Here is a 56,206-nt window from a genome sequence, read left to right on the forward strand (position 1 = left end):
GTCCGCGCGGCGACCCAACAGGTCGGCCGGGATCGTCGACTGCAGCGCCATCGCCTTGAGGCCGTCGAGCGCCGGCGGAACGAGTGCCTGCGTTGCGCCCGGCCGCGCCACCAGCGCGTCCAGCGCATGCTGCGCGATCTCGATCTGCTCGCGCAGCGACTCGATCTGCTGACGCGCCTGGGGAATGGCGCCTTCGCTCTGCTTGGACTGCAGGCGCGTATCGAGGCCGGCGGCGACGCGGTCGCGCACCAGCTTGAAGACTTCTTCTCGCTGCGCAAGCGTGCGCTCGGCGACAGCGAGCTGATCGTGCAGGCGAGCCCATTGCACGTAGCTCCGTGCGACGTTGCTGGCCAACAGGATGCGAGCAGCATCGGCTTCGGCGGCAGCAGCGTTCGCGGAGCCGATGGCGGCTTCGATCGCGGTGCGGTTCTTGCCGAAGAAGTCGATTTCCCAGCTGCCGTTCAGTTGAAGGGCACCCGTCTCCTGGACCGACCCGCCCAGCGGCGCCGGATAGATGTAGTTGCCGCTGAACTTCTGGCGCGTCAGGTCGAGCGAGCCGTTGATCTGAGGCTTGTCTGCAGCTTCGGTTGCCGAAACGGCGGCCTGCGCGCGTGCGAGACGGGCGCGTGCGACTTGCAGATTGGGATTGCCTTCGATCGCCTGGGCAACGAGCGAATCGAGTTGCGCATTGCCGAAAGCGAGCCACCACTGGCTATCGATCGTCAGGGCAGCAGCGCTGGCGCCGGGCGCAGTCGAGGGGGCCGGCGCAGCCGTGAGGCCGAGCGACTCCGCATCGCGAAGCTTCGCGTGCGAGGCGACGTTGCCCATGTCGGCACAGCCGGCGAGGACCAGCGCGAGCGCCGCGGCTGCCACTGCAGTCGTACGGCGCATGGCGCCATCAGGAAGAAGTTGAGTCATCTTTTTCTCCACGGGCCGACAGGGCCTGTGCGTTATCAAGGATTCGGCGCAAATAGCTCTTGAGCTGTTGCCACTCTTCGTTCGTGAACCCGGCGAGATGCTCGTTCTGCACGCGGCTGAGCACATGTGGCACTTCTTCGGCGGCCGCGCGCCCTTCGTCGGTGAGCTCGATGTTGACCACGCGCCGATCGGACACGGAGCGCACCCGGCGGCACAGGCCCTTGGCTTCCAGGCGATCGAGAAGGCGGGTCATGGCGCCGGTATCGAGTTGGCATTCGCGGGCCAGTTCGGCAACCGTCGTAGCCTGCCCGATGTGCAGCTTGTGAAGCGGAACCCATTGCGGATAGGTCGGACTACCCGGCTCGCACATCTGGATCTCGACCGATTGGCCGACCGCCGTCAGGATGCGGCGCATCATGTAACCGATGCTTTCCTCCGCGCGATAGTTCTCGGCCTTGTAGAAGGCCTTGACCTCGGGCAACTTGCCTGGCGAAGGAGCCGGAGGCCCCCCGGAGTTCTTTGGATCGGACATGACGCAATAATAGTTGCCTCGACAATTACTGTCAAGGCGACCTTTGAGTGGGCAACCGTTAGCTAGAATCGGGCCATGGCTTCCCCTGCTTCCTCATCCCCGGGCAAAGGCTCTCCCAAGTCGCTGTCCGGACTGGCCCCTTTTCTGCGGCCGTACCGCGTTCAGATTGGTCTCGCGGCCGTTTTCCTCGTGCTGGCCGCGGCGACCACGCTGGTATTCCCGGTGGCGCTGCGCAGCCTGATCGACGGCGGGCTGGTGCCCGGCGACAAGGGCGAACAGACCATGGCGCTGCGCGACCACTTTGTCGCTCTCTTCGCGGTGGCCGTTGCGCTGGGGGTTTTTTCCGCGGCGCGCTTCTATACGGTCAGTTGGCTGGGCGAGCGGGTCACAGCCGACCTCCGCAACGCCGTGTACGCACATGTCCTGCGCCAAAGCCCTGTCTTCTTCGAGACCACGCAAACTGGCGAGGTGCTGTCGCGCCTGACGGCCGACACGACGCTGGTCCAGACCGTCGTCGGCTCCTCGCTCAGCATGGGATTGCGCAATGCCGTGATGGGCGTCGGCGCCCTGGCCATGCTGATCTGGACCAATCCCTACGTGATGGTGCAAGTGCTCGGCATCCTGGTGCTCGTGGTCTTGCCCAGCATGTGGTTTGGCCGGCGCGTGCGCAAACTGTCGCGCGCCAGCCAGGACCGCGTGGCCGATTCGAGCGCCATCGCGGCCGAGGTGCTGAATGCCATTCCGGTGGTGCAAAGCTATACCGCTGAAAGCCGCGAGGCCGCGCGTTTCGACGCGTCGACCGACAGCGCATTCCGCACCGCAGTCCGTCGCACGAAGGCGCGCTCGGTGCTGGTGGCCTTCATCATCATCGCGACGTCCGCGGCGCTGCTCTGGGGTCTCTATCAGGGAACGCAGGCAGTCCTGCACGGCGACATCACCGCCGGGCACCTCGGCCAGACGGTCGTCTACGTCATCATCCTGGCAAGCGCGGCCGCTGTCCTCGGCGAGGTCTACGGCGACCTGCTGCGCGCCGCGGGCGCCACCGAAAGGCTGATGGAATTGCTGCACGCCAAGCCGGTCATCCTGTCGCCCGATCAGCCGGCCCAGGCGCCCATTCCCGAGGCCGGGAGCGCCGTCAGCTTCGAATCGGTGGGCTTCCACTATCCCTCGCGAGCCGGCACGCCTGCCCTGCGCGACTTCCATCTGTCCGTCGCGCCTGGCGAAACTGTGGCGCTCGTCGGGTCGAGCGGCGCCGGAAAGAGCACGGTCTTCCAGTTGTTGCTGCGCTATTACGATCCTCAATCAGGAAACATCAGGCTCGACGGCACACCGCTCGCGTCGTTGTCGCTCGACGAACTGCGCACGCGCATTGGCCTGGTGCCACAGGATGCCGTCATCTTCTCGGCCAGCGCCTTCGAGAACATCCGCTACGGCCGCCCCGATGCCAGCGCGGAGGAAGTCCACGCCGCGGCCAGGGCCGCGTTCGCGGACGGTTTCCTCAGGGCACTGCCCGAGGGCTACGACACCTTCCTGGGTGAGCGCGGCGTGCGCCTCTCGGGCGGACAACGCCAGCGCATCGCGATCGCGCGTGCCATGCTCAAGAATCCGCCCTTGTTGCTGCTCGACGAAGCGACGAGCGCCCTCGATGCCGAAAGCGAGCGCATGGTGCAGGCTGCGCTCGAATCCGCGATGTCCGGTCGCACGACGATCGTCATCGCCCATCGGCTGGCCACGGTCCAGAAGGCGGACCGCATCGTGGTGCTGGATCATGGCGGCATCGTCGAGCAGGGAACGCATGCGGCGCTGGTCGCCCAGAACGGCGTCTACGCGCGATTGGCAGCCCTGCAATTCGCGGCTTGAGGAAGCGTCAGCTTGCGTTCTTGGCGCAAGCCGCGATCACTGCAGCGTTTCCTTGAGTGCCGCCGGCAACGGCAGCGAAAACACCGAGATCCCTTCGTCGATCAAGGTCTGGGCTTGTTCTCGCGTGGCCTGGCCACGGATGCCGCGCTCTTCGGCCTCGCCGTAATGCATCTTGCGGGCTTCGTCGGCGAAGCGATCGCCGACGTCTTCGGTCTGTGCGATCACCTCGCGCACGGCGCGCAACCAGCGCGCCTCGGGCGAATTGCTCTCCGGCGTGGTCGCGGGGACATCTGGGGACGGCTTCGGTCCGCCCAGGTTCAGCCGCGGCGCCGCCAGCATCTTGGTGATCGCGGTGTCGCCGCAAATGGGGCATTCCACCAGCCCGGCCGCCAGCTGGGTGTCGAAAGCGTCATGCGATGCGAACCACCCTTCGAAGCCGTGGCCATGCGCGCACTGGAGGTTGAGGACCTTCATGCGCAGATTATCCGGCGCGATCAGAAAGCTCGCTGCTTTTCCAGTCGAGCGTCCATGCGCCCGACAGGACGTTTTGCAGCCAAAGCGTGCAAGTGAGCGTCTTGGCGTCCGACACGGTTCCGTCCCGGCACCAGTCCATCAGTTCTTCCGGCGTCGCGGAGATCACATCGAGAAACTCGCCATGATCCAGCTGCCGGGCGCCGAGCGACAGGCCGCGCGCGAAGTAGATATGGATGATTTCCGTGGAGTACGCGACCGCCAGATGCATTGCCCCCGCGTGCGCCCACTCGCTGGCGGTGTAGCCGGTTTCCTCGAGGAGCTCGCGCTGGCCGCACAGGAAGGGATCTTCGCCGGCATCCAGCTTGCCGGCCGGAAACTCGGTCATCACGTGGCCGACGGGGTAGCGGAACTGGCGCTCGAGCACCACGCGGCCATCATCGAGCAGAGGCACGACGACCACGGCTCCCGGATGAATGATGTATTCACGGGTTGCAGTGTGGCCATCGGGCAGCCGGACGGTGTCGCGCTTCGCCTGCAGGAAGCTGCCCTTGAAGAGCAGCTCGCTCGCGGTGACTTCTTCCTTCAGATGCAGATCATCCATTTCAGCCTAGCTCCGATGCTTGAGCAGATAGCGCCAGGTGAATCCCGGAAACGCGAGCACGATGAACAACGCACCGGTGACCGCGTAGAACTCCCACCCTTGAGAGGAAATCTGGCCGACACGGCTTTCGAACAGGAGCCCGATACCGCCCGCGATGAAATAGAGAAACACCAGCTCACCCAGTCGGACGGCCAGCGTCTTGGTGCGGGTCGAGAGTGGCACCAGCCCCAGCAGGCGATCGGTGACGAATGGCAGGTTGGCAGCCACCAGGGCGACCAACAGGACCATCCAGACCGACGCGCTTTGCGACACGGCGAGATCAGGTGGCCAGTGTGGCCACGATCGCCTCCGCGCAGAGCGTCATGAGCCCGCCGGGCAGGATGCCGAGGATCAGGATCAGGGCGCCGTTGAGCGTCAGCACAGTGCGCACGTCGCGCGGTGCGGACACCGTGCTCGCGGTCACCGGCGCATCGAAGTACATGACCTTGACGACGCGCAGGTAGTAGAACGCGCCGATCAGCGACATCACGACGGCGAAAACAGCCAATGCAATGTACATCGCCTGACCCGAGGCGATCAGCGCCTGCAGCACGGCCAGCTTCGCATAGAAGCCAACCAGGGGCGGCACGCCAGCCAGCGAGAACATCGCGACCGCCATCACGCCGGCATAGAGCGGGCTGCGCTGGTTGAGGCCTGCGAGGTCAGTGATCTCTTCGCTTTCGAAACCCTCGCGCGCCAGGAGCAGGATGATGCCGAAGCTCGCCAGCGTGGTCAGCACGTAGGTCACGATGTAGAACATCGAGGCGCTGTACGCGAACTGCGCGTTGTAGGTGTTGTCGTTGGACACGCCCGCCACGAGACCGAGCAGCATGAAGCCCATCTGCGCGATCGTCGAATAGGCCAGCATGCGCTTGAGGTTGGTCTGCGCAATGGCCGCAAGATTGCCCACCAGAAGCGACGCTATCGCCAACAAGGCAAGCATCTGCTGCCAGTCGATCGCGAGCGGAAGCAGTCCCTCCACCAGCAGGCGGATGATGATCGCGAAGGCTGCGAGTTCCGGCGCCGCGCCGATCATCAGCGTGACGGCGGTCGGGGCACCCTGATAGACGTCAGGCACCCACATGTGGAACGGTGCAGCGCCAACCTTGAACGCCAGACCGGCCACGATGAAGACCAGGCCGAATACGAGCACCTGATGATTCACCTTGCGGCTCGCGATCGCCTTGAACACCTCGTTGATGTCGAGCGAACCAGTCGCGCCGTACATCATCGAAAGCCCGTACAGCAGGAAACCGCTCGCCATCGCGCCCAGGACGAAGTACTTCATCGCCGCTTCGCTCGCCACCGCGTTGTCGCGGCGAAGCGCCACCAGCGCGTAGCTCGAGAGCGTCAGCAATTCAAGGCCCAGATAGATCACCAGGAAATTGCTGCCGGAAATCATCACGAACATGCCGAGCAAGGAGAGCATGCTGATCGTGAACATCTCTCCGCCGCGGAGCATCCCGCGGTCTGCCGCGTACGGGCGGCCATAGACCAGCGTGACCATCAGCGCGACGGTGGCGAAGCACTTGAGCCAATTGCCCATCGGGTCGCTCACCACCATGCCGCCGAAGCCGTAGATGGTCTTGCCCGTGGAGGCATTGAAGCCGCAGAGCACCGCCACGATGGCAAGCGTCATCAAGGTCAGGATGTAGGTGGCCGTGCGGCGCGGGCTGGTGGTGGAAAGATCCAGCAGCGCAATGATGCAGGTCGCGACGAGCAGCACCACCTCGGGGTAGATCGTCATCCAGCTGAGTTTGTCAATCATCTCGTTCTCTTGTTCAGCCTGGACTCAAGGCAGCTTGGAAATCGCCATGTGGTTCAGCAGTTCGGCCACGGACGCGTTCATCACGTCGGTGAACGGCTTGGGATAGAGGCCCATCCACAGCACCGCGATCGCCAGCAGGGCCAGCATGAGGAATTCGCGCGCGTCGATGTCGCTCAGTTCCTTGACGTGGTCGTTGCCCACGGGACCGAGATAGACGCGCTTGTACATCCACAGGGTGTAGGCCGCGCCGAAGATCAGCGCCGTGGCGGCACCCAGGCCGAGCCAGAAGTTGGCCTTGACCGCACCCAGGATCACCATCCATTCGCCGACGAAGCCGGCCGTGGCAGGAAGACCGCAGTTGGCCATCGCGAACAGCAGCGCGAAGGCCGCGAACTTGGGCATGGTGTTGACCACGCCGCCGTAGTCCGCGATCTGGCGCGAATGCACGCGGTCATACAGCACACCGATGCAAAGGAACATGGCGCCCGAGACGAAGCCGTGCGCAATCATCTGCACGATGCCACCAGCGATGCCGAGGTCGTTGAAGATGAAGAAGCCGAGCGTCACGAAGCCCATGTGAGCCACCGACGAGTAGGCGACGAGCTTCTTCATGTCCTGCTGCACCAGTGCAACCAGACCCACGTAGATCACAGCAATCAGCGACAGCGCGATCATGAGCCAGGCCCATTCGTGCGACGCGTCAGGCGCGATGGGCATCGAGAACCGCAGGAAACCGTACGCCCCGAGCTTCAGCATGATCGCGGCCAGCACAGCGGATCCGCCCGTGGGAGCTTCGACGTGCACATCCGGCAACCACGTGTGGACTGGCCACATCGGAACCTTGACCGCGAAGGCGGCAAAGAATGCAAAGAACAGGAAGGTCTGCTCGCTCGCGGTCAACCGCAGCTTGTGCCAGGTCAGGATGTCGAAGCTGCCGCCGGACCTGTTGTACAGGTAGATCAGCGCGACCAGCATCAACAGCGAGCCGAGAAGCGTGTAGATGAAGAACTTGAAGGCTGCGTAGATCTTGTTGGGACCGCCCCAGATACCGATGATCAGGTACATCGGGATCAGCGTGGCCTCGAAGAAGACGTAGAACAAGACGCCATCGAGCGCGGAGAACGACCCGATCATGAGGCCCGACAGGATCAGGAATGCGCCCATGTACTGGTTCACGCGTTCGGTGATCACCTGCCACGCCGAAATCACCACGATCAGCGTGATGAACGCCGTCAACAGCACCAGCCAGAACGAGATGCCGTCCAGACCGATGTGATAGCTGATATTGAAGCGCTCGATCCAGCTCTCTTTCTCGACGAACTGCATCGCCGCGGTTCCGGTCTGGAAGCGCGAATAGAGCGGCAAGGTGACCAGGAAGCTCGCGATCGAGCCGACGAGCGCCACCCAGCGCACGCCCCTTGCGTGATCGTCACGACCAAACGCCAGCAACACGACGCCGAAGGCAATCGGCATCCAGATGGCAAGGCTCAACAAACCCATTTTTGTTTTTCTCCAGCGAGAGCCGCTTACCGTTTAAACCAGACGAAGTACGTCATCAGGATGAAGATGCCCAACAGCATCGCGAAAGCGTAGTGATAGATATAGCCGGACTGCACCCAGCGCACCACGCCGGAGATACGGCCGACCAGTTTCCAGGAACCGTTGACGATCGCGCCGTCGATGATCCCCTGGTCGCCACCTTTCCACAGGCCCGTGCCCAGTGCACGGGTGGCGCGCGCAATCACGTTCTCGTTGAACCAGTCCATGTAGTACTTGTTCTCGAGCAGGCGGTAGATCGGGCCGAAGGCACGCTTGATCGCGGCGGGCAGCGCCGGATTGATCAGGTACATGTACCAGGCCATGACCACGCCCGCGAGTGCGAGCCAGAAAGGCGCCGCAGTGAGGCCGTGCAATGCCATGGCCATCGGGCTGTGGAATGCCTCGGTCAGTTCCTTCATCGCCTCGTGTTTGCTCGAGTCGATGAAGATCGCGTCCTTGAAGAAGTCGCCGAACAGCATGGGCTGGATGGTCATGAAGCCGATCACCACCGACGGGATGGCCAGCAGCACCAGGGGCAGCCACACCACCCAGGGCGACTCGTGCGGCTCGTGGTGGTCGTCGTGATGGCCGTGGCCATCGTCGTGGTGATGCGCGTCGGGATTCTGGTCGAAGCGTTCCTTGCCATGGAAGACGAGGAAGTACATCCGGAACGAATAGAAGGCCGTGACAAACACGCCGGCCAGCACAGCAAAGTACGCGAAGCCCGAGCCCCAAAGGTGGGTCTCATGCACGGCCTCGATGATGGTGTCCTTGGAATAGAAACCGGCGAACAGCGGCGTACCGATCAGGGCCAATGAGCCGATCAGCGAGGTGATCCAGGTGATCGGCATGTACTTGCGCACGCCGCCCATCCAGCGGATGTCCTGGTTGTGATGCATGCCGATGATCACCGAACCGGCGCCGAGGAACAGCAACGCCTTGAAGAACGCGTGCGTCATCAGGTGGAACACGGCAGCCGAGTACGCCGATGCGCCGAGCGCGACGGTCATGTAGCCAAGCTGCGAAAGCGTCGAATAGGCGACGACACGCTTGATGTCGTTCTGGATGATCCCCAGGAAGCCCATGAAGAGCGCAGTGATCGCGCCGATCACCAGGACGAAGCTCAGGGCCGTGTCACTCAACTCGAACAGCGGCGACATACGCGCCACCATGAAGATGCCGGCCGTGACCATGGTCGCGGCGTGGATCAGCGCGGAGATGGGGGTCGGACCTTCCATCGAATCCGGCAGCCAGACGTGCAGCGGGAACTGCGCGCTCTTGCCCATCGCACCGATGAACAGGCAGATGCAGATGACGGTGATCAGCATCCATTCGGTGCCGGGGAAACCCAGCTTTGCCAACTCGTTGGCCTTGGCAAAGGTTTCGCCGTAGTTCAGCGTGCCAGCGTAGGCAGCAACCAGGCCGATGCCCAGGATGAAACCGAAGTCGCCCACGCGGTTGACCAGGAAGGCCTTCAGGTTGGCGAAGATCGCGGTCGGACGGTTGTACCAGAAGCCGATCAGCAGATAGGACACCACACCCACCGCCTCCCAGCCGAAGAACAGCTGCAGCATGTTGTTGCTCATGACAAGCATCAACATCGAGAAGGTGAACAGCGAGATGTACGCGAAGAAGCGGTTGTAGCCCTCGTCCTCTTCCATGTAGCCGATCGTGTAGATGTGCACCATCAGCGACACGAAGGTCACGACGCACATCATCATGGCCGTGAGACCGTCGACCAGGAAGCCGATTTCCATCTTCAGGCCGCCGACAGTCATCCACTCGTAGATCGTGGCGTTGAAGCGGGCGCCGTCGGACACCACGCTGTTGAGCGTCATGGCCGAGAGGATGAAGGCGATCAGCACGCCGAGGATCGTCAACGAATGCGTGGCGCGGCGGCCGATGAGGTTGCCGCCCAGCTTCGTGCCGAACAGGCCGGCCACGACGGCGCCGGCCAAAGGAGCCAGCGGAACGGCCAGCAGTGTGGATGCGGAAAGTGTTGCGCTCATGAGAAAACCTTCAGCCCTTGAGCGCGTTGAGTTCGTCGACGTTGATGTTCGACTTGTTGCGGAACAAGAGGACCAGCAGCGCCAGCCCGATCGCCGACTCGGCCGCGGCGACCGTCAGGATGAAGAACACGAAGATCTGTCCGTGCATGTCGCCCAGGAAGTACGAGAAGGCGACGAAGTTCATGTTGACGGCCAGCAGCATCAGCTCGATGCACATCAACAGCACGATCAGGTTCTTGCGGTTCAGGAAGATGCCGATGACGGAAAGCGCGAAGAGCATCGCGCCCAACGAAAGAAAGTGTCCAAGCGTGAGCGTCATGCCTTGGTCTCCGCTGCTGCCGAGGGTTGTTCAGCGGCAGGTTCAGCCGCACGCGTCACGGGCATCTGCACGATGCGCACGCGGTCCCGCGCCTTCACGCGAACCTGGTCGGCCGGATTCACGTACTTGCTGTCCTTGCGGGCGCGCAGCGTGAGGGCGATGGCCGCGAACATCGCGACCAGCAGGATCACGGCCGCAATCTCGAGCGGATAGAGATAGTCGGTGTAGAGAAGCTTGCCAAGTTCGAGCGTGTTGGACGTGTCGGGACCGGTTGCGAGCGGGCTCTTGGGCGCGCTCAGGCGGAAACCGCCCATGAGCACGGCGGCCATCTCGAGCGCGATCAGGGCGCCGACGCCCGCAGCCAGCGGAAAGTGCTTCCAGAAGCCTTCGCGAAGCCCTTCGACGTCGATGTCCAGCATCATCACGACGAAAAGGAACAGCACCATCACCGCGCCAACGTAGACGAGGACCAGCGCGATCGCGAGAAACTCGGCGCGCAGAAGCAGCCAGATGGCCGATGCCTGGAAGAAGGCCAGCACCAGGTAGAGCGCGGCATACACGGGGTTGCGCGCGGTGATGACGCGGAAGGCTGCAAACAGCAGCACCGCGGCAAACAGATAGAACAGACCGGTCTTGACGTCCATGGATCGAATTTGTTTTCTTCCCGCTCAGCGGTACTTGGCGTCAGCCGCCTTGTTGGCGGCAATTTCTTTTTCGTAGCGGTCGCCCACGGCGAGCAGCATGTCCTTGGTGAAGTACAGGTCGCCGCGCTTTTCACCGTGGTACTCGAAGATGTGCGTCTCGACGATCGAATCGACCGGGCAGCTCTCCTCGCAGAATCCGCAGAAGATGCACTTGGTCAGGTCGATGTCGTAGCGCGTGGTGCGACGGGAACCGTCGTCACGCACGTCGGATTCGATGGTGATGGCGAGCGCCGGGCAGACGGCTTCGCAGAGCTTGCAGGCAATGCAACGCTCTTCGCCGTTGTCATAGCGGCGCAGTGCATGCAGTCCACGGAAGCGAGGCGACAGCGGCGTCTTTTCTTCGGGGAACTGAATGGTGATTTTCCGGCTGAACGCGTATTTGCCGGTGATGGCCAGACCCTTGAACAACTCGAACAGCATGAAGCTGCGCAAGAAGTCCTTGAGCGAGAAAGGCGCGGACGCTGTTGCGGAGTGCGCAGACATGGCGATTCCAGTTATTTCCAGATGTTGAACGGGGTCTGCATCCAGGCGCCGACCACAACCAGCCACACCAGCGTGACCGGAATGAAGATCTTCCAGCCGAGCCGCATGATCTGGTCATAGCGGAAGCGCGGGAAGGTCGAACGAACCCACAGGAACATCGTGACGACCACGAAGGTCTTGATGCCCAGCCAGATCCAGCCCGGGATGAATGCGAGGAAGTCGAACGGGGGCAACCAGCCGCCGAGGAACAGGACCGCGCACAGGATCGAGACGAGCCACATGTTGGCGTACTCGGCCAGGAAGAACATCGCGAAGCTCATGCCCGAGTACTCGATCATGTGGCCGGCAACGATTTCCGATTCGCCTTCGACGACGTCGAACGGATGGCGGTTGGTCTCGGCCAGACCCGAGATGAAGTAGACGACGAAGATCGGCAGCAGCGACAGCCAGTTCCACGAGAGGAAGCCGATGCCCATCGACGCGAAGTGGCCCTTGCCCTGCCCCATCACGATGTCGGTCATGTTCAGGCTGGCGGACACCATCAGCACCACGACGAAGCAGAAGCCCATCGCGATTTCGTAGCTGACCATCTGGGCCGAAGCGCGCAGTGCACCGAGGAAGGCGTACTTGGAGTTCGACGCCCAGCCCGCAATGATCACGCCGTACACCTCGAGCGAGGTGATGGCCATCACGAACAGCAGGCCGGCATTGATGTTGGCCAGCGCGACCTCGGGTCCGAAGGGAATGACCGCCCAGGCGGCCAGCGCCGGCATGATGGTCATGATCGGCCCCAGCAGGAACAAGCCCTTGTTGGCGACCGTCGGAAGGATGATTTCCTTGGTCAGCAGCTTGAGGGCGTCGGCGATCGGTTGCAGCAAGCCCAGCGGCCCGATGCGGTTGGGGCCAATGCGAATCTGCGTGAAGCCGATGGCCTTGCGCTCCCATAGCGTGAGGTAGGCAACGGCCCCCATCAGAGGCAGCACCACCACGACGATCTTGATCAGCGTCCAGATCACCGGCCAAGCCAGGCCGGTCCACCAACCCGCGGAGATCAGGCCCAGGCCGAAGCCATGCAGCGCGTCGATCATGCGAACACCTCCTGTCCCGCAGAGGCTTGCGCCAGTCGCGCATCGGCCGTGAGTTGCAGGGAAGGCGCGCGACGAACGATCGAGTCGAGCTGGTAGATGCTCGCGACAACCGGCGATGCCTGCGAGCCGTTGCCAGCCTGAATCGGGGCCGAAGTGGCGTTGCTCAGGCGGTCGGCCAGCACCTCTCCAGGCGAGCCGATGTCGGCCAGCACGTCAGCCGTCGATTCGAACGCGAAGCCCGAGAGGCCAAGCAGATTGGCCAGCACACGCAGGACCTTCCAGGCCGGACGCGTTTCGCCCAGGGGCTTCACGACAGCGTGGAAACTTTGCGCGCGGCCTTCGGCGTTGATGAAGGTACCAGGCGTTTCAGTGAACGGCGCGACAGGCAACAGCACATCGCTGAATTCCAGATTGGCCTTGAAGGGGCTCAGCGTCACGACCATTTGCGCGTGCGCCAGTCCCTCGACGGCTGCCGCGCCGGCTGCCGAATCGAATACGGGCTCGGTGTTGAGCAGCAATGCGGCCTTGAGCCCACCGCCGAGCATCTGGCCTGCGTTCAGGCCGCCGGCCTTCGGCAGTGCGCCGACGACTTGCGCACCGACGGTGTTGGCCGCTTCAGTCAGGTAGCCCACGCTCGCACCGGTTTGCGCACCGATCCAGTTGGCCAGGGCCAGCAAGGTGCTGGCCTCGGAATGATGCGCCGCCGCGTTGCCGAGCAGGATGGCCTTGCGTTCGCCGCCAAGCAGCGATGCAGCCATTGCCTTCGCGGCGTCGCTTGCAGCGACATTCCTCGCCATCGGGGCCGAGCCGCCGGTACTTTCAGCGATCGCAGCAGCGATGTCGGCCAGGGAGTCGACCCACTGTTGAGCCGGAACGCGAACGACGTTCGCCACAGGCATCGCCCAGGCGTCGGCATCGGCCAGCAGTTCCGGGGAAGTCAGCGCGTTGAGCACGCCACCCTTGCGGATCGATTGGCGAATGCGCTGCGCGAACAGCGGATGGTCCTTGCGCAGGTTCGAGCCGATCACGAACGTGCGCTGCAATTGCGACAGCGACGCGATCGACGTTCCGAGCCAACGGACACCCTCGAATGCGGTGAACTCGGCGTTGCGCAGGCGATAGTCGATGTTGTTGCTGCCCAAGCCATGCGTCAGCAAGTTGGCAAGGTGAAGCTCTTCGAGCGTGCTGTGCGGGCTGACGAGCGTGCCGATGCTCTGCGCACCATGGTCGGCCTTGATCTGCTTCAGACCATTGGCGACGTATTCCAGCGCAGTTTGCCAATCGACCTGCTGCCACTGACCGCCCTGCTTCAGCATCGGCTGGGTCAGGCGTTCGGGCCCGTTCAAGGCTTCGTAAGAGAACCGATCGCGGTCGGCGATCCAGCACTCGTTAACGTCTTCGTTCTCGAGCGGCACCACGCGCATCACGCGATTGTTCTTGACCTGGACGATCAGGTTGGCGCCGGTCGAGTCGTGAGGGGCCACCGACTTGCGGCGCGACAGCTCCCAGGTGCGGGCGCTGTAGCGGAACGGCTTGCTCGTGAGTGCGCCGACGGGGCAGATGTCGATCATGTTGCCCGACAACTCGGAGTCGACGGAATCGCCGAGGAAGGTCTCGATCTCGGAGTGCTCGCCGCGATGCGACATGCCGAGTTCCATCACACCGGCCACTTCCTGGCCGAAACGGACGCAGCGCGTGCAATGGATGCAGCGGCTCATCTCTTCCATGCTGATGAGCGGCCCGACGTCCTTGTGGAACACGACGCGCTTCTCTTCTTCATAGCGCGAAGACGAACCGCCGTAGCCCACGGCCAGATCCTGCAATTGGCACTCGCCGCCCTGGTCACAGATCGGGCAGTCGAGCGGATGGTTGATCAGCAGGAACTCCATCACCGACTGCTGCGCCTTGATGGCCTTCTCGCTCTTGGTGCGGACGATCATGCCTTGCGTCACGGGCGTGGCGCAGGCCGGCATCGGCTTCGGCGCCTTTTCCACGTCGACGAGGCACATGCGGCAATTGGCCGCAATGCTGAGTTTCTTGTGATAGCAGAAGTGCGGGATGTAGGTGCCCGCCTTGTCGGCCGCATGCATGATCATGCTGCCTTCGACGATGTCGACCTTCTTGCCGTCGAGTTCGATTTCAACCATATGTGTTCTTCTTGCGCTCAGGCCTTGGCGGGCGTCTTCGGGACGTAGCCCGGAATCAGTGCCTCGAACTCGTGGCGGAAGTGCTTGATCATGGCCCGCACCGGCATCGCGGCGGCATCACCCAGCGCGCAGATGGTGCGGCCCTGGATGTTGTCGGCGACGGAGTTGAGCAGGTCCATGTCGGTAGCCTTGCCTTGGCCGTTGTGGATGCGATCCACCACGCGCCACAGCCAGCCCGTGCCTTCGCGGCACGGCGTGCACTGGCCGCACGACTCGTGCATGTAGAAGTACGAGAGTCGCTTGAGCGATTCGACCATCGAGCGGCTGTCGTCCATGACGATCACGGCGCCGGAGCCCAGCATCGATCCCGCCTTGGCGATGGAGTCATAGTCCATCGTGCATTCCATCATGATGGATGCCGGCAGCACCGGGGCCGACGAACCGCCGGGAATCACCGCCTTCAACTGGCGGCCCTTGCGCACGCCGCCGGCCAGTTCGAGCAGCTTCGAGAACGGCGTGCCCATCGGCACTTCGTAATTGCCGGGCAATTCGACGTCGCCACTGACCGAGTAGATCTTGGTGCCGCCGTTGTTCGGCTTGCCGCACTCGAGGTAGGCCACGCCGCCGTTGTTGATGATCCAGGGCACCGCGGCAAAGGTCTCGGTGTTGTTGATCGTCGTCGGCTTGCCGTAGAGGCCGAAGCTCGCCGGGAACGGCGGCTTGAAGCGCGGCTGGCCCTTCTTGCCTTCGAGTGATTCGAGCAGCGCGGTTTCCTCGCCGCAGATGTAGGCGCCGAAACCATGCGCTGCGTGCAGCTGGAAGTTGTAGCTGCTGCCCATGATCGCGTCGCCGAGGTAGCCGGCGGCGCGCGCCTCTTCCAGCGCTTCCTCGAAACGATCGTAGGTCTGGAAGATTTCGCCGTGGATGTAGTTGTACCCCACGCTGATGCCCATCGCATAGGCCGCGATGGCCATGCCTTCGATCACGATGTGCGGGTTGTAGTGCAGGATGTCTCGGTCCTTGCACGTGCCCGGTTCGCCTTCGTCGGAATTACAGACGAGGTACTTCTGGCCCGGAAACTGGCGGGGCATAAAGCTCCACTTGAGACCCGTCGGAAAGCCCGCGCCGCCACGGCCGCGCAGGCCCGACGACTTGACTTCGGCGATCACCTGGTCGGGCGTCAGCCCTTCGCTCAGGATCTTGCGCAGCGCCTTGTAGCCACCACGCGCCTCGTAATCTGCCAGCCGCCAGTTGGTGCCGTTCAGGCCGGCGTAGATCTGCGGCTCGATGTGTCGATCGTGGAAGCAGGTCTGGACACCGGTGGCCTGGAACTGCGAAAGCACTTGTTCGGGCGACATCATTGCGCTCCCTTCAAGCCGTCGATCAACTGGTCGAGCTTTTCGTTGCTCATGAAGCTGCACATCGTGCGATCGTTGACCAGCATCACCGGCGAATCGGCGCATGCGCCCAGGCATTCGCTCTGTTGCAGGGTGAACATGCCGTCCGCCGTGGTCTCGCCCATCGTGATGCCGAGCTTCTTCTCCAGATGCTTCAGCGCCACGGCGCCGTCGCGCAACTGGCACGGCAGGTTGGTACAGACGTTGAGCTTGAACTTGCCCACCGGCCGCTGGTTGTACATGTTGTAGAAGGTCGTGACCTCATGCACCGCGATCGGCGCCATGCCCAGATAGGCGGCAATCTCGCGCTCGCGCTGCTCGCTGACAAATCCTTCGTCCTGCTGCACGATCGCGAGGCAGGCCATCACGGCGGACTGCTTTCCTGCCGCCGGGTACTTGGCAACCTCTCGCGCGAAGCGCTCCAGCGTCGCAGCCGACAGCGACGCCTGAGGGCTGTGGGTGGTGTCGGAATTCATGGGCTCTCTTACCTGTCAATCTCGCCGAACACGATGTCCATCGTGCCGATCACGGCCACCGCGTCGGCAATCATGTGCCCGCGCGCCATTTCATCGAGCGCCGCCAGATGCGGGAAGCCGGGTGCGCGGATCTTCAGACGGTAGGGCTTGTTGGCACCGTCGCTCACCAGATAGATGCCGAACTCGCCCTTCGGGTGCTCGACGGCGGCATACGCCTCGCCTTCGGGCACATGGAAACCTTCGGTGAAAAGCTTGAAATGGTGGATCAGCTCCTCCATGTTCGCCTTCATCGATTCGCGCGCAGGCGCAGCCACCTTGTGGTTGTCCGTGATGACCGGACCCGGATTGGCACGCAGCCATGCGGAGCACTGCTGGATGATGCGATTCGCCTGACGCATCTCTTCCACGCGGACGAGATAGCGGTCGTAGCAGTCGCCGGTCTTGCCGACGGGCACGTCGAAGTCCATGCGGTCGTAGACGTCGTAGGGCTGCTTCTTGCGCAGATCCCATTCGACGCCGGACCCGCGCAGCATCGGGCCGGTAAAGCCGAGGTTCAGAGCGCGCTCCGGAGAGACCACGCCGATGCCGACCGTGCGCTGCTTCCAGATCCGGTTGTCGGTGAGCAACGTCTCGTACTCGTCGACCATCTTGGGGAAGCGCTTGCAGAAATCGTCGACGAAGTCGAGCAGCGAACCCTGGCGGTTCTCGTTGAGCCGCTCGATTGCCTTCGCGTTCTTGATCTTGCTGGCCTTGTACTGAGGCATCGCGTCGGGCAGGTCGCGGTAGACACCACCCGGACGGAAATAGGCGGCATGCATGCGCGCACCCGATACCGCTTCGTACATGTCGAAAAGGTCTTCACGCTCGCGGAAGCAGTAGATGAGCATGTTCATCGCACCGCAGTCCAGGCCGTGCGCACCGAGCCACAGCAGGTGGTTCAGCAGGCGCGTGATCTCGGCGAACATCACCCGGATGTATTGCGCGCGAATCGGCACGTCGAGACCCATGAGCCGCTCGATCGCGAGGCAGTACGCGTGCTCGTTGCTCATCATCGACACGTAGTCGAGACGGTCCATGTACGGCAGCGACTGGATGTAGGTGCGCGACTCGGCGAGCTTTTCGGTTGCGCGGTGCAGCAGGCCGATGTGCGGGTCGGCGCGCTGGATGACTTCGCCGTCCAGTTCGAGCACGAGCCGCAGCACGCCGTGCGCTGCCGGGTGCTGAGGCCCGAAATTCAGCGTGTAGTTCTTGATTTCGGCCATCAGTGGAGTCCGCCGTAGTTGTCTTCGCGGATCACGCGCGGCGTGATCTCCCGCGGCTCGATCGAGACGGGCTGATAGATCACGCGCTTCTGGTCCGGGTCATAGCGCATCTCGACGTGACCGGACACAGGGAAGTCCTTGCGGAAAGGATGCCCGATGAAGCCGTAGTCGGTCAGGATGCGGCGCAGGTCGTCGTGGCCTTCGAACACGATGCCGTACAGGTCGAAGGCTTCGCGCTCGAACCATCCCGCGGCGTTCCAGACACTGGTCAGCGAATCGACGACGGGGAGGTCTTCATTCGGCACGAAGACCTTGAGGCGGACACGCTGATTGAGGCTCACGGAAAGCAGATGGGACACGACGCAGAAACGCTCGCCCTCCCATTCGCCTTCGCGGTAGCCGGAATAGTCCATGCCGCAGAGGTCGATGAGCTGCTCAAAACGGCAACCTGGCGCATCACGCAACAGGGTTGCAGCCGCCAGGTAGTCGGCCGCACGCACCACCACCGTCACCTCGCCCAACGCGAGCGTGACGCTCTTCGCCTTGGTGCCAAGCGTTTCGGTGATCTGGGTCTGCAGCGCCTCGGGAGAAATGGCAAAGTCGGTCATCGTCTCTCGCTCTTCAGGCGCGCGCGATCGTGTTGGTACGGCGAATCTTCTGCTGGAGCTGGATCACCCCGTACAAAAGCGCCTCGGCGGTCGGCGGGCAACCCGGCACGTAGACGTCGACAGGCACGATGCGATCGCATCCACGCACGACCGAATAGCTGTAGTGGTAATAGCCACCACCATTGGCGCACGAACCCATCGAGAGTACCCAGCGAGGCTCAGGCATCTGGTCGTAGACCTTGCGCAGCGCCGGCGCCATCTTGTTGCACAGCGTGCCGGCGACGATCATCAGATCGGACTGGCGCGGACTGGGCCGGAACAGCATGCCGAAACGATCGATGTCGTAGCGCGCAGCACCCGCATGCATCATCTCCACGGCACAGCAGGCCAGACCAAAGGTCATGGGCCACAGTGATCCGGTTTTGGCCCAGTTCACCACCGAATCGTAGGTCGTGGTGACGAAGCCTTCCTTCATGACGCCTTCAATGGCCATTTTTCGGATTCCTTGTCATTCCCAGTCGAGGGCGCCTTTTTTCCACTCGTAGACGAAGCCCACGACGAGGATGGCGAGAAAAATCATCATTGCCCAGAAGCCGACGGGGCCGATTTCCTTGAGCGCGATAGCCCAGGGAAAGAGAAAAGCGATTTCGAGGTCGAACAGGATGAAGAGAATCGCGACCAGGTAGTACCGGACGTCGAACTTCATGCGCGCGTCTTCGAAGGCCTCGAAGCCGCATTCGTAAGGGGAATTCTTTTGAGCGTCGGGCCGGTTAGGACCGAGGATGTAACCCAGAACCTGGGGTGCGACGCCGACCCCGACACCGACCAGGATGAACAACAGGACGGGGAGGTAGGAATCGAGGTTCATCAGGGGGTTCTATCACCGCTTGCCACCGGCAGGAAGCATGGCTTCCTGCCGGTGAGATTTGGTGCGGTCGGCGAGACTCGAACTCGCACAGCTTTCGCCACTACCCCCTCAAGATAGCGTGTCTACCAATTTCACCACGACCGCGGTTTTTGCTGTCCGGATGGCATGAGGAACCTCGAGAGGTTTTGGCTTTCCGGAACAGCTTTAGAGTTTACCCTGAAAAACAGCCGTTTTCACTCGACGACTGCAGAGAAGATGACAGGATTACTTTGCCGGGATCTGCGCGGCGCCCGAAGCGGGTGCGGCCGGAGCCGAAGCCGGTGCATTCGGCGCAGGGGCAGCCGGCGCAGGACCCGACGGAATCTCCGCAGCGGAACCCGAAGTAGCCGGCGCCGGTGTCGGCGCAGGCGTGCCGACCGCGGCACGTTCGAGCAGGCTGCCGCCGCCTGCGGGCCGCGAGTGGCCGAAGTAGGCCAGCAGCAGCGTGCAGGCGAAGAAAACGGCAGCAAGAACCGCCGTCGTGCGCGAAAGAAAATTCGCACTGCCACTGGCGCCGAACAGGCTGCCCGCGCTGCCACTGCCGAAAGCCGCGCCCATGTCGGCGCCCTTGCCGTGCTGGATCAGGATGAGGCCGATCATCGCGAGTGCGGTGAGCATCTGCACGCCCACGAGAATATTGAGGACCACGTTCATTCGTTCTAACTCCTAAATTGTTGGCCGCCGCGCTGTATCAGCGCGCCGCAGCAATGATCTGCAGAAAGTCGGGGGCTTTGAGGGACGCGCCACCGATCAACCCGCCGTCGATATCGGCTTGCGCAAGCAGTTCTGCCGCGTTTGCAGCGTTCATGCTGCCGCCGTAAAGAATCCGGATGCCGGCCGCATGCTCGCTCGCCGCGTGGTGCAGTTGCGCGCGCAGCACTGCGTGCACAGCCTGCGCCTGCTCGGGCGTTGCCGTCTTGCCGGTGCCGATGGCCCAGACGGGCTCGTAGGCCACGACGATTTCGCTGATGCAGTGGCCATTGACGTGGATCACCGCCGCGAGTTGTCGCTTGACGACTGCTTCGGTCTCCCCTGCTTCGCGCTGCGCCAGCGTTTCGCCGACGCAGACGATCGGCGTGATGCCATTGGCCAGCGCAGCCGCCGTCTTCGCCGACACGATCTCGTCGGTTTCGCCGTGGTACTGACGCCGCTCGGAGTGCCCAACGATCGCGTACCGCACGTCGAATTCCTTCAACATCGTCGCCGATTGTTCGCCCGTGAAAGCGCCCTGCGCCTGAGCCGAAACATCCTGCGCACCCACGGCGATCGGCGAGCCGGTCACCAGCGATTGCACCTGCGCCAGATAAGGCGCCGGCACGCACACGGCGATGTCGCAAGCCGGCGTGGCAACGCCCGCCACCAGGGCCTTCACCAGCGCCTCGTTGGCAGCAAGGCTGCCGTTCATCTTCCAGTTGCCCGCGATCAGCTTCTTTTTTGTCATGTCTGTCTTGTTCACCAGGTCAGCACGATCTTGCCGATGTGCTGATTCGATTCCATCAGGACGTGCGCCTGCGCGGCGCCGCTGGGATCACCCTCTGCAGCGAAGCGGCTGTGAATCACCGGCTTGACGGCGCCACTCTCGAGCAGCGGCCACACTTTTTCGCGCAATGCCTTGGCGATTGCACCCTTGAAGGCGACCGGCCGCGGACGCAACGTCGAGCCGGTGATGGTGAGCCGCCTGCGCAGCACCAGTCCTGCATTGATTTCACTCTTGACCCCGCCCTGCACCGCGATGATCACGAGCCGGCCGTCCTCGGCCAGGCATTCGATCTCGCGCGCCACATAGCCGCCGGCCACCATGTCGAGCACCACGTCGACGCCTTTTCCGGCAGTGAGGCGTTTGGCCTCCTCGACGAAATCGGCAGTCTTGTAGTTGATCGCATGGTCGGCACCGAGCTTCAGGCAGGCTTCGCATTTTTCGTCGCTGCCCGCGGTCACGATCACGGTGGCGCCGAGCGCCTTGCCAAGCTGGATGGCCGTGACGCCGATACCGCTCGAACCGCCCTGGATCAGCAGGGTTTCACCCTTCTGCAGGCGGCCGCGCTCGAACACATTGCTCCAGACGGTGAAGAAAGTCTCGGGCAGCGTGGCCGCCTCTACGTCGCTCCACGTCTTGGGAACCGGCAGGCATTGCGCGACGGGCGCGACGCACAACTCGGCATAGCCGCCTCCCGCAACCAGCGCGCAGACGTGGTCGCCGATCTTGAAACCGGCCTCAGCCAGCGCCTTCGTGTCGCCCGACACGATCTCACCCGCCACTTCGAGGCCGGGCAAGTCCGACGCACCCGGCGGCACAGGGTAGTGGCCCATCCGCTGAAGCACGTCGGGGCGATTCACGCCGCTTGCGGCCACGCGAATCAGCAGCTCGCCCTCGCCAGCGACGGGCGCGGGACGCTCCACCATGCGCAGCACCTCGGGGGCGCCGAACGATGTGATCTCAATGGCTTTCATGGTCTTCTCTAGGCTGCAATGCCCGCGGTCAGGCGGGCATTGCTCGGTCTACAAGTGCGGCGGCGTCTCCGCCACCGCTCCTCTTCAGGCCTGATGGTCGCCGCGGTTGTTCGCCTCTTGCAGCGGCAATTGCTCGACCAGTTGCTCGGCCTGCTCGCCGCCACGCTCGTTGTTCTCGAAGCGCGGAGCACGTTCGGTGCGCGGCGGACGATCGCCACGGTCGCCACGGTCGCCACGGTCCGAGCGCTCACGGCGGTCGCCGCGATCGCCACGGTCTTCACGCGGAGGACGCTCGCTGAACTCCATGCCGGCCGGACGCTCGGCCAGGGCCTTCATCGACAGCTTGACGCGACCCTTTTCGTCGGTCTCGAGCACCTTGACCTTCACGATCTGGCCTTCGCTCAGGTAGTCGGTGACCTTCTCGACGCGCTCGTGCGCGATCTGGCTGATGTGCAGCAGGCCGTCCTTGCCGGGCAGCAGGTTGATGAGTGCACCGAAATCGAGGATCTTGGTGACCGGGCCTTCATAGACCTTGCCGATCTCCACTTCCGCGGTGATCTGCTCGATGCGCTTCTTGGCCTCTTCGGCCTTGGCCGGATCGGTCGAGGCAATGGTGATGGTGCCGTCTTCGTCGATGTTGATCTGCGTACCGGTTTCCTCGGTCAGCGCGCGGATCACGGAGCCGCCCTTGCCGATCACGTCGCGGATCTTCTCGGGGTTGATCTTCATCGTGAACAGGCGCGGGGCGAAGCTCGAGACTTCGGCCTTGGCCTCGCCCATGGCTTCCTGCATCTTGCCGAGGATGTGCATGCGGGCTTCCTTGGCTTGCGCCAGCGCGACCTGCATGATTTCCTTCGTGATGCCCTGGATCTTGATGTCCATCTGCAGCGCGGTGATGCCGTTGGTCGTGCCGGCGACCTTGAAGTCCATGTCACCGAGGTGATCTTCGTCGCCCAGGATGTCGGTCAGCACCGCAAAGCGGTTGTCTTCCTTGATCAGGCCCATGGCGATGCCGGCCACGTGGGCCTTCATCGGGACACCGGCGTCCATCATCGAGAGGCAGCCGCCGCAGACCGAAGCCATCGACGAGGAGCCGTTCGATTCGGTGATTTCCGACACGACGCGGATCGTGTACGGGAATTCTTCCTTGCTCGGCAGGCAAGCGACCAGCGCGCGCTTGGCAAGGCGGCCGTGGCCGACTTCACGACGCTTGGTGGAACCCATGCGGCCGACTTCGCCGGTGGCGAAGGGAGGCATGTTGTAGTGGAACAGGAAGCGGTCTTCGTACTCGCCGGCCAGCGCGTCGATGCGCTGCGCGTCGCGTTCGGTACCCAGCGTGGTCACGACCAGCGCCTGGGTTTCACCGCGCGTGAACAGGGCCGAGCCGTGAGTGCGCGGCAGCACGCTGTTGCGGATTTCGATGGGGCGCACGGTGCGCGTGTCGCGGCCGTCGATGCGGGGCTCGCCCGACAGGATCTGACCGCGAACGATCTTCGATTCGATCGAGAACAGCAGGTCGTTGACCTTGCCCGCGTCGAAGGGCTCGCCACCCTCCTTCAGTGCTTCCATGACGCTGGCATTGGCTTCGCGCAGGGCTTGCGTGCGTGCCTGCTTGCTGCGGATCTGGTAGACGGCGCGGAGCTTTTCCTCGGCCAGGCCCTTGACCTTGGCGACGAAGGCTTCGTCTTCGGCCGGCGGCTGCCAGTCCCACACCGGCTTGCCGGCGTCGCGCACGAGTTCATGGATCGCGTTGATCGCGATGTTGGCTTGCTCATGGCCGAACACCACGCCGCCGAGCATGATTTCTTCGCTCAGTTGCAGGGCTTCGGATTCGACCATCAGCACGGCGGCTTCAGTGCCGGCCACGACCAGGTCCATCTGCGAATCCTTACGTGCCGTCTGGCCCGGATTCAGCACGTACTGGCCGTTGATGTAGCCCACGCGGGCAGCGCCGATCGGGCCGCTGAAGGGAATGCCGGAGATCGACAGGGCGGCGCTCGTGCCGATCATGGCGGCGATGTCGGCGTCGACTTCGGGGTTGAGCGACAGCGTGTGGATGACCACGTGCACTTCGTTCAGGAAGCCTTCGGGGAACAGCGGGCGGATCGGACGATCGATCAGGCGGCTGGTCAGCGTTTCGTGTTCGCTGGGCTTGGCTTCGCGCTTGAAGAAGCTGCCCGGAATCTTGCCCGCGGCGTAGGTCTTCTCGATGTAGTCGACGGTCAGGGGGAAAAAGTCCTGACCGGGCTTGGCGGATTTGGAAGCGACCACGGTCGCCAGGACCACGGTGCCCTCGATGTCCACCTTGACGGCGCCAGTCGCCTGGCGCGCGATTTCGCCGGTTTCCAGGACGACGGTCTTGTCGCCCCACTGGAAGGACTTGGTGACTTTGTTGAAGAGGCTCATGTTCAGCTCCTGTTTTTTGATAGCGGCTCGACCTGTGGTGTCACAGGCCCCGCGGGGCCGGAGCGCTTCTCAGAACACGATGCCATTCCAGAGAAGCTCGAAGGGAACCTCGTTGGAATGACACAGCTTCGCTCTGTTTGGCGGCTCCGAAGTAAAAAACGCCTGAGCTAGCGGACTAACCCAGGCGTTCTTGCATGCGATTCGGCTTACTTGCGCAGACCCAGCTTGGCGATCAGCGCGGTGTAGCGGTCGGCGTCCTTGGACTTGAGGTAGTCCAGCAGCTTGCGACGGCGGCTCACCATGCGCAGCAGGCCGCGACGACCGTGGTGGTCCTTGGCGTGCGTCTTGAAGTGCGGGGTGAGTTCGTTGATGCGGGCGGTCAGCAGTGCAACTTGCACTTCGGGACTGCCGGTATCGTTGGCGGCGCGGGCGTTGTCCTTGACAACTTCGGCCTTGATGGAGGCTGCGATCATTTGATTTTCCTTGTTCCGGGATGTTTGACTTGCGGTGTGTGCTGGAACTGCGCGCACCGTGCGCCTTGCGGCATGCAAAGCTTTGGGATTATAGCTCGCCCCCAGGCTGCGCGCACTTCGTGTCGCTTCGCCTACCCCCTGCCGGGGGCAACACCCTGCGGACCGGCGGAGCCGGATCCGCGGTGTTTCACGACTTCTGCTGCGCGGCCAGCCAGCGCTTCAGGCGGTTGACGCCCTCGACCAGGCGCTGCTTGTCCTTGGATGCGAAGCACCAGCGGAGCCAGCCTTGCGCCTCGGGCGCGAAGGCGTTGCCGGGGGCTAATCCCAGGCCGGCTTCGGCCACCAGGCGCTTGGCCACTTCCAGGGAATCTTCGAAGCCGTGGAGCTTGAAGAAGGCGTACATGCCGCCGCGGGCCGGGGCCACCTCCACTCCGGGGATGTCGGCCAGCAAGGGGACCAGGGTGTCGCGGCAGGATTTCAGGTGCGCGACGATGTTGGGGGTGATTTCCTCGGTGTGCGCCAATGCGGCGACGCCGGCGCGCTGGGTGAAGACGCTGGCACAGGAGGTGTTGAATTCGATCAGCTTGCCCATGCCGTCCATCAGCGCGGGGGGTAGCACGAGCCATCCGAGGCGCCAGCCCGTCATCAGGAAGCTCTTGGAGAAGCTATGGGCCACCACCAGGCGGTCGTCGGGTGCGGCGACATCGAGAAAGCTGGGTGCACAGCGATTGGGCGTGGGTTCGAAGTACAGGCGTTCATAGACCTCGTCGGCGAGGATCCAGGTGCCGGTCGCGCGGCAATGCTCGAGGATCGCCTGCTGCTCCGCCCGAGTCAGCGTCCAGCCTGTCGGGTTGTTCGGTGCGTTGACGATGAGCAGCTTGGTCGCGGGCGTCACTGCGGCGCGCAGCGCTGCGAGGTCGAGAGTCCACTGTCCTCCCGTAGGCACCAGGGGTACGCAGCGGACTTTCGCGCCGAGGATCGCCGGTTGCGCCGTGAGGTTCGGCCACACCGGGGTGATGGCGACGACCTCGTCACCCGCATCGACGAGCGCCTGCACGGCCAGCATCAGCGCGCTGACGCCGCCGGAGGTGATCGCGATACGCGACGACTCGATCTTCGGGTGCAGGCCACTCATGTACTTGGCGACGGCCTCACGCAGTTCGGGCAAGCCCAGGTTGTGCGCATAGAAAGTTTCGCCGCGCTGCAGCGAATCGATGGCCGCCTGGCGGATGACCTCGGGCGTGACTTCGTCGCTCTCGCCGAACCAGAACGCGAGTACGTCGCTGCGCCCGAGGCCGGCGTTGGCGACTTCGCGGATCTTGGAGGCTTCGAGGTTGTGGATGGCTTCGCGCATCGATGTTTTTCCTTGGATTTCAGGGGCGCTGCATCTGGCAGCTGGTGGGCATTTCGGCGCGGCTGGCCGGGATCGTCTTCACGACGCGGAAGCCGTAGCCGGAACCTTCGACGTCGAATTTCACGCCAGGCGTACCCTGCCGGTCCATGACGCCGACGACAAGGCTCTGCTGGAACTGATGGTCGGCAGCGCGCATGTGGCCGCTCTGGCCCGCGAGCGTCACGTTGGCCTTTTCGAGCGCGCGTGCCACTGCCACGGTGTCGACACTGCCCGCACCTTCAATCGCCTGCGCCAGCGCCTCGATCATGAGTTGCATGCGCATGTGGACGTAATCGTCGGCAGCCTTGGGGAAACGCTCGCGGAAGGACCGGTAGAAGGCCTCGGACTGCGGCGTCTGCACGTTTGGCAGCCAGTCGGCCACCGCGACCACGCGACCGATGCCGGCATCGCCGATGGCGGCCGGCGCACCGAGGGCGTTGCCGTAGAAGGTATAGAAGGTGCCGTTGAAGCCAGCTTCGCGCGCCGCCTTCACGAGCAGCGTCAGGTCGTTGCCCCAATTGCCGGTGATGACCGCCTGCGCGCCGCTCGCCAGGATCTTGCTCGCGTAGGGGGCGAAATCCTTGACGCGGCCGATCGCATGCAACTCGTCGCCGACGATCTTCACGTCCGGACGCAGCACCCCCAGTTGCCGCCTGGATTCGCGCAGCACCGCCTGGCCGAAGCTGTAGTCCTGGCCGATCAGGTAGACACGCTGGAGCGCCTTGTTGTCCTTCAGGACGTCCATCAGGGCGGTGACGCGCATGTCGGCATGCGCATCGAAGCGGAAATGCCAGAAGCTGCAGCGCTCGTTGGTCAGCACCGGATCGACAGCCGCGTAGTTGAGGAACAGCACGCGACGCGATGCATCCCGCTCGTTGTTCTTGTCGATCGCGTCGATCAGCGCTCCGGCAGTGGCCGACGAGTTGCCCTGCAGCACGATGCGCGCATCGTTGTCCATCGCGGCGCGCAGTGCCGACAAAGCCTCTTCGTTCTGGCTCTTGCTGTCGTAGCGGTCCAGTTGCAGTTGTCGGGCGCCGCCTGGCAGCTTGACGCCTCCTCGTGCGTTCACGCGCTCGACTGCCCACAGCAGATTGCGGAACACGGCCTCGCCGGTGTTGGCGAAGGGGCCGCTCAGGCCCTCGACGAGCGCGATACGGATGGGGGCTGCGGGCTGCGCCCGGGCCAGACCCAACGCCGATGCGCATAGTGCCGAGGCGCCGAATTTCAAGGCGGCGCGACGGCAAATAAAGCTTGGATTCATTGCTTGAAAGTCCCTGGGGCCGCTCCTAGTTGAGGTGGCATGCGGCACTGGTCTTGTTGAAACGCCGCGCAGTGTACGGGACACACATTCTTGTCCTCATCCTCAACGCCCAGGAGTTCTCATCATGTTTTTCGCACCTGCCATTCGCACCGCCCGCTTCGTCCCGCGTTCGTACGACCGCAGCCTGGAACGCTTCGTCAACGAGGCATTTTCCGGCGCTCAGCGCTCGCTCAATGTCGAGCAGGACGACAAGACCTGGACCTTGACGCTCGACGTCCCCGGCCTGTCGCGTGAAGACCTCACGATCGGCATCGAAGGCGCCGTGGTTCGCATCGAGAGCAAGGCCGAAGCCAAGCGCCAGTTGAAGGCCGCCTACGAGCTGCCGCAAGACATCGACGTCGCCGCAAGCGAAGCAAAGCTCGAAAACGGCGTGCTGACGCTCAAGCTCGGCAAGCTGGTTCCGGTCAGCAACGTCGCCCAGCTCGCCATCAACTGAAGCCGACGCCTCCAATTCAAAAAAGGCAATACACGGGCCGGTAACTTTCAGTTGCCGGCCCGACGCGTTTTTGACTCACAATCGGTGCGTATTTCGTCACGTTCTGTGACGATTTTTTCAATGCTTTCCTCTTAACCTGCGCCGGAAGCGTGCGGACTGCGATGGCAGCCGACGCGAGGCGCCCGACGAAGCAACATGAAAACGCACTTGAAGTTTGCAGTCGACGATGCCCGTTCGGACACCCTGCTGGTGTTCCTCCCGGGGGCGTTTCTCAAGCCTGAAGAATTCGAGCGCGAAGGTTTCATCCATGCCGTCCGGGAACGCGAGTTGGCCGCAGATGCCCTCCTCGTCGATGCCGACGTGTCGTACTACTACGACCAGACTTTCATCGAACGCCTGCACCACGACGTCATTCAGCCGCAGCGCTCGTTGGGCTACAAGGCGATCTGGCTCGTGGGCATTTCGATCGGCGGCTTCGGCGCGCTGATCCACGAATTGGCAAAGCCGGGTGCCGTCGATGGCATCGTGGCGCTGGCGCCCTATCTCGGACGCCGCCCGATCGGGGCGGAAATCCACAAGGCCGGCGGCCTGCGCGCCTGGAAGGCACCCGACGGTCCGCCGCCCGACGAGGAAGTCGATCGCAAGCTCTGGCCCTGGCTCCAGCAATATGCATCGCCGAAGCGCGCCGCAAACCTGCCGCCGCTGTATCTGGGATTCGGGCTCAGCGATCGCTTCGCATCGAACCACCAACTGCTGGCGGATGCGCTGCCGGCCGGCCGCGTGTTCACCACCGAAGGCGGACACGACTGGCCCCAATGGTCGAAGCTCTGGCGCAAGGTGCTCGACGTACTCCCTCTCCCGTCGCACGCCGGAAACGGCTCTACGCGAGCGGTGACGCCTCTGTCAGCGACGCCAGCGGCCATCGCGGCTTGACGTCGAAGGCGTAGCGTTCGGTCGGCGACTGCATGCCGGCCTGAAGACGCATCGCGGCAGCCATGGCGATCATGGCGCCGTTATCGGTGCACAGGTGCAGCTCCGGATAGTGCACGCGCACCCCGCGTTTTGCGCACGCCGCGTTGAGCTGCTCGCGCAGCGCCCGGTTGGCGCCCACGCCTCCGGCGACCACCAGCCGTTTCAGGTTCGTTTGTTCAACGGCTCCCAGGGATTTCTTCAGCAGGACTTCCACGATCGCGGCCTGGGTCGATGCCGCGAGATCGGCCTTGCGCGCTTCAAGCTCGCCGCCCAGCTTCTTGGCCTGCGTGAGAACGGCCGTCTTGAGGCCGGCGAACGAAAAGTCGAGGTCACCGCTGTGCAACAGGGGGCGCGGCAGCTTGAACGCCGCCGCATCGCCGCCTTCCGCCAGCTTGGCAAGCCAGGGACCGCCCGGATAGGGGAGGCCCATGAGCTTGGCGCTCTTGTCGAAGGCTTCGCCGGCAGCGTCATCGATGGTTTCGCCCAGCAGCTCGTAGCGCCCCACCCCGTCGACCCGCATCAGTTGCGTGTGCCCACCGGACACCAGCAAGGCGACGAAGGGAAACTCCGGTGGGTCCGCGCTCAGGAAAGGCGACAGCAGATGCCCTTCGAGGTGATGCACGCCGAGCACCGGCTTGCCCAGCGCCGCTCCCAGCGCGCAAGCCACGCCGGCGCCGACCAGCAGGGCACCCGCCAGTCCCGGCCCGCGCGTGTACGCCACGACGTCCACGTCCGCGAGCTTCTGGCCGGCCTCGTCGAACACGGCCTGCGCCAACGGAAGAACGCGGCGGATGTGGTCGCGGCTCGCCAGTTCGGGCACCACGCCGCCGTAAGCCTGGTGCATGGCGATCTGGCTGTGCAACGCGTGCGCGGCCAGGCGAGGCAGGCCGCTCTCCCCGGCTTCGACGAGTGCAACCCCGGTTTCGTCGCAAGACGATTCGATTCCCAATACAAACATCCGGCAAGTGTAGGTTGCGCCCGCTTTCGGGGCACGGATGTTGCTGGAATGGGCTCACCCCCAGGTATATAGATAGAGACTTGAATACACGATGAAATCCGGTTTGAGCTTTTTGGTTGCCGCCCTGCGATGCGAGATCGAGGGGTTGGAGCAACTCGACCGGACCAGCCAGCTGGTCGGGACGATCAGCCGCCTGGTGCATGCCTTGCAGCGCGAACGGGGGATCTCGAACGTGTTGCTGGCGTCGCAAGGCCAGCGCTTCGCTGCACAACGTGACGAGCAGATCGCGGAGTGCCTGCGAATGGAAGAAGCGACGCGGATGGGTTTCGAGCAACTGGAGGCGGAGACCGCCCGCATCGGCAACGGCGCGCGACTGTTCAGCCGCATTGCGTGGGTGTTGCCGGGGCTGGATGCGCTACCGGAACTGCGTCGCCGCATCGGCGCGCTGGAGGTGGATGCTGCCGAATCGACCGCCGCCTTCGTCAAGTTGATCGCGGGCCTGCTCGCCGTGGTGTTCGAAGCGGCCGACGGCGCGACGGATCCGGAAGTCTCGCGCGTGCTCGTGGCGCTCTTCAACTTCATGCAGGGCAAGGAGTTCGCGGGGCAGGAACGCGCCTGCGGTGCCGCCGCCTTCGCCTCGGGCCACAACGACAGCACCCGGCAACAACAATGGCTGCACCTCATCGACTCGCAGGAGCGGTGCTTCCAGGTGTTCACCGAGTTCTCGGCGCGGGACCTCGTAGACATCTGGCGTGCGAGCCTGCCGACCACGCAGATGGCCGAACTGGAGCGCCTCCGCCGCATCGCCTGCGCGGCGCCGGTGGGGGTTGCGCTGGATACCGAGCTGAGCCAGACATGGTTCGATTGCTGCACGCGGCGGATCGACGCGATGCGGTCCATCGAGGAACGCCTTGCCGACGACCTCCACCGGATCTGCCAGCAGAAGAACACGCAAGCGCGCGTGGAGTTGCAGGCTCACCAGGCACTGCTCGCGAAGGTCAGCGGACAGCCGGATGCAACATCCGCCGCGTTCTTCGACGGGCCGGCGACGCCGGACCCCGCGCCGTACGGCCGGCAGCTCGAACGGTCGATCCTCGACATGGTCCAGGAGCAATCGCACCGGCTCCAGGCGATGAGCGACGAACTCGGCACCGTGCGCGCGGCCCTCAACGAGCGCAAGCTGGTCGAGCGCGCGAAAGGCCTCCTGATGGCGCATCGCCGGATCAGTGAACAGGAGGCGCACAAGATGCTGCGCCAGACCGCCATGAACCAGAACCGGCGGCTGATCGATGTCGCCGAGTCGGTGCTCGCCATGGCCGAATACCTGCCCAAGGATGCGTCGTCCTGAGCGTGCCGCCAATCCGGAATGGTGCGCCGCACAACAATCGGGCTTCCGTCGAAATCGGAGCGCAACCCCCTTCCAATCCAATGCAGACGTTGATCCGAAGCTATCATTTTTATAGCAACCGGATCTCGAAATGCGCTGGCACGTAGCTTGCAATCAACCCACCCATAGACCAACGAAGGTCTGAAGGCAGGCGGCATCCAACGGCGGGTGCAGCCCACCGAACCGGACAAAGGCGTCCCCACCCGCAAGGGCTCGTTTTCGAGCAGCCCTGCGCGGTGAGGACGCCTTTTTTGTTTTTCTGCATTGCCCTGTTTCCACTTCGGAGTTCGCCCCATGACCGATTCGCTGACATCCAAACTGAGTCGCCGACGCGTGCTGCAGGCCGCCGCGGCTGGCGTCGTGGGGCTCGACCCCGCGCTGCGTGCTGCCGTCTGGGCCCAAGGCTCGGACAAGCCCGAGAAGGAGGAAGTCAAGATCGGCTTCATTCCGCTCACCGACTGCGCCAGCGTCGTCATGGCCTCGGTGCTCGGCATCGACAAGAAGTACGGCGTGAAGATCGTGCCCAGCAAGGAAGCGAGCTGGGCCGGCGTGCGCGACAAGCTCGTCAACGGCGAGCTCGACTTCGCGCATGTGCTCTATGGCCTGGTCTACGGCGTGCACCTCGGCATCGGAGGCCCCAAGAAGGACATGGCCGTGCTGATGACGCTCAACAACAACGGCCAGGCGATCACGCTGTCGAAGAAGCTCGCCGACAAGGGCGCCGTGGACGGCGCGTCGCTGGCCAAGGTGATGGCCGCCAACAAGGCCGAATACACCTTCGCGCAGACCTTTCCGACAGGCACGCACGCGATGTGGCTCTACTACTGGATGGCCGCCAACGGCATCGATCCGCTGAAGGACGCCAAGGTCATCACCGTGCCGCCGCCGCAGATGGTCGCGAACATGCGCGTCGGCAACATGGACGGCTATTGCGTGGGTGAACCGTGGGGACAGCGCGCGATCATGGATGGCATCGGCATCACCGCCATCACGACGCAGGACATCTGGAAGGATCACCCCGAAAAGGTGCTCGGAACCACCGGCGACTTCGTCAAGAAGTACCCGAACACCGCGCGCGCGGTGACGGCGGCCATCCTCGAGGCCGGCAAGTGGATCGACGCCGGCTTGCAGAACAAGAACAAGATGGCCGAGACCATCGCAGACAAGAGCTACGTCAATACCAGTGTGGATGCGATCAACCAGCGCATCCTGGGCCGCTATACCAACGGCCTCGGCAAGAACTGGGACGACCCCAACCACATGAAGTTCTACAACGACGGTGCGGTCAGCTTCCCGTACCTGTCGGACGGCATGTGGTTCCTCACGCAGCACAAGCGCTGGGGACTGCTGAAAGAGCATCCGGACTATCTGCAGGTGGCGACGCAGATCAACCAGATCGACATCTACAAGCAGGCCGCCGCTGCCACGAAGACTTCCGTGCCCAAGGAAACGATGCGCAGCAGCAAGCTGTTCGACGGCGTCGTCTGGGACGGCAAGAACCCGAAGCAGTACGCCGATTCGTTCAAGGTCCATGTCTGAGGAGCGCACCATGGTCAGTGCCGTCTTTCACTCCCCCCTTGACGCGACCCCGGCGATGCCGGTCGCTGCGAAGACCGTTGCCGTTGCCAGGCGCGCGGCCATGGCCAGGCAGGTGGACCCCGAGCCACGCACGCCGCGCGATTTCAGCGGCCTGTGGCTGCGCGTGCTCCCGCCTCTTCTGGGCTTCGCGCTGCTGATCCTGATCTGGGAACTCGTTGCGCTGAAAAGCACCACCGGCTTCCCCTCGCCGCTGGCAACCTGGCAGCAAGCCCTGACGGTGTTCAGCGACCCCTTCTACAGCAAGGGACCCAACGACCAGGGAGTGGGCTGGAACGTGCTCTCTTCGCTGCAGCGCGTGGGCCTCGGCTTCGGCCTGGCGGCCGCGGTGGGCATTCCGGCGGGCTTCGCGATCGGACGCTTCGAGTTCCTCTCCCGCATGTTCAACCCGCTGATCAGCCTGCTGCGACCGGTCTCGCCGCTGGCCTGGCTGCCGATCGGACTGCTGGTCTTCAAGGGTGCCAATCCGGCCGCCATCTGGACCATCTTCATCTGCTCGATCTGGCCGATGATCATCAACACCGCCGTCGGCGTGCAGCGCGTGCCGAGCGACTACATGAACGTCGCCAAGGTGCTGAACCTCAGCGAATGGAAGATCTTCACCAAGATCCTCTTCCCTGCCGTGCTGCCCTACATGCTGACCGGTGTGCGGCTTGCAGTCGGGACGGCCTGGCTCGTGATCGTCGCGGCCGAAATGCTGACCGGCGGCGTGGGCATCGGCTTCTGGGTGTGGGACGAGTGGAACAACCTCAACGTCGCCAACATCATCATCGCGATCTTCGTCATCGGCATCGTCGGCCTCGTGCTCGAGTTCGCGCTGATCAAGATCGCCACGGCATTCACGTTCGAGGAGGTCAAGTCATGAACGACGACAGCAAGTACATCGAGATCCAGGGTGTCGAGCAGCGCTTCAAGACGGCCAAGGGCAGCTTTCTCGCACTGCGCGACGTGACCCTCAACGTGGCGAAGGGCGAGTTCATCACGCTCATCGGGCACTCGGGCTGTGGCAAGTCGACGCTGCTGAACCTGATCGCCGGGCTCACCACGCCGACGCAGGGCGTGCTGCTCTGCGCCAATCGAGAGATCAAGGGCCCTGGTCCGGAGCGCGCGGTGGTGTTCCAGAACCATTCGCTGCTGCCGTGGCTCACCTGCTACGAGAACGTGTACCTCGCCGTCGAGCGCGTGTTCGCTTCGACCGAAGGCAGGGTGCAACTCAAGGCGCGTACCGAGGCGGCGCTCGCGTTGGTCGGCCTCACGGCCGCCGCGCAGAAGCGCCCCGGCGAGATCTCCGGCGGCATGAAGCAGCGCGTGGGCATCGCCCGCGCGCTGTCGATGGAGCCCAAGGTGCTGCTGATGGACGAACCTTTCGGCGCCCTCGATGCCCTCACCCGCGCCAAGCTGCAGGACGAACTGCTCGCCATCGTGCAGAAGACGCACAGCACCGTCGTCATGGTGACCCACGACGTGGACGAGGCCGTGCTGTTGTCGGACCGCATCGTGATGCTGACCAACGGCCCCGCCGCCACGATCGGTGAAGTGCTGGCAGTCGACATCCCGCGCCCGCGCAACCGCGTCGATCTGGCCGAAGACCCGGTGTACGTGCACGCGCGCAAGGCCGTGATCGATTTTCTGTATACCCGTCAGGCGCACGTGGAGAAGGCTGCCGCCTGAGCGGCTGCCCGCCGGACGACGCGTTCGACCGGAGTCAGGACATGATGACCTGCAGGCTGTGTTCGTACGACGCGGTGAGATGGTCGAAGGTGTCGACCAGCGCGTCGCTGGAACGCACCAGTGCGGCGCGCCCTGAGGCGCTGTCGACTTCGCGCACGCCGTGCACGAGTTGCAGCCATTCGTCGCGCGCAACCGCCAGTGCGGCACGGATGTCGGGCGAACTCAGGGGCGCGCGCTCCAGTTCGAGCAATGCGGACTCGAACTCGTCCATGGTCGGCGCCAGTTGCTTGAGCGGGGCGTCGGCCGGGAAAGTGGTCGCCAGCAACGCATCCTTGGCGAGGCGCTGCGCACGCATGCGCTGGCGTCCACAGATATTGACCATGCGCAGCGCACGCCGCGCGCCGGAGGCTTCCAGCGCGTCGGTGAGGGCCTCGGCGGCCGACAGCAAGGCATCGGCGCGCGCATCGATATCGGCCAGCGTGCGGGGCCCGAGGCGCACCGCGAGCGCCGTCTCGAGGGCGTGCCACGCCTGGCGCGCATCGGCCAGCGCCTGCGCGCCGGCGTCCTGGAGTCCGAGGGCAACCAGATGATCCAGGTTGTCCTGCACCCGCTCGGACGACTGCGTTCGCAGGACGCGTGCTCGCCGCGCGTCGATGCCGAGCAGCGACTGCGCCGCCACGCGCACCAATCGTTGCGAGAGCATGCGCAATTGCCCGGCGCGGTTGATCGCTTCGGCCCAGCGCGACGCCTCGACCACGGAGCGCGAGACTTCGCCCAGGCGCAGATTGGCATGCATGGCCGCACCGCGCAGCAGACCGAAGGCCTCGTCCTCGCCGATGCCTCGCGCGGACATCAGCAGGCCCTTGGCGCGATCGATCCACTTGCGCTCGTCCATGCGGGTGCGAAGCGATTCCAGCTCGGTGCGCAAGGCGGCCTCCCGCTGCCAGCGGGCACGCGCGCGGCCACGCACCGCGTCGAGCGATTGCGCGTCCAGGGCCTCGATCGACTCCCAGGCGTGCACGCCGAGTGCCACCAGGTTCTCATGCGCGTCGCGAGTCACCGGGGCGCAGACGAGACACAGCGCACAAGGCGGTGCGCCCGACCATGCCTTCAGTGCATCCAGGAGATCCTGTGTCGGCTCGGGGACGCAGATCAGGATTTCTCGAGGCTCGAGCATTTCGGTCCGCATGACCATCGTGCGGCTGGTCGCAAGTTCGATCGCCGAGGCTTCAGGGCTGGCCAGTGCCCGCTGCAGCATTTCGGGGAGATCCGTGGCTTCGTGGGGCAGGACAACAAGAAAGGGATTCACGGCAGGCTTCGTTCTGGAGTCGAAAGCATAGGTCACGCCGGCCTGCGCACACTGGCACGTCTCTTGCGTAAAACGACGCGCGGTGTAACGAAGCACCGCTTTGGTGAAGCGGCAGGCATCTGCACGCAACCCGGCAGCACAGAGGCCGGACACACCCCTCACGCGGCCGGCGCCCGCTGCCGGCACGCCACCCCCACCTCGCCCGAAAACACGGCCCGCCAACGGCCGCGCCGCGGCATTTCGCATTGAGAGCCATGTCCAGCTTCAAGACCTTCTTGCACTCAGGCCACAGCCCGACGCTGTTCGCGGCCTTCCTGTACTTCGCCTTCTCGTGCTGCATCTGGGTGCTCAACGGCGCCATGGCGCCCTTCATCGGCGAAACGTTCAACCTGTCGCCGGCGCAGAAGGGCCTGATGCTGTCGGTGCCGATCATTGCCGGCGCGCTGATGCGCTTTCCGCTGGGCATCCTGTCGCAATACATCGGCCGCAAGAAGGCGACCCTGGTGGAGATGGGTCTGATCGCCGTCGCAATGCTGTTCGGATTCTTCTTCGTGAAGAGCTTCAACGACCTGATCGCCATGGGCGTGCTGCTGGGCATTGCGGGCGCGAGCTTCGGCGTGGCGCTCTCGCTCGGTTCGGGCTGGTTCCCGCCGCAGCACAAGGGGCTCGCCATGGGTCTGGTGGGCGCGGGCAATGTCGGTACCGCGGTGTCGGTGCTGGTGGCGCCGCCGCTCGCGCAATGGCTGGGCTGGCAGAGCGTGTACGGCGTCGCGGCAATCGCGATCCTGCTGCCGATGGTCGTGATGATCGTCTACGCCAAGGAGCCGCCGGACGTCGACAGCCACGCGAGCTTCCGCGAGCACATCGCCTGTCTGTTCGAGAAGGACGGCTGGGTGTTCAGCCTGATCTACGGCGTGACCTTCGGCGGGTTCATCGGACTCACGACCTTCCTGCCCTCGTACTACTACGACCAGTTCGGCGTGAGCAAGGTGCAGGCGGGCCAACTCACCATGCTGGCGGCCTTCATGGGCGCCGCCGTGCGCGTGATCGGCGGCTGGATTTCCGATCGCTGGGGCGGTGTCAACACGCTGACGCTGGTCCTGCTGGTGGTGGCGATCAGCCTGGTGCTGGTGGGCCTGTCGTCGGCATCCCTGACGCTCACCACGCTGCTCCTGATCACCTGCTTCGCCGCACTCGGCGCGGGCAACGGCGCACTGTTCCAGCTCGTGCCATTGCGCTGGCCCGCCAGCACGGCGGTGGCCGGCTCCATGATCGGCGAGATCGGCGCGCTCGGCGGCGGCCTCGTGCCCAACGCCATGGGCCTTTCGAAGCAATACCTCGGCAGCTACCTCTGGGGCTTTGTCTTCTTCGCCGCACTCTCCCTCGTCATGCTCGGCGTCATGCGCGTGATGCAGATCCGCTGGACCCGCACCTGGGCCGAAAAAGGCGGCCGCGCCCGCACCACGACGCACCAGCCTGCCCCCGCCAAGTTCACCAAAGCCCGCAACGCATGACCCCCCCCACAACCCTCATGCCAGGAATTCCGCGGACCCGGCTCCGCCGGTCCGCCGGCATTGCCACCTGCAAGGGGGTGGAGAGCGACACGCAGTGCGCGAGCGTGGGGGTGTGCTCAAGTCCGGGGCAAGAAGAGCAGCCAGAACACCAGCAGCGCATTGAGCAGCAACGACACGCCGAGCGCAATCTTGTACAGCGCCGCCGGATCGCGGCGAACGAGCGGCGTGGCGCTCGGGGCATTGACGGGACGCGAAGCACCCCGCTCCAGCGCCAGCAGCAATTCCTCGGCGGTCTCGAAGCGCTCCCGCGGATCGCGCGCGACGGCCTTGCGCACCAGATGGTCGAGCCACATCGGCACATCGGGCCGGATGCGCGACAGCGCGGCCGGATCGCGCCGGTAGCGCGCGACCTGGTAGGGCTCGATCTCGCCGTAGGGCAAGCGCCCGGCAAGCCACTGGTAGAGCGTGACGCCCAATGCAAAGAGGTCGCTCGCCCCGTCGGCAACGCCACCCTCCCACTGCTCTGGATTGATGTAGCTCGGCGTCCCGGCGTGCAGTTCCCGCTGGGCCGCGCCTTCGCGTCCGGACAACGCGACGCCCAGGTCCAGGATGCGCCAGCGTCCGTCATCGCCGAGGTGGAGGTTGCCCGGCTTGATGTCTCGATGCACCACGCCGTGGCGATGCAGCCGTCCGAGCGCGCGGGTCACTTCGATCGCCGCGGCCACGACTTCGGCGACCGCGCCGCGTCGGCCGGATTTCTGCATCTGCTCGAGGGTACGGCCGCCATGCCAATCGAACACGGTGTACAGCGCGCTCGCATCCCCGGCGCGTTCGTGAACGCGCACGAAGCCGCTGTCGGCACGGGCGCTCACGCGCAGCCCCAACCAGGCTTCGTGCGCGAGCATCGCGCGCTCCTGCGGATCGCCGGCGCGCGACGGATGCAAGGTCTTGAGCGCAACCAGCGCTCGCGTGCCCGGCTGGCGCGCCTGGTAGAGCAGGTGCACGCCGGTATCGGCCACCAGGGCCGTGATGACGTAGCCGTCGATCTCGTCGCCCACCTTCAGCGGGGGCGGCGGCGTCAGCCGCCGCACGTCGCCCAACTCGTCGTCGAGTTGCCGCGCATCCAGTCCGATGACGCGAATCACCAGCGCAGTCGCGTTGTCGCGGGTCCCCGCGGCCAGTGCGGCATGCACCAGCGCATCGCTGGCTTCGCCCGCGCTGCCCTTCAACGCGATCGAGGCGACCTGCTGCGCCTTGAGCGCCCCATGCACGCCGTCGGAGCTGAGCACGAAGCAGTCACCGACGCGCACGTCCCCCTGCACGTAATCGACGCGCACCTGGTCGTCCAGGCCGACGGCGCGCGTCAGCCGGCTGCGCAAATCGGGATGCTCCAAGGCATGGTCGTGGGTCAGCGGCATGGCGGCCTCGCCATCCGCGCGAACGCGCCAGGCGCGCGTGTCGCCGACGTGCGCGAGCGTGTAGCTCTGTCCGTGCAACACCAGCGCGGTCAGCGTGGTGAGCGCGGTGCCGCTGCCCTGGCGCCGGCGGTTGTGGTCGGCCAGCCAGGCGTTCTGGGCACCGATCAGCCGGTCCAGCGCCACGGTCGGTTCCCAGGTGTCGGGCGTGGCGAAGTAGTCGCCCAGCAGCCCCATCACCGTGGTTTGCGCGGCCTCCAGGCCGCGTCCACCGGTCGACACGCCATCGGCAATGGCCGCGATCAGTCCGCGCGCTTCCTCGCCGCGCGGCGCATGCACCGCGCCGGCGAAGTCCTCGTTGACCTCGCGCGGCCCGCGCTGGCTGCTGTAGCCGATGTCCACTTCAAAGCTCATGGCGCGATTCTCCACGTGCGTCCCGGGCAGCTCGCTTGATCGAAATCCACGAAAGGCCCCACCCCATGAAGAAGATGAAACTCGTGATGGTCGGCAACGGCATGGCCGGCGTGCGCACCATCGAGGAACTCCTCAAGATCGAGCCCGACCTCTACGACATCACCGTGTTCGGCGCCGAGCCGCATCCCAACTACAACCGCATCCTGCTGTCGCCGGTGCTCGCGGGCGAGCAGACGGTCGACGAGATCGTGCTCAACAGCTGGGAGTGGTATGCCGAGAACCACATCACGCTGCACGCCGGCAAGAAGGTGGTGGAGGTCGACCGCGTCAAGCGCATCGTGCGCGCCGAGGACGGCACCGAGGCCGCCTATGACCGGCTGCTGATGTGCACGGGCTCCAATCCCTTCATTCTCCCCGTGCCCGGAAAGGATCTGAAAGGGGTGATCGCCTACCGCGACATCGCCGACACCGACTACATGATCGAGACCGCGCGCACGCACAAGAACGCGGTCGTCATCGGCGGCGGCCTGCTGGGCCTCGAGGCCGCCAACGGCCTGATGCTGCGCGGCATGAATGTCACCGTGGTGCACGTCATGCCCTGGCTGATGGAGCGCCAGCTCGACGACGTGGCCGGCAAGCTGCTGCAGAAGTCGCTCGAGGACCGCGGCCTCAAGTTCCTCATGGGCGCCCAGACGCAGGACCTGGTCGGCGGCGAAGACGGACGGGTGAAGGCGATCCGCTTCAAGGACGGCACGGAGGTCGCGGCCGACCTGGTCGTGATGGCCGTCGGCATCCGCCCCAACACCGGGCTGGCCGAGAAGATGCGCCTGCACGTGAACCGCGGCATCGTCGTCACGGACACCATGCAGACCGTGACCGATGCACGCATCTATTCGGTCGGCGAATGCGCGGCGCACCGCGGCATTGCCTACGGGCTGGTCGCACCGCTCTTCGAACAGGCCAAGGTCGCGGCCAACCACCTCGCGCATTTCGGGATCGGTCGCTACATGGGCTCGCTGACCTCGACCAAGCTCAAGGTCACCGGCATCGACCTGTTCTCGGCGGGCGAGTTCATGGGCGGCGAGGGCACCGAGGAGATCGTGATGAGCGACCCCTTCGGCGGCGTCTACAAGAAGCTGGTGATCAAGGACGACAAGCTGGTCGGCGCCTGCCTGTATGGCGACACGGTGGACGGAAGCTGGTACTTCAAGCTGCTGCGCGACGGGCGCAGCGTGCACGACATCCGCGACAAGCTGATGTTCGGCGAATCCAACATCGGCGACACGGGGCACGAGGGCCACAGCAAGGCCGCATCGATGCCCGACGACGCCGAAGTCTGCGGCTGCAACGGCGTCAACAAGGGCACGATCTGCAAGGCGATCAAGGACAAGGGACTGTTCACGCTCGAAGAGGTCAAGAAGCACACCAAGGCCAGCGCGTCATGCGGCTCGTGCACCGGCCTGGTCGAGCAGATCCTGATGTTCACCGCAGGCGGCGACTACTCGGCCACGCCGAAGAAGAAAGCCGTCTGCGGCTGCACCGACGTGAGCCACCAGGACGTGCGCGATGCCATCCGCAAGGAGCACTACCTGACGCACGACGCGGTGTATCGCAATCTCGGCTGGCGCACGCCCAATGGCTGCGCGACCTGCCGCCCGGCCGTCAACTACTACCTGATCTCGACCTGGCCCAAGGAGGCGAAGGACGATCCGCAGAGCCGCTTCATCAACGAGCGCAGCCACGCCAACATCCAGAAGGACGGAACCTATTCGGTGATCCCGCGCATGTGGGGCGGCCACACCACGCCCGATGAACTGCGCCGCATTGCGGACGCGGCGGACAAGTACAAGATTCCGACGGTCAAGGTCACCGGCGGCCAGCGCATCGACCTGCTGGGCGTGAAGAAGGAAGACCTCGAAGGCGTCTGGAAGGACATCGGCATGCCTTCGGGCTTTGCCTATGCCAAGTCGCTGCGCACGGTGAAGACCTGCGTGGGCAGCGAGTGGTGCCGATTCGGCACGCAGGACTCGACGCAGATGGGCAAGGACCTGGAGCGGGCGCTGTGGGCCATGTACTCGCCGCACAAGGTCAAGCTCGCCGTCTCCGGCTGCCCGCGCAACTGCGCCGAAGCCGGCATCAAGGACGTTGGCGTGATCGGTGTCGACTCGGGCTGGGAGCTCTACGTGGGCGGCAATGGCGGCATCAAGACCGAAGTCGCGCAGTTTCTCGTCAAGGTGAAGACCGCCGAGGAAGTGATGGAGTTCGCCGGCGCTTTCCTCCAGCTCTACCGCGAGGAAGGCTGGTACCTGGAGCGCACGGTGCACTACATCGGACGCGTCGGCCTCGACCACGTGAAGAAGCGGGTCCTCGAAGACGCGGAAGGCCGCAAGGCACTCTGGGAGCGGCTCCAGTTTGCACTGGATGGCGAGCCCGATCCGTGGTTCGAATCGAGCCAGGCCTCGGTCGATGTGCGCCAGTTCAAGCCTGTCGCCGTCGTCGACATCACGAGCGCCGCCGCGCATCCGGCCTGAGGGGAGCCACCATGAGCGAATGGAAAGTCATCTGCCGCGTCGACGACATCCCCGTGTTGGGCGCACGTCGCGTGACGCGTCCCGTGGGCGTGGACGTAGCGGTATTCCGCAATGCCGACGATGAGGTTTTCGCGCTGCTCGACCGTTGTCCGCACAAGGGCGGACCGTTGAGCCAGGGGATCGTCTTCGGCACCAGCGTGGCCTGCCCCTTGCACAACTGGTCGATCGGCCTCGACGACGGCTGCGCAAAATCGCCCGACGAAGGCTGCACGCCGCGCTTTGCGGTGAAGGTGGCGGACGGCGTCGTGCATCTGGATGCGGACGAACTGGAATCGCATGCGACCGATCTCGAGCGCCCGGTCGCCGGCCCCCGGCGCAGCGTCGCGGCCTGAGGAAACACCATGAAGGAAACACGTTCGACTTGCCCCTACTGTGGCGTGGGCTGCGGCGTGATCATCGAGTCCGATGGCGCACAGATCTCCGGCGTGCGCGGCGACCCGGAGCATCCCGCGAATTTCGGGCGCCTGTGCACCAAGGGCTCGACGCTGCACCTGACTGCCAGCGCCGCCGTCACGATGCAGACGCGGCTGCTGCGGCCGATGCAGCGGGCCACGCGCGGCTCCGCGCCCGAAGCGATCGGCTGGGATGGCGCGCTGGACGTGGCCGTCGAGAAGTTCTCGCAGGTCATCCGTGACCACGGCCCGGACGCGGTCGGCTTCTACGTCTCCGGCCAGTTGCTCACCGAGGACTACTACGTATTCAACAAGCTTGCCAAGGGCCTTGTCGGCACCAACAACATCGACACCAACTCGCGCCTGTGCATGAGCAGCGCGGTCGCGGGCTACAAGAAGACGCTGGGCGCCGACGCCCCGCCCGCCTGCTACGACGACCTGAAGCATGCCGAATGCCTCTTCATCGTGGGCAGCAACACGGCCTGGGCGCATCCGATCCTGTTCCGGCGCATCGAGGACGCCAAGGCGGCGAATCCGGCCATGAAGATCATCGTGGCGGACCCGCGGCGCACCGACACGGTGGAGATCGCCGACCTCTTCCTGCCGTTGCAGCCGGGCACCGACGTGATGCTCTTCAACGGCATGTTGCACCTGATGCTCTGGGAAGGCTGGACCGATGCGCGCTACATCGCCGCCCACACCAGCGGCTTCGACGCGCTCAAGGCCACGGTGCGCGACTGCACGCCCGATCGCGTGGCGCAGGTCTGCGGCATCTCGAAGGAAGACCTGCTGGAGGCGACCCGGCTCTTCGCGACTTCGGCGGCAACGCTGAGCCTCTACTGCCAGGGCCTGAACCAGTCCTCGTCCGGCACCGCGAAGAATGCCGCGCTGATCAACCTGCACCTGGCGACCGCGCAGATCGGCAAACCCGGCGCCGGCCCCTTCTCGCTCACCGGGCAGCCCAATGCCATGGGAGGCCGCGAAGTCGGAGGCCTCGCCAACCTGCTCTCGGCGCACCGCGATCTCGCGAATCCGCAGCATCGCGCGGAAGTGGCGGCCTTGTGGGGCTTGCCAGACGTTCCCCAGCACCCCGGCAAGACGGCGGTCGAGATGTTCCAGGCCGCCGCCGACGGCGAGATCCGCGCGCTGTGGATCGCCTGCACCAACCCCGCGCAATCGATGCCCGACCAGGCGACCGTCCGGCGCGCACTCGAACGCTGCGAGTTCGTGGTGGTGCAGGAGGCCTTTTCGACCACAGCCACCTGCGATTTCGCCGACCTCCTGCTGCCGGCCACCACCTGGGGCGAGAAGCAGGGCACCGTCACCAACAGCGAACGGCGCATCTCGCGCGTGCGGCCGGCCGTGCCCGCGCCGGGCGATGCGCGCGACGACTGGTCCATCGGCGTCGCTTTCGCGCGCCGGCTCGAGGAAAGACTGGGCCGCACCGGGACGCTCTTTCCGTATGCCGACGCCGAGTCGGTCTGGAACGAGCACCGCGAATCCACCCGCGGGCGCGACCTCGACATCACCGGCATGAGCTACGCGATGCTCGAAGCCGCGCCGCGCCAGTGGCCGCTGCGCGAAGGCGAAACCACCGGCCGCGTGCGGCTCTACGAAGACGGCATCTTTCCGACACCCGACGGCCGCGCCCGCTTCGTCGACACGCCCTACAAGGCGGTGACGGAGGCACGCGAGGCCCGTTACCCCTTCTCGCTCAATACCGGCCGCCTGCGCGACCAGTGGCACGGCATGAGTCGCACCGGCACGCTGGGCCGCCTGTTCGGCCATGCGGCGGAGCCGACGGTGCAGATGCATCCGCAGGACATGGCGCGCCGCCAGATCGCCGAAGGCGACCTCGTGCACGTGACATCGCGCCGAGGCTCGATCGTGGTGCCCGTCGCGGCCAGCGCCGAGTTGGGCTTGAGCCAGGCCTTCATCGCGATGCACTGGGGCGGCGAGTACCTGAGCGGCTCGTCCAGCACGGGCAAACGGCTTGCCGGCGTCAACGCGCTCACGACGCCGAGCTTCTGCCCCGATTCGAAGCAACCCGAGCTCAAGCACGCTGCAGTGAAGATCCTCAAGGCCGAACTGCCCTGGTCGCTGCTCGCCGCTGCCTGGCTGCCCCAGGACGCGGTGTTGCACACGCTCGCGACGCTGCGCGGCCTGATGCAGGGCTTCCCCTTTGCGAGTTGTGTTCCTTTTGGCACCGGCGGAGCGCTGGAAGGCAGCGGAGGGGAACGCACCGGCATCCTCTTTCGCGCGGCCGCGCACGAGGCGCCGCCGGACGAATTGCTCGCACAGATCGAGGGCCTGCTCGAGCTCGGGGGCGCCCAGACGCTGCGATATGCAGACACCAAGCGCGGACAGCGCCGGGCGGTCCGGCTGGAGCGGGACGGCGCGGACGCTCACCTGGAAGGATTTCTGCTCGGGGGCGACACCCGGGCCGAAGCCTGGATCAAGGCACTCCTGCAAGAGCGGCTGCCTGCCCAGGCCTACGGCCGTCAGCTCTTGCGGCCCGGTGCTGCGGCGCCCGGCGGCGTGGCCACGCGCGGCAAGGTCGTCTGCAGTTGCTTCGGCGTGACGCAGACGGCGATCAACGAGCAGCTTTGCGCCACCTCCGGCCCCGATGACCAGCGTCTCACGAAGCTCCAGGGTGCACTGAAGTGCGGCACCAATTGCGGCTCCTGCCTCCCCGAACTCAAGCGGATGGTGCGCGCCAGCGCCCCACCGGCATTGGCGGAGGCGCCGTGATGATTGCAAACCCTGCTGCGCTTCCGGGCATAAGCGGGCCCGATTTGCGGCATAAGGCATGCGGGACAATCCGGACACCCATGGGAATCAGCCAGTACATCAAGGAAATCGGCCGCGGCGCGCGCGGCGCGAAGCCGCTCAACCGCGCGCAGGCGCTCGACCTGTTCGGTCAGGTGCTGGACGGCACCGTCACCGATCTGGAGATCGGCGCCTTCTGCCTGGCGATGCGCATCAAGGGCGAGACGCCCGAGGAGATGGCCGGCTTCCTCGATGCGACGCACGAGCGGCTGGCCCGCTTTCCCGCGACCGATCGCCCACTGATCGTTGTGCCCAGCTACAACGGGGCGCGTCGGCTGCCGGTGCTCACACCGTTGCTGGCACTTCTGCTCGCCCGCGAAGGCTTGCCGGTGCTGGTGCATGGCGCCGCCACGGAATCGACACGGGTGCTGGCTTCCAACGTGCTCGGCACGCTGGGCGTGCCTGCGCTTGGCGCCGTCCGGCCCATCCGGAACGGCGAAGTCGTCTTCGCGCCCACGGAGCTGCTGAGCCCCGGCCTCAAGCGCCTGCTGGACGTGCGCCGCGTGGTCGGCCTGCGCAACCCGGGGCACAGTGTCGTGAAGCTGATGCAGCCCGGCGCTGGCACCTGCGTGGTGATCGGCAGCTACACGCATCCGGCCTATGCGGAGTCGATGGCGGCGACCTTCGAGTTGATGGGCACGACCGCCCTGCTCTCGCGCGGGCTCGAAGGCGAAAGCGCAGCGGACCCGCGCCGCGTCGCGCAAGTCGACGGCTTCGTGAACGGCCGGCGCGTGGAGCTGCAGGTCCAGCAGCCGGGCACCCAGGCCGAAGTTCCGGGCCTGCCCAAGGAGATCGACATCGAGACGACCGCCGACTACACGCGGCGCGTGCTCGCTGGCGAGACGCAGGTGCCCGACGCCATCGCCCAGCAGGTGGCGCAGATCCTGCAATTGGCGCAACTGGCACAAGCAGCGCAAGAACGGCAACAGGTGGAAACCGAATGAGCAACCTTTCACATCACGGCAGTTGCACCCTCGTCGGCGCCGGCCCCGGCGACCCGGAACTGCTCACCATCAAGGCCGTCAAGGCCATCCAGGCCGCGACGGTGCTGCTGGTCGACGACCTCGTCAGCGAAGAGATCCTGGCCTATGCCCGCCCCGGCGCGCGCATCGTGCACGTGGGCAAGCGCGGCGGCTGCCGCAGCACGCCGCAGGCCTTCATCGAGCGCCTGATGATCACGGCAGTGCTCGAGGGCGAGAGCGTTGTGCGCCTGAAGGGCGGCGACCCTTTCATCTTCGGCCGCGGCGGCGAAGAGGTCGAACACCTGCGCGAAGCGGGCATCGAGGTGCGCGTCGTCAACGGCATCACCGCCGGGCTGGCGGCCGTCACGGCGCTGGGCGTGCCGCTCACGCACCGCGACCACGCGCAGGGCGTCGTGTTCGTCACCGGCCACGCCAAGACGGGCCATTCGGCCGAGGAACATCCGACCGACTGGCAGCAACTCGCTGCCACCGCACGCGACGCGCGACTCACGCTCGTGATCTATATGGGCGTCTCCGGCGTCGCGCACATCCAGGACCAGTTGCTTCACGGATTGCCGGGCGAAACGCCGGTGGCCGTGATCCAGCACGCGACCCTGCCGCAACAGCGCCACATCGCAACCACGCTTTCCCAACTGCGTGCCGACATCGCGGACGCAGGGCTGGCGAGCCCCTCGGTGATCGTCGTGGGCGACGTGCTGCGCGGCCTGGCTGCGGCCGGCCTGCCGGCAACACGTTTCGGCACCTGATGCGGCTGATGGACATCGCACGTTGAGCAGCTTCGACGTCGTCGTCATCGGCGCGGGTGCCGCAGGCCTGTACTGCGCAGCCCTCGCAGGCCAGCGCGGGCTCAAGGTGCTGCTGCTCGACCACAACGAGCGCATCGCGGAGAAGATCCGCATCTCCGGCGGCGGGCGCGCCAACTTCACCAACCGCGACCTGGACGTGCGCGCGCCGCAGCGGCACTTCATCGGCGACAACCCGAACTTCTGCCGCTCGGCCCTGTCGCGCTACACGCCGCAGCAGTTCATCGAGTTGGTCCAGCGCCACGGCATCGCCTTCCACGAAAAGCACAAGGGCCAGTTGTTCTGTGACGGGCCCTCGCAGCAGATCATCGACATGCTGCTGGCCGAATGCGCGGCAGGGAATGTCGCGCACTGGCAGCCCTGCAGCGTGGGCGGCATCGCGTTCTCGGCGGAAGGCGGCTACGAGGTCGAGACCAGCCGCGGCAGCGTCAAGGCGCCGCGCCTCGTCGTGGCGACCGGCGGGCTCTCCATCCCGCAGATCGGCGCCAGCGACTTCGGCTACCGGATCGCCGCGCAGTTCGGGCTGCGCGTGGTCACGCCGCGCCCGGCGCTCGTGCCGTTGACTTTCGGCGGCGAAGCCTGGGAACCGTACGCCGGGCTGGCCGGGCTGGCCCTGCCGGTGCAGATCGAAACCGGCAGCAAGAAGGAGCGGATGAGCTTTCTCGAGGACCTGCTTTTCACGCACCGAGGCCTCTCGGGCCCCGCCGTGCTGCAAATCTCGAGCTATTGGCGGCCGGGCGCGCCGCTCACGATCGACTTTGCACCCGGGACCGATATCGCTGCCTCGCTCGGAGAGGCCAAGCAGCGGTCGCGCAAGCGGATCGGCAACGAACTCGCCGCGCTGGTGCCTTCGCGGCTCGCGGACGCCTGGGTCGGGCAGGACGCCGCCCTGCAGCGGCCGATCAACGAAGCCGCCGACCGCGCCCTGGCCGCGCTGGCGGAGCGCATCACACGCTGGCAGATCACGCCCAGCGGTACCGAAGGTTACAAAAAGGCCGAGGTCACGGCGGGCGGCGTCGACACGCGCTACCTGTCGTCGCAAACCATGGAATCGAAGCAGCCCGGCCTGTATTTCATCGGCGAGGTGGTGGACGTTACCGGGTGGCTGGGCGGCTACAACTTCCAGTGGGCGTGGGCCAGCGCCCACGCTTGCGCCCAGGCACTGGCACTCGACGCCCAAGCTGACGCTATAATGTCTGGCTAACTTTGGCCTCCCCTCAACGGCCTACCCTATTTTCAGTTGAGGAACCCCGGCCCGGGGCCCGATCTTCCCCAGGCCAAATTCAACCAACCGATTCTTAAATGACCACCATCCGCGTAAAAGAAAACGAGCCGTTCGACGTCGCGCTGCGCCGCTTCAAGCGCACCATCGAAAAGCTCGGCCTGCTGACCGACCTGCGTGCCCGCGAGTTCTACGAAAAGCCGACCGCCGAGCGCAAGCGCAAGAAGGCAGCAGCCGTCAAGCGCCACTACAAGCGCGTGCGCAGCATGCAGCTCCCCAAGAAGCTGTACTAAGCACCTGCCGCGTTGGCTTCTGGCCAACGCCCGGTTCAGCAGCTTCCGAGCCGCGCCAGGAATACCTGCCGCGGCTTTTGTTTTTTGACCGCCAGAACGAAAGCCAGCCATGAGTCTCAAGGACCAGATCACCGAAGACATGAAGACCGCGATGCGCGCCAAGGACTCGGAGCGCCTGGGCACCATCCGCCTGCTGCTCGCAGCGCTCAAGCAGAAGGAAGTCGACGAGCGCATCGAGCTCGACGACGTCGCGGTGGTGGCCGTTGTCGACAAGATGGTCAAGCAGCGCAAGGACTCGGTCGCCGCATTCACCCAGGGCGGCCGTACCGACCTGGCTGACAAGGAAGCCGCCGAGATCAAGGTGCTGGAGGCCTATCTGCCACAGCGCATGAGCGCCGACGAGGTGGCTGTCGAGGTCAAGGCCATCGTCGCCGAACTCGGCGCCAAGGGCCCGGGCGACATGGGCAAGGTGATGGGCGCCGTCAAGACGCGTCTGGCCGGCAAGGCCGACATGGGCCAGGTCAGCGCCGCGGTGAAGGCCGCGCTCTCGGGCGCCTGACGCGCATGGCGGCAAGCCCCGTCCTCAAGGCCTGCGCCTGCCTGGTGGACGTCCAAGGTCGACTGCTGGTGTTCCATCATCCCGAGGACAAGGGCATGCAGTTGCCCAAGGGCACCATCGAGCCTGGCGAAGCGCCTGAAGACGCGGTGCGCCGCGAACTGCTGGAGGAATCCGGCATTCACTACACCGGCGACCTGGTGCCGCTGGGCACCATCGACCGCTACTGCGAAGCGGGTGTCGAAGGCAACAAGTACCGCCACCCGCAGCTCTGGCACCTGTTCCTGATGCGCCACGAGGCACCCTTGCCCGAGACTTTCGACCATGTGGCCATGGGCAGCCCCGAAGAAGACGGTCTGGTGTTCAGCTTCAGCTGGCTGACCGCCAACGCCCCCCTGGACAACTTCGGAGCGCCCTACGTCAAAGTCATCACCAAGGTCCGCAGCGCCCTGAAGTCGTGAAACACCGCGGAACCGGCTTCGCCGGGCCGCAGGTGTTGCCCCCGGCAGGGGGTGGGCGGCCACACGAAGTGGGCAAGCCTGGGGGCGAGTTCAGCTCCCCGCGACCTTCATGCGATTGACCAGCAGCGACCCCGTCGTCTTGGCGCCATAGTTGTAGGCATCGGCGCCAACCGCCTCGATCCCCATCAGCATGTCCTTGAGGTTGCCGGCGATCGTGATCTCCTGCACCGGGAACGCGATCCGGCCCTTTTCGACCCAGAAGCCACTCGCGCCGCGTGAGTAGTCGCCCGTCACGTAATTGACGCCCTGCCCCATCAATTCGATCACCAGCAAGCCGGTGCCGAGCTTGGCGAGCATCGCATCGAGGTCGTCGCCCTTCTTCGTGAGCCGCGAGGTCAGCGTGAGGTTGTGCGAACCGCCGGCATTTCCGGTGGTCTTCATGCCCAGCTTGCGCGCCGAATAGGTGCTCAGGAAATAGCCCTCGAGCCGCCCCCCATCGACCACCTTGCGCTTGCGCGTGACCACGCCTTCGTCATCGAAGGGCGAGCTGCCCTTGCCCCGCATCACGTGCGGGTCTTCGAGCACGTCGATGTGCTTGGGCAGCACCGGCTTGCCCAGCGAATCGAGCAGGAAGGTGCTCTTGCGATACAGCGCACCCCCGCTCGTGGCCTGCACGAGGCCACCGAGCAAGCCGGCCGCCAGGGGCGACTCGAACAGCACGGGGCACTCGGTCGTCTTGATCTTGCGCGACTTGAGGCGGCTCAGCGCTCGCTCCGCCGCATAACGCCCGACGGCTTGCGGGCTCGCCAACTCATCGGCCGAGCGCATGGAGCTGTACCAGGCGTCGCGCTGCATGTCGTCACCCTTGCCGGCGATCGGCGCGACCGAGATCGAATGCCGCGAACTGGCGTAGCCGCCGCGAAAACCGCGCGTATGGGCACTGAAGAAGTGACTCTGCTGCGCCGAGACGCCCGCGCCCTCGCTGTTGGTGATGCGCTTGTCGGTCGACAAGGCGGCGGCTTCGCATTCGAGCGCCATCTCGGCGGCCTGCTCGCTGGTGACAGCCCAGGGGTGGAACAGGTCCAGGTCGGGCTGCTCCTTGGCGATGTCGGCTTCGTCGGGCAGGCCGCTGACCGGGTCCTCGGCCGTGAAGCGCGCAATGTCGTAGGCCGCCTGCACGGTCTGCGCCACGGCAGCCTCGGAGAAGTCGGAAGTGCTGGCGTTGCCGCGGCGGTGGCCGACGTACACCGTGACGCCGAGCGACTTGTCGCGGTTGCGCTCGACGTTCTCGAGCTCGCCCTTGCGCACGGAGACGCTCAGGCCGCAGCCTTCGGACGCCTCGGCGCCGGCATCGGTCGCTCCGAGCTTCTTGGCGTGGGCCAAGGCCGAGTCGACCAGGTTTTCGAAGAATGAACGGCTGTAGGCGAAGCCGGAATCGGCGCGCGAGGTTGATGTGGTCATGTGTTGGCTATGATACTTGCGCCCCCTGTTCCCGATGGTGCGGCCAACGATTGCCTCTATGTCCCGCAAACCTAAAAAAGGCTACTTCGTCCGTGGCCAGTTCGTCGCCGAAGGCAGCGAACTCGATCTTGAACTCAAACGTGAGCTCAAAGGCACCGACGCGGCAAGCAAGACCGACCTCAAACGCGAAAGCGCCGAACTCCAGGCGCTCGGCGAAGCGCTGCTCACGCTGCGCGCCGGCCTCTTCGACAAGCTGGACCTCGGCGACAAGCTGAAGGACGCCGTCGAGGAAGCCAAGCGCATCACCAACTTCGAGGGCAAGCGCCGCCAGATGCAGTTCATCGGCAAGCTGATGCGCGGCCTCGACGCCGCCACGCTCGACACGGTCCGCTCGGCGCTCGACGAGCAGAACCGCGGTCCCGCGCAGGAAACTGCCGTGCTGCACGATGCCGAGCGCTGGCGCGACCGCCTCATCGCCGACGACGATGCGCTGGGCGGCTGGATCGAGACACATCCCGGCACCGACGCCCAGCAGCTGCGCGCCCTGATCCGCCAGGCGCGCAAGGACATCAAGGCCGGGCCGCCCGGCGAGGCGCCGCGCCAGGGCAAGGCCTACCGCGAAGTCTTCCAGCTTGTGCGCGCGCAGCTGAGCGTGCACGGCACGGACGACCACGCGGCCGAAGCGGCCGCCCAGTCGCGCGAGGAAGACGCATGAGCGAGTCGTTGCCGATGGATCCCGTCCGGATCGGGATCGTGTCGATCAGCGACCGCGCGTCCAGCGGCGTCTATGAGGACAAGGGCCTGCCTGCACTGCAGGAGTGGCTCCAGCGCGCGCTGCGCAACCCGATCACCTTCGAGTCGCGACTGATCCCCGACGAGCAAGCCGGCATCAGCGCCGCGCTGATCGACCTGGTCGACGCAGGTTGTTCGCTGGTGCTGACGACCGGCGGCACCGGGCCGGCGCTGCGCGACGTGACGCCAGAGGCGACGCTCGCCGTCGCACACAAGGAAATGCCGGGCTTCGGCGAACAGATGCGGCAGATCAGCCTGCGTTTCGTGCCGACCGCGATCCTGTCGCGGCAGGTCGCCGTGATCCGGAACCAGAGCCTGATCATCAACCTGCCGGGCCAGCCCAAGTCGATCGCCGAAACGCTCGAAGGGCTGAGGAACGCGGACGGAACCCAGGCGGTGCCGGGCATCTTTGCCGCGGTGCCCTACTGCATCGACCTGATCGGCGGACCCTATCTGGAAACAGACGACACGGTCTGCAAGGCCTTCCGCCCCAAGACCGCGATCCGCACTCGCTGAGTGCCCCCTCCCCGGAGGGAGGGGGAGCAGGAACTCAGGCCAGCGTGTAAGCCGTCTTCACGACAGTGAAGAACTCCTGCGCATACCGCCCCTGCTCACGCGGACCGTAGCTCGAACCCTTGCGGCCGCCAAACGGCACGTGGTAGTCCACCCCCGCCGTCGGCAGGTTCACCATCACCATCCCGGCCTGGCTGTGGCGCTTGAAGTGCGTCGCGTACTTCAGGCTGGTGGTCGCAATGCCCGCCGAGAGACCGAATTCCGTGTCGTTGGCCGTGGCCAGCGCCTCTTCGTAGTTCTTGACCCGGATCACGCTGGCGACCGGACCGAAGATTTCTTCCTTGTTGATGCGCATGCTGGCGACGGATTCGCTGAACAGCGCCGGCGACATGTAGAAGCCCTCGGTGTCGAGCTTGAGCCGCTCGCCGCCCGCTGCCAGCGTGGCACCTTCGCCCTGGCCGATCTCGATGTAGTTCAAGTCCTGCTGCAACTGGCTCTCGCTGGAGACCGGACCGATGTCCGTGCCCTGCGCGAGCGCATCGCCCACCTTGATCTTGGCCATGCGCGCCTTCATCGCCTCGATGAACTTGGGATAGATGCCTTCGGTCACGATCAGCCGGCTCGAAGCCGTGCAGCGCTGACCCGTCGAATAGAAAGCGCTCTGCACGCTGAGTTCGACGGCCTGATTCAGGTCGGCGTCGTCCAGCACGACTTGCGGGTTCTTGCCACCCATCTCCAGCTGCACCTTCTTGTGGTTGGTCGCGCACTGGATGGCGATGTTGCGGCCCACGCCCACCGAACCGGTGAAGCTGATCGCGTGGATGCCCGGATGATTGACCAGCGCATCGCCGATCACGCTGCCGCGTCCCATCACCAGGTTGAACACGCCGGCCGGAATGCCCGAGCGGCTGATGATCTCCGCCAGCGCCCAGGCGCAGCCGGGCACGAGGTCGGCGGGCTTCAGCACCACGCAATTGCCGAAAGCGAGCGCCGGCGCAATCTTCCACGCGGGAATCGCGATCGGGAAGTTCCAGGGCGTGATGAGGCCCACCACGCCCACGGGTTCGCGCGTGATCTCCACGCCGATGCCGGGGCGCACGGAGGGAATGACTTCGCCCGAGAGGCGCAGGCATTCGCCGGCGAAGAACTTGAAGATCTGGCCCGCGCGCGTGGCCTCGCCGATGCCTTCGGCCTTGGTCTTGCCTTCCTCGCGTGCGAGCAGCGTGCCGAGCTCTTCCTTGCGCGCGATGATTTCATTGCCGATCTTGTCGAGCGCTTCGGAGCGCGCCTGGATGCCGCCGGTCGACCAGGCGGGGAAGGCTGCAGTGGCGGCTGCGACCGCGGCATTCACCTGGTTCGCATCGCCCTGCGCGTATTGGCCCAGCACGTCGGCCAGGTTGCTCGGATTGGTGTTGGCGCTGTAGCTGACACCGGCGAGCCATTCGCCGTTGATGAGGTTGTCGAAGTTCTGCATGGCTTGGGTCCTTGGAGTCGGTCGGAAAAAGCACAGGGCCGCATGGCGGCCCTGCGCGCATTGGCAAAGGGTAGCGGGTCGGCCTGCCGCACAGGGGAATCAGCCCGCTTCCCAGCGTTGGCCGGAGGGCCACGCCGCTTATTGCGGCGGGCGCACCGCCTGGCGGGCCAGCAGCTTCCAGTAGTCGCCCTGCTTCTGCCAGACGCCGAGGATCTTGATGCTGACCTTGCCGGGCTTGCCCGAGTCGTTCGTGTCGGCCGTGAGCGTGTGCCGCACGATCGCCACGTTGTCGATCACGTTGATGGTCTGCTCGGTGATCGTGATGGTCACGAAGTCCGATTTGCCGTCCATCAGATCGCTGATGAAACTCGTCTTGGTATCGACCTTGCCGCCGGAATGGCCGTAGCTCAGATCGTCGGCGACCAGCGCGCCGAGCGCCTCGGGCGTTGGGTCGATCATGGCAACGCGCAGCTTCTCAGCTGCAGCGGCCACGGCCGGCGCCGCAGCGGGGTCCTTGGCGCGCATCGTCGTGCAGCCGGCGAAAGCCGCGGTTGCGGCAGCGATGAGGATGAGTTTCTTCAGCATGTCTTTGTCTCCTGGTGTTGTGGTTGTGGATCGGCGAAAAAAACTTACTGCGGGCCGAGCTTGTCGATCAGCGCCGCCAGGGCTTCGTACTCATTGGACTTGAGTTCGGTCAGCGGGGTACGCACGGGGCCCGCGTCGTGTCCGACGATCTTGGCACCGGCCTTCACGATGCTCACGGCGTAGCCCTGGCCCTTGTTGCGGATCTCCAGGTACGGCATGAAGAAGTCCTTGAGGAGGCGGTGCTGCGTGGCAATGTCGTCCTTTGCGACCGCATGGTAGAAATCCATCGCAGTCTTCGGGATGAAGTTGAAGACGGCCGACGAATACACCGGCGTGCCCAGGGCCTTGTAGGCCGCTGCATAGACCTCCGCCGTCGGCAGGCCGCCGAGGTACGCGAAGCGATCGCCCATGCGCAGGTGGATGGAGCTCATCAGTTCGATGTCGCCGATGCCGTCCTTGAAGCCGACGAGGTTGGGGCAGCGTTCGGCCAGCTTTTCGAGCGTCGCGGGATAGAGCTTGCTCTGGCCGCGGTTGTAGACGATGACGCCGAACTTCACACTCTTGCAAACGGCTTCGACGTGCGCGGCGAGGCCTTCCTGGCCGGCTTCGGTGAGGTAGTGCGGCAGCAGCAGCACGCCGTGTGCGCCCGCCTTCTCGGCTGCTTGCGCGCACTGGATCGCGAAACGCGTGGGGCCGCCTGCGCCCGCGATGATCGGCACCTTGCCGCGGCAGGTATCGACTGCGGTCTGAATGATCCCGGGATATTCGTCGCCGGTCAGCGAGAAGAATTCGCCCGTGCCGCCGGCAGCGAAGAGCGCGCTCGCGCCGTAGGGAGCCAGCCATTCGAGGCGCTCGATGTAGCCCTTCTTGTTGAAGGTGCCGTCGGCGTCGAAGTCGGTCAGGGGGAACGACAGCAGGCCGGAGCCCATGATGGATTTGAGTTCTTGAGGATTCATTTCAGAAGTAGTGAGACGAAGGGAAAAGGTCCGGAAGACGGCCAGCGCCGCGCCGCCCCATGGCGAGCCGCGGGAAGGCCAGGGTTCAGTCGAGCTTGATCTGTGCGGCGTTCACGACCTTGGCCCAGCGCGAGCGTTCCTTCTCGAAGAACTGCTCCTGTTCGGCCGGCGCCATGGTCACGACTTCGGCGCCTTGCCCCGCAAGGCGCGAGCGGATGTCGGCGGAGCGGATGATCGTGACCAGTTCCTTGTTCAGGCGCTGAACCAGTGCGTCCGGTGTGCCGCGGGGCGCCAGCACGCCCTGCCATGTGCCGGACTCGAAGCCGGGAACGCCCTGCTCCGCGATGGTCGGCACATCGCCGATCAGCGGCATGCGCGTGCCCTTGGAGACGCCCAGCACCTTCAGCTTGCCGCTTTGCACGTGCGGCAGCGTCGCGAGCATGCCGTTCATGAGCACCTGGGTCTGCCCGGCGACGGTGTCCTGCACCGCCTGCACGCCACCCTTGTAGGGTACGTACTGCCAGCGCGCGCCACTCGCGCGTTCGAGCGCCACGCCCGCGAGGTGCGGTGCGCTGCCGGTGGCCGTCACCGCGAAGTTCAGGTCCGACTTCTTCGACAGCGCAATCAGTTCCTTGAGGTTGTTGGCCTGCACCGACGGGTGCACCACCAGCAGATGCGGCGAATAGGCCAGCATGGTGACGCCGCGCAGATCCTTGGACGGGTCGAAAGACAGCTTGGTGTAGACCGACGGGCTGATCGCCAGCGCACCGACGTCGCACAACAGAAGCGTGTAGCCGTCGCCCGGCGCCTTCGAAACCAGGTCCGCGCCGAGATTGCCGTTCGCGCCGGCCCTGTTCTCGACGATGACGGATTGCTTCAGTGCCTCCGACAGCGGCTGGCTGATGGAACGGGCAATGATGTCGGACGACCCGCCGGGCGGGTACGGCACGACGATGCGGATCGGCCTTGCAGGCCAGGCATCGGCCGCCTGTGCGCCGCCGGCGGCCACGAGGCCGGCTGCTCCCACTGCGCCGAGCATGAGATCGCGTCGATTCAAGGTCATGTGTTGGTGTCTCCTGGTGCGATTGAGGGGTTGAATTGCGCGTCGTCTACCGGCGGCCGGATGCGACGTCGAATGTCATCAGTCATCGTACAACTAGATTCGTGCGATGTCCAGCCTTGCAGCACATGCTGATTCAAGTCGCCGGAGCGACGGGGGTCGAGGCCGCAGCGTCGGAGGCCGGCGCTGGCTCGGCGGCGTTCTTGGCCGCTTCCTGCGCGACGCGCAGGCGCTCGCGGCTATTCGTCAGATGGATGCGCATGGCGGCCCGCGCCGACTCGGGATCCCGGCGCGCGATGGCCGCGTAGATCTCTTCATGCTCGCGGTTCACGCGGGTGAGGTACTCGCCGCGCCGGTCGTGATTGCGGATGGCGGTGATGCGCGTGCG

54 protein-coding genes and 1 tRNA gene (2 of these 55 running past the window's edge) are annotated in these 56,206 nt (G+C 65.1%); 19 read left to right on the top strand and 36 right to left on the bottom strand.

Translation table 11 applies throughout. From position 1 onward, the window contains the following. A protein-coding gene (locus tag QTH90_RS18420; protein WP_286666010.1) for an efflux transporter outer membrane subunit crosses the window boundary here: on the bottom strand, nt 1-918 show its 5' portion. The gene continues 582 nt to the left of window position 1, outside the view; only the first 918 of its 1,500 coding nucleotides appear in the window; it begins with the start codon at nt 916-918; its stop codon lies beyond the left edge, outside the window. Next, complete coding sequence (locus QTH90_RS18425; RefSeq protein WP_444814734.1) at nt 899-1,450, bottom strand: MarR family winged helix-turn-helix transcriptional regulator; 552 nt, start codon at nt 1,448-1,450, stop codon at nt 899-901. Before QTH90_RS18425 ends, QTH90_RS18420 begins: the two co-directional genes overlap by 20 nt. 75 nt (nt 1,451-1,525) lie before the next feature. Here QTH90_RS18425 and QTH90_RS18430 point away from each other — a divergent pair, with 75 nt between their 5' ends. Continuing rightward, entirely contained in the window at nt 1,526-3,310 is a 1,785-nt protein-coding gene (locus tag QTH90_RS18430; RefSeq protein ID WP_286666012.1) for an ABC transporter transmembrane domain-containing protein, read from the top strand. A gap of 36 nt (nt 3,311-3,346) precedes the next feature. Here QTH90_RS18430 and QTH90_RS18435 read toward each other — a convergent pair whose 3' ends face one another. The 25 genes from QTH90_RS18435 to QTH90_RS18555 all read right to left on the bottom strand — a co-directional run bounded on the left by QTH90_RS18435 (nt 3,347) and on the right by QTH90_RS18555 (nt 27,115). After that, on the bottom strand, nt 3,347-3,784 hold the full coding sequence (locus QTH90_RS18435) for a DUF1178 family protein (RefSeq protein ID WP_286666013.1): 438 nt from the start codon (nt 3,782-3,784) through the stop codon (nt 3,347-3,349). Between the two features lie 7 nt (nt 3,785-3,791). Beyond that, nucleotides 3,792-4,385 carry an NUDIX domain-containing protein gene (locus tag QTH90_RS18440; protein WP_286666014.1) on the bottom strand — a complete coding sequence of 198 codons (594 nt, stop codon included), beginning with the start codon at nt 4,383-4,385 and terminating at the stop codon, nt 3,792-3,794. Nucleotides 4,386-4,391: 6 nt separating this feature from the next. Next, a complete protein-coding gene (locus QTH90_RS18445; protein ID WP_286666015.1) occupies nt 4,392-4,697 on the bottom strand; it encodes a DUF2818 family protein in 306 nt (101 codons plus the stop codon). 7 nt (nt 4,698-4,704) lie between these two features. Continuing rightward, nucleotides 4,705-6,192: an NADH-quinone oxidoreductase subunit NuoN gene (gene nuoN, locus QTH90_RS18450; RefSeq protein ID WP_286666016.1), complete on the bottom strand. Its 1,488-nt coding sequence runs from the start codon at nt 6,190-6,192 to the stop codon at nt 4,705-4,707. Between the two features lie 24 nt (nt 6,193-6,216). Then, a complete protein-coding gene (locus QTH90_RS18455; protein WP_286666017.1) occupies nt 6,217-7,692 on the bottom strand; it encodes an NADH-quinone oxidoreductase subunit M in 1,476 nt (491 codons plus the stop codon). Nucleotides 7,693-7,718: 26 nt separating this feature from the next. After that, the gene (nuoL, locus tag QTH90_RS18460; protein ID WP_286666018.1) at nt 7,719-9,740 is read right to left on the bottom strand and encodes an NADH-quinone oxidoreductase subunit L; all 2,022 of its coding nucleotides are present in this window, start codon (nt 9,738-9,740) and stop codon (nt 7,719-7,721) included. A gap of 10 nt (nt 9,741-9,750) precedes the next feature. Continuing rightward, nucleotides 9,751-10,059, bottom strand: a complete 309-nt coding sequence (nuoK, locus tag QTH90_RS18465) for an NADH-quinone oxidoreductase subunit NuoK (RefSeq protein WP_028248920.1) — start codon at nt 10,057-10,059, stop codon at nt 9,751-9,753. Continuing rightward, nucleotides 10,056-10,703 carry an NADH-quinone oxidoreductase subunit J gene (locus tag QTH90_RS18470; RefSeq protein WP_286666019.1) on the bottom strand — a complete coding sequence of 216 codons (648 nt, stop codon included), beginning with the start codon at nt 10,701-10,703 and terminating at the stop codon, nt 10,056-10,058. The genes nuoK and QTH90_RS18470 overlap by 4 nt, the downstream gene beginning before the upstream one ends. 24 nt (nt 10,704-10,727) lie before the next feature. Then, entirely contained in the window at nt 10,728-11,246 is a 519-nt protein-coding gene (nuoI, locus tag QTH90_RS18475; RefSeq protein ID WP_286666020.1) for an NADH-quinone oxidoreductase subunit NuoI, read from the bottom strand. Between the two features lie 11 nt (nt 11,247-11,257). After that, nucleotides 11,258-12,334, bottom strand: a complete 1,077-nt coding sequence (gene nuoH / locus QTH90_RS18480) for an NADH-quinone oxidoreductase subunit NuoH (RefSeq protein WP_286666021.1) — start codon at nt 12,332-12,334, stop codon at nt 11,258-11,260. Next, nucleotides 12,331-14,481: an NADH-quinone oxidoreductase subunit NuoG gene (gene nuoG / locus QTH90_RS18485; protein WP_286666022.1), complete on the bottom strand. Its 2,151-nt coding sequence runs from the start codon at nt 14,479-14,481 to the stop codon at nt 12,331-12,333. Before nuoG ends, nuoH begins: the two co-directional genes overlap by 4 nt. Before the next feature lie 17 nt (nt 14,482-14,498). Continuing rightward, nucleotides 14,499-15,839, bottom strand: coding sequence for an NADH-quinone oxidoreductase subunit NuoF (nuoF, locus tag QTH90_RS18490; protein WP_444814735.1), 1,341 nt, complete (start codon nt 15,837-15,839; stop codon nt 14,499-14,501). Beyond that, nucleotides 15,839-16,354, bottom strand: a complete 516-nt coding sequence (gene nuoE / locus QTH90_RS18495; protein ID WP_286666024.1) for an NADH-quinone oxidoreductase subunit NuoE — start codon at nt 16,352-16,354, stop codon at nt 15,839-15,841. The genes nuoF and nuoE overlap by 1 nt, the downstream gene beginning before the upstream one ends. An 8-nt stretch (nt 16,355-16,362) precedes the next feature. Next, entirely contained in the window at nt 16,363-17,616 is a 1,254-nt protein-coding gene (locus QTH90_RS18500) for an NADH-quinone oxidoreductase subunit D (protein ID WP_286666025.1), read from the bottom strand. Then, on the bottom strand, nt 17,616-18,224 hold the full coding sequence (locus QTH90_RS18505) for an NADH-quinone oxidoreductase subunit C (protein WP_286666026.1): 609 nt from the start codon (nt 18,222-18,224) through the stop codon (nt 17,616-17,618). Before QTH90_RS18505 ends, QTH90_RS18500 begins: the two co-directional genes overlap by 1 nt. A 13-nt stretch (nt 18,225-18,237) precedes the next feature. After that, nucleotides 18,238-18,717: a NuoB/complex I 20 kDa subunit family protein gene (locus tag QTH90_RS18510; RefSeq protein WP_012748606.1), complete on the bottom strand. Its 480-nt coding sequence runs from the start codon at nt 18,715-18,717 to the stop codon at nt 18,238-18,240. A gap of 15 nt (nt 18,718-18,732) precedes the next feature. Continuing rightward, nucleotides 18,733-19,092, bottom strand: coding sequence for an NADH-quinone oxidoreductase subunit A (locus QTH90_RS18515; RefSeq protein ID WP_028248911.1), 360 nt, complete (start codon nt 19,090-19,092; stop codon nt 18,733-18,735). Nucleotides 19,093-19,151: 59 nt separating this feature from the next. Next, nucleotides 19,152-19,236, bottom strand: a tRNA-Leu gene (locus tag QTH90_RS18520). A gap of 120 nt (nt 19,237-19,356) precedes the next feature. Then, nucleotides 19,357-19,785, bottom strand: a complete 429-nt coding sequence (gene secG, locus QTH90_RS18525) for a preprotein translocase subunit SecG (RefSeq protein ID WP_286666027.1) — start codon at nt 19,783-19,785, stop codon at nt 19,357-19,359. 37 nt (nt 19,786-19,822) lie between these two features. Continuing rightward, nucleotides 19,823-20,572, bottom strand: a complete 750-nt coding sequence (gene tpiA, locus QTH90_RS18530) for a triose-phosphate isomerase (protein WP_286666028.1) — start codon at nt 20,570-20,572, stop codon at nt 19,823-19,825. A gap of 11 nt (nt 20,573-20,583) precedes the next feature. After that, nucleotides 20,584-21,582 carry an NAD(P)H-quinone oxidoreductase gene (locus tag QTH90_RS18535; RefSeq protein WP_286666029.1) on the bottom strand — a complete coding sequence of 333 codons (999 nt, stop codon included), beginning with the start codon at nt 21,580-21,582 and terminating at the stop codon, nt 20,584-20,586. 84 nt (nt 21,583-21,666) lie between these two features. After that, a complete protein-coding gene (gene pnp, locus QTH90_RS18540) occupies nt 21,667-23,988 on the bottom strand; it encodes a polyribonucleotide nucleotidyltransferase (RefSeq protein WP_286666030.1) in 2,322 nt (773 codons plus the stop codon). 206 nt (nt 23,989-24,194) lie between these two features. Next, on the bottom strand, nt 24,195-24,461 hold the full coding sequence (gene rpsO / locus QTH90_RS18545; protein WP_007837783.1) for a 30S ribosomal protein S15: 267 nt from the start codon (nt 24,459-24,461) through the stop codon (nt 24,195-24,197). A gap of 187 nt (nt 24,462-24,648) precedes the next feature. After that, on the bottom strand, nt 24,649-25,833 hold the full coding sequence (locus QTH90_RS18550; RefSeq protein WP_286666287.1) for a pyridoxal phosphate-dependent aminotransferase: 1,185 nt from the start codon (nt 25,831-25,833) through the stop codon (nt 24,649-24,651). 1 nt (nt 25,834) lies between these two features. Continuing rightward, entirely contained in the window at nt 25,835-27,115 is a 1,281-nt protein-coding gene (locus QTH90_RS18555; protein ID WP_286666031.1) for a branched-chain amino acid ABC transporter substrate-binding protein, read from the bottom strand. A gap of 124 nt (nt 27,116-27,239) precedes the next feature. Here QTH90_RS18555 and QTH90_RS18560 point away from each other — a divergent pair, with 124 nt between their 5' ends. Together QTH90_RS18560 and QTH90_RS18565 are read left to right on the top strand one after the other, a co-directional pair. Next, entirely contained in the window at nt 27,240-27,611 is a 372-nt protein-coding gene (locus QTH90_RS18560; RefSeq protein WP_286666032.1) for an Hsp20/alpha crystallin family protein, read from the top strand. Between the two features lie 195 nt (nt 27,612-27,806). Beyond that, nucleotides 27,807-28,544: an alpha/beta hydrolase gene (locus tag QTH90_RS18565; protein ID WP_286666033.1), complete on the top strand. Its 738-nt coding sequence runs from the start codon at nt 27,807-27,809 to the stop codon at nt 28,542-28,544. On the opposite strand, the gene tsaD is transcribed toward QTH90_RS18565, so the two are convergent. Continuing rightward, nucleotides 28,492-29,541, bottom strand: a complete 1,050-nt coding sequence (gene tsaD / locus QTH90_RS18570; RefSeq protein WP_286666034.1) for a tRNA (adenosine(37)-N6)-threonylcarbamoyltransferase complex transferase subunit TsaD — start codon at nt 29,539-29,541, stop codon at nt 28,492-28,494. The two genes, QTH90_RS18565 and tsaD, sit on opposite strands and share 53 nt — an antisense overlap. Before the next feature lie 91 nt (nt 29,542-29,632). Between tsaD and QTH90_RS18575 the strand changes: the two genes are divergently transcribed. The 4 genes from QTH90_RS18575 (at nt 29,633) to QTH90_RS18590 (ending at nt 34,195) form a co-directional block, all read left to right on the top strand. Then, complete coding sequence (locus tag QTH90_RS18575) at nt 29,633-30,889, top strand: nitrate regulatory protein (protein WP_286666035.1); 1,257 nt, start codon at nt 29,633-29,635, stop codon at nt 30,887-30,889. A gap of 333 nt (nt 30,890-31,222) precedes the next feature. Further along, nucleotides 31,223-32,467 (top strand): CmpA/NrtA family ABC transporter substrate-binding protein, encoded by a 1,245-nt coding sequence (locus tag QTH90_RS18580; RefSeq protein ID WP_286666036.1) that lies wholly within the window; start codon nt 31,223-31,225, stop codon nt 32,465-32,467. A gap of 10 nt (nt 32,468-32,477) precedes the next feature. Then, nucleotides 32,478-33,389 carry a nitrate ABC transporter permease gene (gene ntrB / locus QTH90_RS18585; protein WP_286666037.1) on the top strand — a complete coding sequence of 304 codons (912 nt, stop codon included), beginning with the start codon at nt 32,478-32,480 and terminating at the stop codon, nt 33,387-33,389. Beyond that, a complete protein-coding gene (locus QTH90_RS18590; RefSeq protein ID WP_286666038.1) occupies nt 33,386-34,195 on the top strand; it encodes an ABC transporter ATP-binding protein in 810 nt (269 codons plus the stop codon). Before ntrB ends, QTH90_RS18590 begins: the two co-directional genes overlap by 4 nt. 34 nt (nt 34,196-34,229) lie before the next feature. Here QTH90_RS18590 and QTH90_RS18595 read toward each other — a convergent pair whose 3' ends face one another. Next, nucleotides 34,230-35,504 carry an ANTAR domain-containing protein gene (locus QTH90_RS18595; RefSeq protein WP_286666039.1) on the bottom strand — a complete coding sequence of 425 codons (1,275 nt, stop codon included), beginning with the start codon at nt 35,502-35,504 and terminating at the stop codon, nt 34,230-34,232. A 254-nt stretch (nt 35,505-35,758) separates the two neighbouring features. On the opposite strand from QTH90_RS18595, the gene QTH90_RS18600 reads away from it, so the two are divergent. Next, nucleotides 35,759-37,018 carry an MFS transporter gene (locus tag QTH90_RS18600; protein WP_286666040.1) on the top strand — a complete coding sequence of 420 codons (1,260 nt, stop codon included), beginning with the start codon at nt 35,759-35,761 and terminating at the stop codon, nt 37,016-37,018. Between the two features lie 116 nt (nt 37,019-37,134). Here the strand turns inward: QTH90_RS18600 and QTH90_RS18605 are convergent, their stop codons facing one another. After that, a complete protein-coding gene (locus tag QTH90_RS18605) occupies nt 37,135-38,847 on the bottom strand; it encodes a bifunctional protein-serine/threonine kinase/phosphatase (RefSeq protein ID WP_286666041.1) in 1,713 nt (570 codons plus the stop codon). A gap of 65 nt (nt 38,848-38,912) precedes the next feature. Between QTH90_RS18605 and nirB the strand changes: the two genes are divergently transcribed. From nirB to QTH90_RS18650, 9 genes are all read left to right on the top strand, one after another. Next, nucleotides 38,913-41,378, top strand: coding sequence for a nitrite reductase large subunit NirB (nirB, locus tag QTH90_RS18610; RefSeq protein WP_286666042.1), 2,466 nt, complete (start codon nt 38,913-38,915; stop codon nt 41,376-41,378). 11 nt (nt 41,379-41,389) lie between these two features. Then, nucleotides 41,390-41,770, top strand: coding sequence for a nitrite reductase small subunit NirD (gene nirD, locus QTH90_RS18615; RefSeq protein WP_286666043.1), 381 nt, complete (start codon nt 41,390-41,392; stop codon nt 41,768-41,770). Between the two features lie 9 nt (nt 41,771-41,779). Next, complete coding sequence (locus tag QTH90_RS18620) at nt 41,780-44,581, top strand: nitrate reductase (protein ID WP_286666044.1); 2,802 nt, start codon at nt 41,780-41,782, stop codon at nt 44,579-44,581. Between the two features lie 80 nt (nt 44,582-44,661). After that, a complete protein-coding gene (gene ybiB / locus QTH90_RS18625; RefSeq protein WP_286666045.1) occupies nt 44,662-45,603 on the top strand; it encodes a DNA-binding protein YbiB in 942 nt (313 codons plus the stop codon). Continuing rightward, nucleotides 45,600-46,388 (top strand): uroporphyrinogen-III C-methyltransferase, encoded by a 789-nt coding sequence (gene cobA / locus QTH90_RS18630; protein WP_286666046.1) that lies wholly within the window; start codon nt 45,600-45,602, stop codon nt 46,386-46,388. The genes ybiB and cobA overlap by 4 nt, the downstream gene beginning before the upstream one ends. Before the next feature lie 22 nt (nt 46,389-46,410). After that, entirely contained in the window at nt 46,411-47,649 is a 1,239-nt protein-coding gene (locus QTH90_RS18635) for a BaiN/RdsA family NAD(P)/FAD-dependent oxidoreductase (protein ID WP_286666047.1), read from the top strand. Nucleotides 47,650-47,747: 98 nt separating this feature from the next. Further along, the gene (gene rpsU / locus QTH90_RS18640; protein WP_007833691.1) at nt 47,748-47,960 is read left to right on the top strand and encodes a 30S ribosomal protein S21; all 213 of its coding nucleotides are present in this window, start codon (nt 47,748-47,750) and stop codon (nt 47,958-47,960) included. A 109-nt stretch (nt 47,961-48,069) separates the two neighbouring features. After that, nucleotides 48,070-48,519, top strand: a complete 450-nt coding sequence (locus QTH90_RS18645) for a GatB/YqeY domain-containing protein (RefSeq protein WP_286666048.1) — start codon at nt 48,070-48,072, stop codon at nt 48,517-48,519. 5 nt (nt 48,520-48,524) lie between these two features. Beyond that, entirely contained in the window at nt 48,525-48,977 is a 453-nt protein-coding gene (locus QTH90_RS18650) for an NUDIX domain-containing protein (protein WP_286666049.1), read from the top strand. 90 nt (nt 48,978-49,067) lie between these two features. Here the strand turns inward: QTH90_RS18650 and pmbA are convergent, their stop codons facing one another. Then, entirely contained in the window at nt 49,068-50,438 is a 1,371-nt protein-coding gene (gene pmbA / locus QTH90_RS18655; RefSeq protein ID WP_286666050.1) for a metalloprotease PmbA, read from the bottom strand. A gap of 58 nt (nt 50,439-50,496) precedes the next feature. On the opposite strand from pmbA, the gene yjgA reads away from it, so the two are divergent. Both yjgA and mog read left to right on the top strand, forming a co-directional pair. Then, nucleotides 50,497-51,153, top strand: coding sequence for a ribosome biogenesis factor YjgA (gene yjgA / locus QTH90_RS18660; protein ID WP_286666051.1), 657 nt, complete (start codon nt 50,497-50,499; stop codon nt 51,151-51,153). Continuing rightward, complete coding sequence (mog, locus tag QTH90_RS18665) at nt 51,150-51,746, top strand: molybdopterin adenylyltransferase (RefSeq protein WP_286666052.1); 597 nt, start codon at nt 51,150-51,152, stop codon at nt 51,744-51,746. Before yjgA ends, mog begins: the two co-directional genes overlap by 4 nt. 34 nt (nt 51,747-51,780) lie before the next feature. On the opposite strand, the gene QTH90_RS18670 is transcribed toward mog, so the two are convergent. The 5 genes from QTH90_RS18670 to QTH90_RS18690 form a co-directional block, all read right to left on the bottom strand. Further along, nucleotides 51,781-53,217, bottom strand: coding sequence for an aldehyde dehydrogenase family protein (locus QTH90_RS18670; protein WP_286666053.1), 1,437 nt, complete (start codon nt 53,215-53,217; stop codon nt 51,781-51,783). A gap of 138 nt (nt 53,218-53,355) precedes the next feature. Then, the gene (locus QTH90_RS18675; RefSeq protein ID WP_286666054.1) at nt 53,356-53,802 is read right to left on the bottom strand and encodes a nuclear transport factor 2 family protein; all 447 of its coding nucleotides are present in this window, start codon (nt 53,800-53,802) and stop codon (nt 53,356-53,358) included. A 44-nt stretch (nt 53,803-53,846) separates the two neighbouring features. Continuing rightward, nucleotides 53,847-54,758, bottom strand: a complete 912-nt coding sequence (kdgD, locus tag QTH90_RS18680; RefSeq protein ID WP_286666055.1) for a 5-dehydro-4-deoxyglucarate dehydratase — start codon at nt 54,756-54,758, stop codon at nt 53,847-53,849. An 85-nt stretch (nt 54,759-54,843) separates the two neighbouring features. Beyond that, complete coding sequence (locus QTH90_RS18685; protein WP_286666056.1) at nt 54,844-55,821, bottom strand: Bug family tripartite tricarboxylate transporter substrate binding protein; 978 nt, start codon at nt 55,819-55,821, stop codon at nt 54,844-54,846. Between the two features lie 133 nt (nt 55,822-55,954). Further along, nucleotides 55,955-56,206, bottom strand: the 3' portion of a protein-coding gene (locus QTH90_RS18690; protein WP_286666057.1) for a FadR/GntR family transcriptional regulator. The gene runs 579 nt beyond the window's last position; only the last 252 of its 831 coding nucleotides appear in the window; the start codon falls outside the window, past its right edge — the gene reads right to left on this strand; its stop codon occupies nt 55,955-55,957.

Source organism: Variovorax flavidus, from assembly GCF_030317145.1.
Taxonomy (GTDB): Bacteria; Pseudomonadota; Gammaproteobacteria; order Burkholderiales; family Burkholderiaceae_C; genus Variovorax; species Variovorax flavidus.

Excerpts from the sequence above, each read along its gene's own strand:
- QTH90_RS18425 (WP_444814734.1), bottom strand. The coding sequence starts at position 1,450 with ATGTCCGATCCAAAGAACTCCGGGGGGCCTCCGGCTCCTTCGCCAGGC.
- QTH90_RS18430 (WP_286666012.1), top strand. The coding sequence starts at position 1,526 with ATGGCTTCCCCTGCTTCCTCATCCCCGGGCAAAGGCTCTCCCAAGTCG.
- QTH90_RS18435 (WP_286666013.1), bottom strand. The coding sequence starts at position 3,784 with ATGAAGGTCCTCAACCTCCAGTGCGCGCATGGCCACGGCTTCGAAGGG.
- QTH90_RS18440 (WP_286666014.1), bottom strand. The coding sequence starts at position 4,385 with ATGGATGATCTGCATCTGAAGGAAGAAGTCACCGCGAGCGAGCTGCTC.
- nuoN (WP_286666016.1), bottom strand. The coding sequence starts at position 6,192 with ATGATTGACAAACTCAGCTGGATGACGATCTACCCCGAGGTGGTGCTG.
- QTH90_RS18455 (WP_286666017.1), bottom strand. The coding sequence starts at position 7,692 with ATGGGTTTGTTGAGCCTTGCCATCTGGATGCCGATTGCCTTCGGCGTC.
- nuoL (WP_286666018.1), bottom strand. The coding sequence starts at position 9,740 with ATGAGCGCAACACTTTCCGCATCCACACTGCTGGCCGTTCCGCTGGCT.
- nuoK (WP_028248920.1), bottom strand. The coding sequence starts at position 10,059 with ATGACGCTCACGCTTGGACACTTTCTTTCGTTGGGCGCGATGCTCTTC.
- QTH90_RS18470 (WP_286666019.1), bottom strand. The coding sequence starts at position 10,703 with ATGGACGTCAAGACCGGTCTGTTCTATCTGTTTGCCGCGGTGCTGCTG.
- nuoI (WP_286666020.1), bottom strand. The coding sequence starts at position 11,246 with ATGTCTGCGCACTCCGCAACAGCGTCCGCGCCTTTCTCGCTCAAGGAC.
- nuoH (WP_286666021.1), bottom strand. The coding sequence starts at position 12,334 with ATGATCGACGCGCTGCATGGCTTCGGCCTGGGCCTGATCTCCGCGGGT.
- nuoG (WP_286666022.1), bottom strand. The coding sequence starts at position 14,481 with ATGGTTGAAATCGAACTCGACGGCAAGAAGGTCGACATCGTCGAAGGC.
- nuoF (WP_444814735.1), bottom strand. The coding sequence starts at position 15,839 with ATGTCGCCCGAACAAGTGCTTTCGCAGTTCCAGGCCACCGGTGTCCAG.
- nuoE (WP_286666024.1), bottom strand. The coding sequence starts at position 16,354 with ATGAATTCCGACACCACCCACAGCCCTCAGGCGTCGCTGTCGGCTGCG.
- QTH90_RS18500 (WP_286666025.1), bottom strand. The coding sequence starts at position 17,616 with ATGGCCGAAATCAAGAACTACACGCTGAATTTCGGGCCTCAGCACCCG.
- QTH90_RS18505 (WP_286666026.1), bottom strand. The coding sequence starts at position 18,224 with ATGACCGACTTTGCCATTTCTCCCGAGGCGCTGCAGACCCAGATCACC.
- QTH90_RS18510 (WP_012748606.1), bottom strand. The coding sequence starts at position 18,717 with ATGGCCATTGAAGGCGTCATGAAGGAAGGCTTCGTCACCACGACCTAC.
- QTH90_RS18515 (WP_028248911.1), bottom strand. The coding sequence starts at position 19,092 with ATGAACCTCGATTCCTACCTCCCCGTCCTGTTGTTCATCCTGGTCGGT.
- secG (WP_286666027.1), bottom strand. The coding sequence starts at position 19,785 with ATGAACGTGGTCCTCAATATTCTCGTGGGCGTGCAGATGCTCACCGCA.
- tpiA (WP_286666028.1), bottom strand. The coding sequence starts at position 20,572 with ATGACAAAAAAGAAGCTGATCGCGGGCAACTGGAAGATGAACGGCAGC.
- QTH90_RS18535 (WP_286666029.1), bottom strand. The coding sequence starts at position 21,582 with ATGAAAGCCATTGAGATCACATCGTTCGGCGCCCCCGAGGTGCTGCGC.
- pnp (WP_286666030.1), bottom strand. The coding sequence starts at position 23,988 with ATGAGCCTCTTCAACAAAGTCACCAAGTCCTTCCAGTGGGGCGACAAG.
- rpsO (WP_007837783.1), bottom strand. The coding sequence starts at position 24,461 with ATGATCGCAGCCTCCATCAAGGCCGAAGTTGTCAAGGACAACGCCCGC.
- QTH90_RS18555 (WP_286666031.1), bottom strand. The coding sequence starts at position 27,115 with ATGAATCCAAGCTTTATTTGCCGTCGCGCCGCCTTGAAATTCGGCGCC.
- QTH90_RS18560 (WP_286666032.1), top strand. The coding sequence starts at position 27,240 with ATGTTTTTCGCACCTGCCATTCGCACCGCCCGCTTCGTCCCGCGTTCG.
- QTH90_RS18565 (WP_286666033.1), top strand. The coding sequence starts at position 27,807 with ATGAAAACGCACTTGAAGTTTGCAGTCGACGATGCCCGTTCGGACACC.
- tsaD (WP_286666034.1), bottom strand. The coding sequence starts at position 29,541 with ATGTTTGTATTGGGAATCGAATCGTCTTGCGACGAAACCGGGGTTGCA.
- QTH90_RS18575 (WP_286666035.1), top strand. The coding sequence starts at position 29,633 with ATGAAATCCGGTTTGAGCTTTTTGGTTGCCGCCCTGCGATGCGAGATC.
- QTH90_RS18580 (WP_286666036.1), top strand. The coding sequence starts at position 31,223 with ATGACCGATTCGCTGACATCCAAACTGAGTCGCCGACGCGTGCTGCAG.
- ntrB (WP_286666037.1), top strand. The coding sequence starts at position 32,478 with ATGGTCAGTGCCGTCTTTCACTCCCCCCTTGACGCGACCCCGGCGATG.
- QTH90_RS18590 (WP_286666038.1), top strand. The coding sequence starts at position 33,386 with ATGAACGACGACAGCAAGTACATCGAGATCCAGGGTGTCGAGCAGCGC.
- QTH90_RS18600 (WP_286666040.1), top strand. The coding sequence starts at position 35,759 with ATGTCCAGCTTCAAGACCTTCTTGCACTCAGGCCACAGCCCGACGCTG.
- QTH90_RS18605 (WP_286666041.1), bottom strand. The coding sequence starts at position 38,847 with ATGAGCTTTGAAGTGGACATCGGCTACAGCAGCCAGCGCGGGCCGCGC.
- nirB (WP_286666042.1), top strand. The coding sequence starts at position 38,913 with ATGAAGAAGATGAAACTCGTGATGGTCGGCAACGGCATGGCCGGCGTG.
- nirD (WP_286666043.1), top strand. The coding sequence starts at position 41,390 with ATGAGCGAATGGAAAGTCATCTGCCGCGTCGACGACATCCCCGTGTTG.
- QTH90_RS18620 (WP_286666044.1), top strand. The coding sequence starts at position 41,780 with ATGAAGGAAACACGTTCGACTTGCCCCTACTGTGGCGTGGGCTGCGGC.
- ybiB (WP_286666045.1), top strand. The coding sequence starts at position 44,662 with ATGGGAATCAGCCAGTACATCAAGGAAATCGGCCGCGGCGCGCGCGGC.
- cobA (WP_286666046.1), top strand. The coding sequence starts at position 45,600 with ATGAGCAACCTTTCACATCACGGCAGTTGCACCCTCGTCGGCGCCGGC.
- rpsU (WP_007833691.1), top strand. The coding sequence starts at position 47,748 with ATGACCACCATCCGCGTAAAAGAAAACGAGCCGTTCGACGTCGCGCTG.
- QTH90_RS18645 (WP_286666048.1), top strand. The coding sequence starts at position 48,070 with ATGAGTCTCAAGGACCAGATCACCGAAGACATGAAGACCGCGATGCGC.
- QTH90_RS18650 (WP_286666049.1), top strand. The coding sequence starts at position 48,525 with ATGGCGGCAAGCCCCGTCCTCAAGGCCTGCGCCTGCCTGGTGGACGTC.
- pmbA (WP_286666050.1), bottom strand. The coding sequence starts at position 50,438 with ATGACCACATCAACCTCGCGCGCCGATTCCGGCTTCGCCTACAGCCGT.
- yjgA (WP_286666051.1), top strand. The coding sequence starts at position 50,497 with ATGTCCCGCAAACCTAAAAAAGGCTACTTCGTCCGTGGCCAGTTCGTC.
- mog (WP_286666052.1), top strand. The coding sequence starts at position 51,150 with ATGAGCGAGTCGTTGCCGATGGATCCCGTCCGGATCGGGATCGTGTCG.
- QTH90_RS18670 (WP_286666053.1), bottom strand. The coding sequence starts at position 53,217 with ATGCAGAACTTCGACAACCTCATCAACGGCGAATGGCTCGCCGGTGTC.
- QTH90_RS18675 (WP_286666054.1), bottom strand. The coding sequence starts at position 53,802 with ATGCTGAAGAAACTCATCCTCATCGCTGCCGCAACCGCGGCTTTCGCC.
- kdgD (WP_286666055.1), bottom strand. The coding sequence starts at position 54,758 with ATGAATCCTCAAGAACTCAAATCCATCATGGGCTCCGGCCTGCTGTCG.
- QTH90_RS18685 (WP_286666056.1), bottom strand. The coding sequence starts at position 55,821 with ATGACCTTGAATCGACGCGATCTCATGCTCGGCGCAGTGGGAGCAGCC.